Origin of the sequence: Anaeromyxobacter sp. PSR-1, assembly GCF_000964525.1 — a bacterium.
Taxonomy (GTDB): Bacteria; Myxococcota; Myxococcia; order Myxococcales; family Anaeromyxobacteraceae; genus Anaeromyxobacter.
Genome location: NZ_BAZG01000017.1, coordinates 1 through 45,892 on the forward strand (window position 1 = coordinate 1; position 45,892 = coordinate 45,892).

The 45,892-nt window shown below is 74.8% G+C and carries 45 protein-coding genes and 1 riboswitch; of the genes, 20 read left to right on the forward strand and 25 right to left on the reverse strand.

Translation table 11 applies throughout. The features are described from left to right. The first annotated feature begins 209 nt into the window (after positions 1-209). The 5 genes from PSR1_RS04940 (at position 210) to PSR1_RS04960 (ending at position 5,456) form a co-directional block, all read left to right on the forward strand. Positions 210-1,064: a MaoC/PaaZ C-terminal domain-containing protein gene (locus PSR1_RS04940; protein WP_059436517.1), complete on the forward strand. Its 855-nt coding sequence runs from the start codon at positions 210-212 to the stop codon at positions 1,062-1,064. A 139-nt stretch (positions 1,065-1,203) separates the two neighbouring features. Continuing rightward, positions 1,204-1,286, forward strand: a riboswitch (cyclic di-GMP riboswitch). A 107-nt stretch (positions 1,287-1,393) separates the two neighbouring features. After that, positions 1,394-2,710 (forward strand): acetamidase/formamidase family protein, encoded by a 1,317-nt coding sequence (locus PSR1_RS04945; RefSeq protein WP_059436518.1) that lies wholly within the window; start codon positions 1,394-1,396, stop codon positions 2,708-2,710. An 88-nt stretch (positions 2,711-2,798) separates the two neighbouring features. Continuing rightward, on the forward strand, positions 2,799-4,460 hold the full coding sequence (locus PSR1_RS04950) for a methyl-accepting chemotaxis protein (RefSeq protein ID WP_059436519.1): 1,662 nt from the start codon (positions 2,799-2,801) through the stop codon (positions 4,458-4,460). A gap of 9 nt (positions 4,461-4,469) precedes the next feature. Further along, positions 4,470-5,054: a chemotaxis protein CheW gene (locus PSR1_RS04955; RefSeq protein ID WP_059436520.1), complete on the forward strand. Its 585-nt coding sequence runs from the start codon at positions 4,470-4,472 to the stop codon at positions 5,052-5,054. Between the two features lie 144 nt (positions 5,055-5,198). Beyond that, entirely contained in the window at positions 5,199-5,456 is a 258-nt protein-coding gene (locus PSR1_RS04960; RefSeq protein WP_059436521.1) for a hypothetical protein, read from the forward strand. 12 nt (positions 5,457-5,468) lie between these two features. Here the strand turns inward: PSR1_RS04960 and PSR1_RS04965 are convergent, their stop codons facing one another. The 6 genes from PSR1_RS04965 to PSR1_RS04990 all read right to left on the reverse strand — a co-directional run bounded on the left by PSR1_RS04965 (position 5,469) and on the right by PSR1_RS04990 (position 12,190). Beyond that, positions 5,469-6,191: a YebC/PmpR family DNA-binding transcriptional regulator gene (locus tag PSR1_RS04965; RefSeq protein WP_059436522.1), complete on the reverse strand. Its 723-nt coding sequence runs from the start codon at positions 6,189-6,191 to the stop codon at positions 5,469-5,471. A gap of 164 nt (positions 6,192-6,355) precedes the next feature. Then, positions 6,356-7,300: a DMT family transporter gene (locus tag PSR1_RS04970; RefSeq protein WP_059436523.1), complete on the reverse strand. Its 945-nt coding sequence runs from the start codon at positions 7,298-7,300 to the stop codon at positions 6,356-6,358. Beyond that, positions 7,297-8,013 carry an ABC transporter ATP-binding protein gene (locus tag PSR1_RS04975; protein ID WP_059436524.1) on the reverse strand — a complete coding sequence of 239 codons (717 nt, stop codon included), beginning with the start codon at positions 8,011-8,013 and terminating at the stop codon, positions 7,297-7,299. The genes PSR1_RS04970 and PSR1_RS04975 overlap by 4 nt, the downstream gene beginning before the upstream one ends. A gap of 12 nt (positions 8,014-8,025) precedes the next feature. Continuing rightward, entirely contained in the window at positions 8,026-9,984 is a 1,959-nt protein-coding gene (locus tag PSR1_RS04980; RefSeq protein WP_059436525.1) for an ATP-binding cassette domain-containing protein, read from the reverse strand. A gap of 13 nt (positions 9,985-9,997) precedes the next feature. Further along, positions 9,998-10,852 carry a branched-chain amino acid ABC transporter permease gene (locus PSR1_RS04985; RefSeq protein WP_059436526.1) on the reverse strand — a complete coding sequence of 285 codons (855 nt, stop codon included), beginning with the start codon at positions 10,850-10,852 and terminating at the stop codon, positions 9,998-10,000. A 105-nt stretch (positions 10,853-10,957) separates the two neighbouring features. Beyond that, complete coding sequence (locus tag PSR1_RS04990) at positions 10,958-12,190, reverse strand: ABC transporter substrate-binding protein (RefSeq protein ID WP_059436527.1); 1,233 nt, start codon at positions 12,188-12,190, stop codon at positions 10,958-10,960. A 304-nt stretch (positions 12,191-12,494) separates the two neighbouring features. Between PSR1_RS04990 and PSR1_RS04995 the strand changes: the two genes are divergently transcribed. The 4 genes from PSR1_RS04995 to PSR1_RS05010 all read left to right on the forward strand — a co-directional run bounded on the left by PSR1_RS04995 (position 12,495) and on the right by PSR1_RS05010 (position 16,446). Beyond that, positions 12,495-13,277, forward strand: a complete 783-nt coding sequence (locus PSR1_RS04995) for a sulfite exporter TauE/SafE family protein (protein ID WP_059436528.1) — start codon at positions 12,495-12,497, stop codon at positions 13,275-13,277. A gap of 186 nt (positions 13,278-13,463) precedes the next feature. Beyond that, positions 13,464-14,180, forward strand: coding sequence for a PilZ domain-containing protein (locus tag PSR1_RS05000; protein WP_059436529.1), 717 nt, complete (start codon positions 13,464-13,466; stop codon positions 14,178-14,180). Positions 14,181-14,717: 537 nt separating this feature from the next. Beyond that, positions 14,718-15,548, forward strand: coding sequence for a 1,4-dihydroxy-6-naphthoate synthase (locus tag PSR1_RS05005; protein ID WP_059436530.1), 831 nt, complete (start codon positions 14,718-14,720; stop codon positions 15,546-15,548). Between the two features lie 139 nt (positions 15,549-15,687). Beyond that, complete coding sequence (locus PSR1_RS05010; protein WP_237757820.1) at positions 15,688-16,446, forward strand: transglycosylase SLT domain-containing protein; 759 nt, start codon at positions 15,688-15,690, stop codon at positions 16,444-16,446. Between the two features lie 42 nt (positions 16,447-16,488). Here the strand turns inward: PSR1_RS05010 and PSR1_RS05015 are convergent, their stop codons facing one another. From PSR1_RS05015 to PSR1_RS05040, 6 genes are read right to left on the reverse strand one after another with little or no spacing between them, the layout of a single operon-like run. After that, the gene (locus PSR1_RS05015; RefSeq protein WP_059436532.1) at positions 16,489-17,916 is read right to left on the reverse strand and encodes a NarK family nitrate/nitrite MFS transporter; all 1,428 of its coding nucleotides are present in this window, start codon (positions 17,914-17,916) and stop codon (positions 16,489-16,491) included. Positions 17,917-17,919: 3 nt separating this feature from the next. After that, positions 17,920-18,612 (reverse strand): respiratory nitrate reductase subunit gamma, encoded by a 693-nt coding sequence (locus PSR1_RS05020; RefSeq protein ID WP_059436533.1) that lies wholly within the window; start codon positions 18,610-18,612, stop codon positions 17,920-17,922. Continuing rightward, on the reverse strand, positions 18,609-19,157 hold the full coding sequence (locus PSR1_RS05025; protein WP_059436534.1) for a nitrate reductase molybdenum cofactor assembly chaperone: 549 nt from the start codon (positions 19,155-19,157) through the stop codon (positions 18,609-18,611). Before PSR1_RS05025 ends, PSR1_RS05020 begins: the two co-directional genes overlap by 4 nt. A 4-nt stretch (positions 19,158-19,161) precedes the next feature. Next, complete coding sequence (gene narH / locus PSR1_RS05030; protein ID WP_059436535.1) at positions 19,162-20,631, reverse strand: nitrate reductase subunit beta; 1,470 nt, start codon at positions 20,629-20,631, stop codon at positions 19,162-19,164. Between the two features lie 23 nt (positions 20,632-20,654). After that, entirely contained in the window at positions 20,655-24,278 is a 3,624-nt protein-coding gene (locus PSR1_RS05035; RefSeq protein ID WP_059436536.1) for a nitrate reductase subunit alpha, read from the reverse strand. Beyond that, positions 24,275-24,967, reverse strand: coding sequence for a hypothetical protein (locus PSR1_RS05040; RefSeq protein ID WP_059436537.1), 693 nt, complete (start codon positions 24,965-24,967; stop codon positions 24,275-24,277). The genes PSR1_RS05035 and PSR1_RS05040 overlap by 4 nt, the downstream gene beginning before the upstream one ends. 501 nt (positions 24,968-25,468) lie before the next feature. Here PSR1_RS05040 and PSR1_RS05045 point away from each other — a divergent pair. Next, positions 25,469-25,903 carry a PAS domain S-box protein gene (locus tag PSR1_RS05045; protein ID WP_059436538.1) on the forward strand — a complete coding sequence of 145 codons (435 nt, stop codon included), beginning with the start codon at positions 25,469-25,471 and terminating at the stop codon, positions 25,901-25,903. Between the two features lie 2 nt (positions 25,904-25,905). Next, positions 25,906-26,454, forward strand: coding sequence for a hemerythrin domain-containing protein (locus PSR1_RS05050; RefSeq protein WP_059436539.1), 549 nt, complete (start codon positions 25,906-25,908; stop codon positions 26,452-26,454). Between the two features lie 2 nt (positions 26,455-26,456). On the opposite strand, the gene PSR1_RS05055 is transcribed toward PSR1_RS05050, so the two are convergent. The 3 genes from PSR1_RS05055 to PSR1_RS05065 form a co-directional block, all read right to left on the reverse strand. Further along, complete coding sequence (locus PSR1_RS05055; RefSeq protein ID WP_059436540.1) at positions 26,457-27,074, reverse strand: 1-acyl-sn-glycerol-3-phosphate acyltransferase; 618 nt, start codon at positions 27,072-27,074, stop codon at positions 26,457-26,459. A gap of 36 nt (positions 27,075-27,110) precedes the next feature. Next, a complete protein-coding gene (locus tag PSR1_RS05060) occupies positions 27,111-27,527 on the reverse strand; it encodes a polymer-forming cytoskeletal protein (RefSeq protein WP_059436541.1) in 417 nt (138 codons plus the stop codon). A 535-nt stretch (positions 27,528-28,062) separates the two neighbouring features. After that, complete coding sequence (locus tag PSR1_RS05065) at positions 28,063-28,476, reverse strand: hypothetical protein (RefSeq protein WP_059436542.1); 414 nt, start codon at positions 28,474-28,476, stop codon at positions 28,063-28,065. A 57-nt stretch (positions 28,477-28,533) separates the two neighbouring features. Here PSR1_RS05065 and PSR1_RS05070 point away from each other — a divergent pair, with 57 nt between their 5' ends. Further along, entirely contained in the window at positions 28,534-29,379 is an 846-nt protein-coding gene (locus tag PSR1_RS05070; RefSeq protein ID WP_059436543.1) for a putative RNA methyltransferase, read from the forward strand. 32 nt (positions 29,380-29,411) lie between these two features. Here PSR1_RS05070 and PSR1_RS05075 read toward each other — a convergent pair whose 3' ends face one another. From PSR1_RS05075 to PSR1_RS05085, 3 genes are all read right to left on the reverse strand, one after another. Continuing rightward, on the reverse strand, positions 29,412-30,299 hold the full coding sequence (locus tag PSR1_RS05075; RefSeq protein ID WP_059436544.1) for a hypothetical protein: 888 nt from the start codon (positions 30,297-30,299) through the stop codon (positions 29,412-29,414). A gap of 103 nt (positions 30,300-30,402) precedes the next feature. After that, a complete protein-coding gene (locus tag PSR1_RS05080; protein ID WP_059436545.1) occupies positions 30,403-31,632 on the reverse strand; it encodes a DUF4032 domain-containing protein in 1,230 nt (409 codons plus the stop codon). Beyond that, positions 31,629-32,567 carry a ketopantoate reductase family protein gene (locus PSR1_RS05085; protein WP_059436546.1) on the reverse strand — a complete coding sequence of 313 codons (939 nt, stop codon included), beginning with the start codon at positions 32,565-32,567 and terminating at the stop codon, positions 31,629-31,631. The genes PSR1_RS05080 and PSR1_RS05085 overlap by 4 nt, the downstream gene beginning before the upstream one ends. A 90-nt stretch (positions 32,568-32,657) precedes the next feature. On the opposite strand from PSR1_RS05085, the gene PSR1_RS05090 reads away from it, so the two are divergent. Next, a complete protein-coding gene (locus PSR1_RS05090) occupies positions 32,658-33,113 on the forward strand; it encodes a thioesterase domain-containing protein (protein WP_059436547.1) in 456 nt (151 codons plus the stop codon). A gap of 197 nt (positions 33,114-33,310) precedes the next feature. Here PSR1_RS05090 and PSR1_RS05095 read toward each other — a convergent pair whose 3' ends face one another. After that, the gene (locus PSR1_RS05095; RefSeq protein ID WP_059436548.1) at positions 33,311-34,957 is read right to left on the reverse strand and encodes an ABC-F family ATP-binding cassette domain-containing protein; all 1,647 of its coding nucleotides are present in this window, start codon (positions 34,955-34,957) and stop codon (positions 33,311-33,313) included. 83 nt (positions 34,958-35,040) lie between these two features. Between PSR1_RS05095 and PSR1_RS05100 the strand changes: the two genes are divergently transcribed. Together PSR1_RS05100 and PSR1_RS05105 are read left to right on the forward strand one after the other, a co-directional pair. Continuing rightward, complete coding sequence (locus PSR1_RS05100; protein ID WP_059436549.1) at positions 35,041-35,820, forward strand: HipA family kinase; 780 nt, start codon at positions 35,041-35,043, stop codon at positions 35,818-35,820. Further along, positions 35,798-36,208, forward strand: coding sequence for a DUF3037 domain-containing protein (locus PSR1_RS05105; protein WP_059436550.1), 411 nt, complete (start codon positions 35,798-35,800; stop codon positions 36,206-36,208). The genes PSR1_RS05100 and PSR1_RS05105 overlap by 23 nt, the downstream gene beginning before the upstream one ends. Here PSR1_RS05105 and PSR1_RS05110 read toward each other — a convergent pair. After that, the gene (locus tag PSR1_RS05110) at positions 36,205-36,927 is read right to left on the reverse strand and encodes a DNA-3-methyladenine glycosylase I (RefSeq protein WP_059436551.1); all 723 of its coding nucleotides are present in this window, start codon (positions 36,925-36,927) and stop codon (positions 36,205-36,207) included. The genes PSR1_RS05105 and PSR1_RS05110 overlap by 4 nt on opposite strands. 359 nt (positions 36,928-37,286) lie before the next feature. On the opposite strand from PSR1_RS05110, the gene PSR1_RS05115 reads away from it, so the two are divergent. Further along, positions 37,287-38,648, forward strand: a complete 1,362-nt coding sequence (locus PSR1_RS05115) for an NAD(P)/FAD-dependent oxidoreductase (RefSeq protein ID WP_059436552.1) — start codon at positions 37,287-37,289, stop codon at positions 38,646-38,648. Positions 38,649-38,723: 75 nt separating this feature from the next. Here PSR1_RS05115 and PSR1_RS05120 read toward each other — a convergent pair whose 3' ends face one another. Further along, positions 38,724-39,113 (reverse strand): hypothetical protein, encoded by a 390-nt coding sequence (locus tag PSR1_RS05120; protein WP_059436553.1) that lies wholly within the window; start codon positions 39,111-39,113, stop codon positions 38,724-38,726. Between the two features lie 296 nt (positions 39,114-39,409). Between PSR1_RS05120 and PSR1_RS05125 the strand changes: the two genes are divergently transcribed. Together PSR1_RS05125 and PSR1_RS05130 are read left to right on the forward strand one after the other, a co-directional pair. Then, entirely contained in the window at positions 39,410-41,179 is a 1,770-nt protein-coding gene (locus PSR1_RS05125; protein WP_059436554.1) for a hypothetical protein, read from the forward strand. 132 nt (positions 41,180-41,311) lie between these two features. Next, entirely contained in the window at positions 41,312-41,833 is a 522-nt protein-coding gene (locus tag PSR1_RS05130; protein ID WP_059436555.1) for a hypothetical protein, read from the forward strand. A 21-nt stretch (positions 41,834-41,854) separates the two neighbouring features. On the opposite strand, the gene PSR1_RS05135 is transcribed toward PSR1_RS05130, so the two are convergent. From PSR1_RS05135 to PSR1_RS05150, 4 genes are all read right to left on the reverse strand, one after another. Then, positions 41,855-42,247 carry a hypothetical protein gene (locus PSR1_RS05135; protein WP_059436556.1) on the reverse strand — a complete coding sequence of 131 codons (393 nt, stop codon included), beginning with the start codon at positions 42,245-42,247 and terminating at the stop codon, positions 41,855-41,857. Positions 42,248-42,402: 155 nt separating this feature from the next. Further along, positions 42,403-42,894: a hypothetical protein gene (locus PSR1_RS05140; protein ID WP_059436557.1), complete on the reverse strand. Its 492-nt coding sequence runs from the start codon at positions 42,892-42,894 to the stop codon at positions 42,403-42,405. Positions 42,895-43,169: 275 nt separating this feature from the next. Then, on the reverse strand, positions 43,170-43,637 hold the full coding sequence (locus PSR1_RS05145) for an aminoacyl-tRNA deacylase (RefSeq protein ID WP_059436558.1): 468 nt from the start codon (positions 43,635-43,637) through the stop codon (positions 43,170-43,172). 144 nt (positions 43,638-43,781) lie between these two features. After that, positions 43,782-44,987, reverse strand: coding sequence for a cytochrome c biogenesis protein CcdA (locus tag PSR1_RS05150; RefSeq protein ID WP_059436559.1), 1,206 nt, complete (start codon positions 44,985-44,987; stop codon positions 43,782-43,784). Between the two features lie 191 nt (positions 44,988-45,178). Between PSR1_RS05150 and PSR1_RS05155 the strand changes: the two genes are divergently transcribed. Together PSR1_RS05155 and PSR1_RS05160 are read left to right on the forward strand one after the other, a co-directional pair. Further along, positions 45,179-45,694, forward strand: coding sequence for an RNA polymerase sigma factor (locus PSR1_RS05155; protein WP_237757821.1), 516 nt, complete (start codon positions 45,179-45,181; stop codon positions 45,692-45,694). Further along, positions 45,681-45,892: zf-HC2 domain-containing protein (locus PSR1_RS05160; RefSeq protein WP_160309013.1), on the forward strand; the 212-nt coding region annotated here is incomplete at its 3' end. The genes PSR1_RS05155 and PSR1_RS05160, both read left to right, overlap by 14 nt.

The following is a 45,892-nucleotide window of genomic DNA, read 5'->3' on the forward strand; positions in this document are numbered from 1 at the left end:
GTCGCACATGGGCGCGCACGCTACGCCCGACCCGGCGGCGGAGACATCCGACATTCGTACGGATCGTGCGCAGCCGGAGAGGGCGTAACCGCCCGCTGGCGCCCGTCCAGGCGCCGGCTGCGCTGCCCGGGTGGTCGCGCCCGCCCCGGCGCTCCCGCGGCGGGGCGCGCCGGGCAGGCCGCGCGGTCGCGGATCGGGTAAGAAGGGCCGTGCGCGCCACCCGGCTCCCCGGACCCTGGACCCGCTACGCAAGGGCGCTCCTCTCGCGGAAGCCCCGCGTCGCCGCGCCGGGGCAGGGCGGCTTCACGCTGGAGCGGCGTGCGGCGGGGATCGTCGCCGCGCCGCCGCGGCTCGCCGCCTACCGCGCCGTGTGCGGGTTCGACGCCGGCCCCGACCTGCCGGTCACCTACCCGCACGTGCTCGCGTGGCCGCTGCACCTCGCGCTCCTCACCGCGCCGGAGCTCCCGGTGCGGGCGCTCGGGCTCGTCCACCTGCGCAACCGGATCGACGCGCTCCGGCCGCTGCCCGCGCGCGAGCCCCTCGAGCTGCGCGCGCGCCTCTCCGGGCTCCGCGAGACCGCCCGCGGCCAGGAGCTGGACCTCCTCACCGAGGCCTGGGCCGGCGGCGAGCTGGCGTGGGTGGAGGAGGCGGTGCTGCTCGCCCGCCGCCCCGGCGCCGGCCGCGGCCCGCCGCCGGTCCCCGAGGCGGATCCCTCCGGCGCGGGCGAGCGCCGGTGGGAGGTGCCGGGCGCGACCGGCCGCCGGTACGCGCGCGCGTCGGGCGACCTCAACCCGATCCACCTCTCCGCGCTCACCGCCCGCGCGTTCGGCTTCGAGCGGGCGATCGCGCACGGGATGTGGTCGCTCGCGCGGATCGCCGCGGCGCTCGGCCCGGCCCTGCCGCCGGGCCCGGTCCGGCTGGACGCCGCGTTCAAGGCGCCGGTGCTGCTGCCCGCCACCGTGACGTTGCGGGACTGGCCGGTGGCGGGCGGCCTCGGGTTCGCGCTCCGCGACCGGACCGGGACGCGCGTCCACGTGCTCGGCGCGTTCACGGCGCGCACCTGAGCGCGTCTTCACGGTGAGCGGATGTGCGTCGAGCGGCGTACGCCGCGCAGACGCCCTCATGACTCCCGATGGGTAGACCGTCAGTCCTGTGACGCCGAGTCTTGACCTCCTAGGGGGGAGTTGCTTACGGTGAAGGCACCACGCTTCAGGGCAATTCACCCGTACCCAGGGTGAAGCGCAAAGCCGCGGGTCCGGCGAAACCGGACGGCCGTGGCCGCCGTGGCGAGACCGGTCCTCCGGCCCAGCCCACGTCTGCCCTGAGCACGCGTGGGCTTCGTCGTTTCGACGGGGCGGACGTGGTGAGGACGGACCAGCCAGGAGAGGCGTCAATGAGCGTGAAGCACGACAAGGGGCACGAGGCCGGGGCGACGCACGACTTCCACGGCGGCATCTGCGGCTGCTGCGGGCCGAGCGCGACGCGCGGGATGTCCGGCGCCGAGGTGGACCTCGCCATCGAGCAGCGCGGCGAGCGCCTCACCCGCCTCGACGAGGTGCGCGGCGACGACGTGGACCACCTGCTCTCGGCGCGCAGCCGCCGCGGGTTCCTGAAGGCGGGCGGCCTGTTCGGCGCGCTGGCGGCGGCGGCCCCGGTCCTCTCGCGCGCCCGCGCGGAGGGCACCGGCGGCTACAGCCTGTTCCAGCAGGGCGGCGGCCGGGTGCACGTGGTCGAGTCGAGCTACGAGACCACGAAGTGGGGCATCTTCGACTCCAACCTGCCCAACGTCGTCGAGATCGAGTCCGGGGACGTCGTCTCGTACCCGGACACCTGGAGCCACTTCCTCAACGACCTGCAGCCGGGCATGCCGATCGAGGAGATCGCCCGCCTGCGCCTCGCCCACCCGGGCGTCGGCCCGCACTCGATCATCGGCCCGGTCGGCGTCCGCGACGCCGAGCCCGGCGACGTGCTCGAGATCCAGTACCTGCGCGTCCGCCCCACCGACTGGGCGGTCTGCTTCAACAACCCGGGCGCGCTCGGCACGGGCGCGCTGCCGGACGTCTTCCCGCAGGGGCAGGCCAAGTACTTCGACCTCGACACCGCCAACAACACCTCCGAGTTCGCGCCGGGCATCCAGCTCCGGCTCGCGCCGTTCCAGGGCACCATGGGCGTCGCGCCGGCGAACGGCGTCTTCCCCACGCCCCCGGGCCACGCCTACGGCGTGATCAGCTCGGTGCCGCCGGGCCAGCACGCCGGCAACGTGGACTGCCGCGAGGCGGGCGAGGGCTCGCGCCTGTTCGTCCCGGTGTTCCAGCGCGGCGGCAAGATCTTCACCGGTGACTCGCACGCGCTCCAGGGCGACGGCGAGGTGACGCTCACCGCGATGGAGACCGCGATGAAGGAGATCCGCGTCCGCGTGATCCTCCACAAGCAGGTCGCGCTCGCCTGGCCGATGCACGAGACGCCGGACGCCTGGATCGTCCACGGCACCAACCCGGACCTCGACATCGCGTTCCGGATCGCCCTGCTGAACGCGATCGACTTCCTCGAGGCCCGCGCCGGCCTCACCCGGCTCGACGCCTACGCCCTCTGCAGCCTCGCGGTCAGCTTCCGCGTGACGCAGGTGGTGAACGGCCAGAAGGGCATCTACGGCGTCATCCCCAAGCGCATCTTCCACCCGCAGCTCCGCGCGGCGATGGGCGTCATCTAGCCCGCGCCCGGATGGCCGCCCCGCCGGAGGTCCCGGCGGGGCGGCGGTCCACCCCGCCACGCCCGCGTCCCTTGCACCAGAGGTCACCATGCGGAAGTTCCCGATCGGCGTCCGCCTCACCTTCGCCTTCATGCTCGTCACCGCCGCGTTCGTGGCGGTCGGCTTCTTCGCGCTCTCGCGCCTGGCCCAGCTCGACCAGGGGCTGGACGAGGTGGCGCGCCAGCGCCTCCGCTCGCTCGAGATGGCCATCCGCGGGCTCCACGTGACGGCGCAGCAGGCGAACCACGTCGGCGTGATGCTCTCGACCGACGATCCGGCCGAGGCGCTCCGCCGCATCGAGACCATCCTCGAGCTGCGCAAGGAGGCGCAGCGCGCCAACGAGGAGGGCGACAAGATCGCCGCGATGGAGGGCGGCATCACCGTGGTGGACAACGAGCGGACCAAGCAGGTGCTGGCGGAGCTCGCCGTGCGCCGCGCCCACCTCGGCAAGACGTTCCAGAAGACGCTCGAGACCGCCCGCACGCTGAACCTCGCCGAGACGAAGCGGGTGACGCGCGACGACCTCGTGCCGGCGCTGACCGCGGTGGAGTTCGGCTGGTCCGACTACACGAAGGCGCAGGGCGCCCAGATGCAGGAGGCGGCCGAGTCCGGGCACGCCATGTACGAGTCGGCCCGGGTGCTGGTGGTGGGGGTGCTGCTCTCCACCGCGGTGCTCGCCATCGTGCTCTCGTTCTGGGTGACGCGCACCATCGTCCTGCCGCTCGGGAGCGCGGTGAAGGCCGCCGACCGGATCGCCGCGGGCGACCTCCGCGACGCGGTGGAGGTCACCGGCCGCGACGAGCTGGGCAAGCTGCTCGGCGCCATGAAGACCATGGGCGAGAAGCTGGCGCAGGTCATCTCGGAGGTGCGCTCCGGCGCGGACGCGCTGGCCGGCGCCTCCTCGCAGGTCTCCTCCACCGCCCAGACCCTCTCGCAGGGCACCGGCGAGCAGGCGGCCAGCGTGGAGGAGACGACCTCCTCGCTCGAGGCCATGCACGCCTCCATCACGCAGAACGCGGAGAGCGCGCGCCAGACCGAGACCGCCGCGAAGGCCCAGGCGGCCAGCGCCGGGCGCAGCGGCACCGCCGTCACCGAGACGGTCTCGGCGATGCGCTCCATCGCGGAGAAGATCTCGATCATCGAGGAGATCGCCTACCAGACCAACCTGCTCGCGCTGAACGCCGCCATCGAGGCGGCCCGCGCCGGCGACCACGGCCGGGGCTTCGCGGTCGTCGCCACCGAGGTGCGCAAGCTGGCCGAGCGCGCGCAGAAGGCGGCCGGCGAGATCGGCACGCTCGCGGAGAGCTCGCTCTCGGTGGCCGAGGAGAGCGGCCGGCTCATCACCGACCTCGTCCCGGCCATCCAGAAGACCGCCGACCTGGTGCAGGAGGTGGCGGCGGCCTCGCAGGAGCAGAGCGAGCGCGTCTCGCAGGTCAGCAAGGCGATGGGGGTGGTGGACCAGGTCACGCAGCGGAACGCCACCGCGGCCGAGGAGCTGAGCTCCACCGCCGAGGAGCTCGCCTCTCAGGCCGAGGGCCTGCAGCAGCTCATGGGCTTCTTCACGGTCCGCGAGGAGCGGCGGAGCGCGCCGCGCTACGTCCCGCCCCGCGCGCCGGCGCCCGCGCCGCTCCCGGCGCTGGACCGCCCCTGGCCCCAGGCCGAGCAGCGCAATGGCAAGCCCGCCGCGGCGGGCGAGTTCAAGCGGTTCTAGGGGGCGGCCATGCGCGACGCGGTCGAGGCGGCCGGCGAGCAGGCGCAGTACCTCTCGTTCCGGATCGACGGGATCGACTACGCGGTCCCGATCCTGAAGGTCCGGGAGATCCTGCAGCACGAGGAGATCACCCGCGTGCCGGGCACGCCGCCGTCGGTGCGCGGCGTGCTCAACGTGCGCGGGGCGGTGGTGCCGGTGGTGGACCTGGCCGTGAAGTTCGGCGGGTCCGCCTCCCGGCCCGGCCGCTTCACCTGCGTGCTGGTGGTCGAGGTGGAGGTGGCGGGCGGGAGCCTCACGCTCGGCGTGCTGGCCGACGCGGTCAACGAGGTGGTGGCGCTCCGCCCGGACGAGATCGAGCCCTCGCCGTCCTTCGGGACCGGCGTCAGCGTCGAGTACCTGGTGGGCATGGGCAAGGTGGGGCGCGGCTTCGTGCTCCTCCTCGACATCGACCGGGTCCTGGCCGCGGGCGACCCCGAGCCGGAGCACGCCGCCGACCCCGCGCCCGAGGGGCAGGGCGACGCGCCGGCGGACGCGGCGGAGCAGCCGGAGGCCGCCGCGGTCGAGGCCGCCGCGGCCGCGGCCCCGCCCGCCTGACCGGCCCCGCGCTGCCCGGAAACCCGGCACCCGGCGTCGCCGCGGCGACGCCGGCGCGCTCCCGGCCGCGCTGGCGTCGCGCGTTTGCGCTCCCCCGGCGCTGGCACGCGGCGCGCACTGCCGGCGCGGCGGAGGTGCCGGGACATGGGACGAGCGCTGGAGGCCGTGCGGACGCTGGACCTGCCGCGGCTGTTCGCCTACTTCGGGGTGGAGGCCGACCTGCAGCGGGTCGAGGCGAGCCGGCCCGCCATCGCCGCCCGGTTCGACGCCGAGGTCCGCGAGCTGGTGCGGCTCTGCCCGGGGCTGCGCGAGCGCGAGCGCTTCACGGTGCTCCGCGAGGCGCTCCGGCTGGCCTACGAGGTGGGGACCCGGACGGCGGAAGGCGCCGGCGCGGCCCGCTGAGCGGCGGCGGCGTCAGGCAAGGTTGTGGAACACGTGCTGGACGTCCTCGTCCTGCTCGAGCGCGTCCACCAGCTCGAGCACCTCGCGCGCCTGCTCCTCGGGGAGCTGCACCGGCGTCTGCGCCACGTACTCCGACTCGGAGGAGAGCACGTTGAGCTTCCGCTGCTCCAGCGCCGCCTGGAGCTGGCCGAAGCTCTCGAACGCGCAGCGGATGACGAGCACCTTCTCGCCCTTCTCGCCGGTGCTCTCGCCCATCTCCTCCAGGCCGTGGTCGATGAGGTCGAGCTCGAGCGCGTCCTGGTCGATGCCCTCGGGCGAGAGGCGGAACACGCCCATGCGGCGGAACTGGAACGCCACGCTGCCGGTGTTCCCCATGTTGCCGCCGTTGTTCTTGAAGTGCATCCGCACGTTCGCGACGGTGCGGACCACGTTGTCGGTGGCGGTCTCGACCATCACCGCGACCCCGTGCGGCGCGTAGCCCTCGTAGACCACCACCTCGTACGCCTGCTGGTCCTGGCCGCTGGCCCGCTTGATGGCGGCCTCGACCTTGTCCTTCGGCATGTTGACGTGGCGGGCGTTCTGCAGGACGCGCCGCAGCGCGGGGTTGTTGTCCGGGCTCGGGCCGCCGGCCTTCACCGCGATGGCGATGTCCTTGCTGATGCGCGTGAAGGCCTTCGCCATCTTGTTCCACCGGGCGAACATGGTGGCCTTGCGCGTCTCGAAGATGCGACCCATGGGCTGTCCTCGCTCCGGGGACCGGCGTCCAGCCCGTCGTCCCCGCGCCCGGCGGATATCTCACCCGCGGCCCCGGACGCAACACCTTCCCGCAGCCGCGTCCCGCCGGCGCGGGGCGGCCGGGCGGGCCAGCGCCGGGCCGGGGACGTCCCGGCGGGCTGCGCTCAGGCCCCGGCGCGCCCGCGGCGCCCGGAGGTCCCGGCGAGCGTCACGCCCCCGAGCACGAGCGCCAGGCCGGCCAGGTGGAAGGGCCGGAGGGCCTCGCCGAGCAGCGCCACGGCCAGCAGCGAGCCGAACGCCGGCATGAGGTGGATGAACGGGCCGGCCCGGTTCGCGCCCACCCGGGCCACCCCTTCGTTCCAGAGCCGGTACGCCAGCACCGAGGCGAACACCGCCACGTACGCCACGCTCGCCACCGTCACGCCGTCGAGCGCCATCCGCGCCCCGGAGGCCAGCTCCCAGGCGTAGAACGGCGCGATCCAGGCGACGCCCACCGCCACCAGCGCGGCGAGCAGCGCCACCGGGTCCACCCCGGCCGGCCGGCGCGCGAGGAGCAGCGTGTAGAACGCCCAGCTCAGCACCGCGGCGAGCACCCACAGGTCGCCGGCGCCGAACGCGAGCCCGGCCAGCGCCGACAGCGTGCCGCGGCCCAGGATGACCAGCACGCCGGCGAGCGAGACCGCGATGCCAGCGAGCTGCCGCCGCCCGGGGCGGCCGCCGCCGAGGAGCGGGGAGAGCGCCGCGATGAAGGCGGGGCAGGCCGACTGGAGCAGGAGCGCGCTGGTGGCGGTGGTGCGGGTGAGGCCGAGGTAGACGAACAGGTTGAAGTTGCCGACGCCCAGGACGCCGAGCGGGATCACGATCCGCCACGCGCCGAGGATCGTCCGCCACTGCGCCGCGAGCGGGCGGCGCGCCAGCGGCAGGAGCACGGCGAGCGCCACCGCCCAGCGCCAGAACGCGAGGCCGACCGGCGGCACGTGGCCGTGGACGGCCCGGCCCACCACGAAGTTGCCGGACCAGAACGCGGCCGCGAGCGCGAGGAACAGGTACGCGGCGGCCGCGCCGCGCGCCCGCGGGCCGGCCGTGGCCGCGGCCGGGGGCGCGCTCACCCGAGGTAGGCCGCGAGCACGCGCTCGTCGCGGGCGAGCTCGGCGGGCGTCCCCTCGATGGCGATCCGGCCGCGCTCCATGACGTAGGCGTAGTCGGCCACCTCGAGCGCGGTCTTCGCGAACTGCTCCACAAGCAGCATGGTCATGCCCTCGGCCTTGAGCCGGCGGATGGTCCGGAAGACCTCCTGGACGATCACCGGCGCGAGCCCCATCGACGGCTCGTCGAGCAGCATCACCTTCGGGCGGGCCATGAGCGCGCGGCCGATGGCGAGCATCTGCTGCTCGCCGCCGGAGAGCGTGCCCGCGGCCTGCCGGCGCCGCTCCTTCAGGCGCGGGAACAGCTCGTAGACGTGCTCGAGGTCGGCCGCGGCCCGGCGGTGGAAGCCGAAGAAGCGCGGCAGCCGGCGGTAGGCGCCGAGCAGCAGGTTGTCCTCGACCGGGAGCGGCCCGAACACCTTGCGCCCCTCCGGCGCGTGGGCGAGCCCGAGCCGCGCGATCCGCGAGGCGGCCTGCCCCTGCACCGGCGCGCCGTCGAGCAGCACCCGCCCGCGCGCGGGCCGGAGCAGCCCGGACACCGCCCGCATGGTGGTGGTCTTCCCGGCGCCGTTCGCGCCGATGAGCGCGACCACCGAGCCCGCCTTCACCTGGAGCGAGGTCCCCACCAGCACCTCGCTCAGCCCGTATCCTGCGTAGAGATCCTCGACGACCAGCATCTGGGCTCCGTCTCAGGCCGGCGCGCCGGCGGCGGGCTGCGGCGCCGCGTCGGGCGCCACGTTGCCGAGGTAGGCCTCGACCACCCTCGGGTTGCGCTTCACCTCGTCCGGCGTGCCCTCGGCGATGAGCCTGCCGCCGTCGAGCGCGGTCACCGTGCTGCAGAGCGAGGTCACCACGTCCATGTGGTGCTCGATGAGCACCACGGTGACGCCGCGCTGGTGGATCCGCCGGATCAGCTCCACCTGCTTCACCACGTCGGGGTGGGCCAGGCCGGCGGCCGGCTCGTCGAGGATGAGCACCTCGGGGCGCCGCGCCAGGGCCCGGGCGATCTCCAGGAAGCGCTGCGCGCCGTAGGTGAGGTCCCTGGCCGGCGTGCGCGCCTGGTCGGCCAGCCCCACGAACTCGAGCAGCGCGAGCGCGTCGGCCTGCGCCCGGCGCTCCTCGGCGCGGCCGAGGCCGAGCAGCACGAGCGGGAGCGGCGCGCGGTACACGCCCTGGAGCGCCACCATGACGTTCTCGAGCGCGGTGAGCCCGACGAAGAGCTGGAGGTTCTGGAAGGTGCGCGCGACGCCGGTGCGGGCGGTGTGGAACAGGCTGCCCGCGGGGAGCGGCTTCCCGCGCAACGTCATCTCGCCGGAGCTGGGCGTGTACAGCCCGGAGACCACGTTCACGAGCGTGCTCTTGCCGGAGCCGTTCGGGCCGATGAGCCCGTGCACCGCGCCGGCGCGCACCGTGAGGCTCACCCCGTCCACCGCCTTCACGCCGCCGAAGTGGCGCTTCAGGTCGCGCAGCTCGAGGATGGCGGCGCCGTCGGCGGTGCGCGGGGGCAGGACGTGGTCGAGCGGGGCGGGCGCGGGGAGCGGCGGCGGCGCGACGCGGAACAGGCGCGCCAGGAACTTGCCCGCGAAGCCCATCAGCCCCTCGGGCAGCCCCACCACCACCGCGAACAGCATCAGCGCGAAGATCGCCTTGCGCCAGTCCTCGGTGTTCTCGACCAGCATGCCGCCCACCACCAGCGCGCCGGTGGCGACCGCCGGGGCGATGGCCTGGAACGGGCGCATCGTGCGGCGGGCCAGGCCGCGGCCGCCGGCGGCGAGCGCCACCACCAGGCCGAGGCCCGAGAACACCTGGAACAGGACGCGGTTGGAGAGCAGGTTCGGGAGCAGCGCCACCAGCGTCGCGCCCACGAACGCGCCCCACAGGCTCTTGCGCCCGCCCAGCACCACGCCGAGCAGCAGCGTGATGGTGAGCTCGTACACGAACGACTGCGGCTGCAGGTACTCGAAGTTGAACGCGTAGAGCGCGCCGGCCAGGCCGCCCAGGCCGGAGCCGAACGCGAACGCGGCCACCTTGTGGCGGTAGGTGCCCACGCCCATGGCGTCGGTGGCGATGGGGCTGTCGCGGAGCGCCTCGAAGGCGCGGCCCCACTGCGACGAGAGCAGGTTGCGCATGGCCACCCAGACGCAGGCGAGCAGCAGCATGCACAGCCAGTAGAAGTCGCGCGGGCTGAGCTCGTGGCCGAGGAGCGGCGGCCGGTCCAGGCTGAGGCCCTGCGCGCCGGCGGTCAGCCACTCCAGCTCGTTCAGCGCGGTGGTGGTGAGCGCCAGGAAGCTGAGGGTGGCGAGCGCGAACTGCGGGCCCTCCAGCCGCAGCGAGGGGAGGGCGAGGAGCGCGCCGATCACGAACGCGACGGTGGGCGCGAGCAGCAGGACCGGCACGAGCCCGAGGCCGAGCTTCGTCACCGCGATGCCGGCGGTGTAGGCGCCCAGACCCAGGAACGCGGCGTGCGCCAGGTTCACCTGGCCCAGGTAGCCGACGGTGACGTCGAGGCCGATGAGCAGGATGCCGTAGATGGCGAGCAGCGTGAGCAGGCCGAGCGCGTACGGGTTGTGGACGGCGAGCGGGACCGCGGCGAGCAGCGCGAACAGCACCACCTCGGCGCCGCGGACCAGGAGCAGTCGTCTCAGCATGGGGCGGCTCCGGTCAGACCTTGCGGATGGCGGCCTTGCCGAACACGCCGGTGGGGCGGACGGCCAGGGCCAGGATGAGGAGGACGAGCCCCGGCGCCTCGCGCCAGCCGCTGCCCACGTAGAAGCTCGCCAGGCTCTCCAGCGCGCCCAGCAGCAGGCCGATCAGCACCACGCCGAAGCCGGAGTCGAGCCCGGCCACCACCGCCACCGAGAACGCCTTCAGCACCAGCGCGGACGCCATGGTCGGGCCCACCGTGGTGATGGGCGAGACCAGGATGCCGGCGAGCGCGGCGACGGTGCCGGACAGCGCGTAGGACAGCATCACCGTGCGCGTGGCGGAGATGCCCATCAGCTCGCCCGCGTCGCGGTCGGCGGAGACCGCCTCGAACGCCTTGCCGAGCAGCGTGCGGCGCTTGAACACCTCGATGAGCGCCATCACCGCGAGCACGCCCACCGCGACGGACAGCTCGAGCGGGGTCACGTCCACGCCGAGCACGTGGATCGGGTCGGACGAGATGGGCGTGGGGAAGGGCCGGTCGTCGCGGCCCCACACGTTCTCGGCCGCGGAGAACAGGAACAGCCCGAGGATGATGGTGAGGAGGATCCAGCCCTCGCTCTTCTGCTCCAGCGCGAGCCGCACGCCGGCGCGCTCCACCGCGAGGCCGAGCAGCGCCCCGAAGACGAGGCCGCCCGGCACCATGAGCCAGTAGGGCACGCCCAGGTCGAGCAGCGTCAGGCTGAAGAAGGCGGACACCATCACCAGCTCGCCCTGGCCGAAGTTCAGGCTCTTGCTGGTGGCGTAGGTGAGCTGGAAGCCGTAGGCGATGAGGGCGTAGACGAGCCCCATCAACGCTCCGCTGACGGCCATCTGCGCGATGATCGACGCTGGCACGCGGGTGTGGTCCTCGGGGAGGCGGGGGAGAGGCCTGCGGGCGCGGGGAGGAGGCGGCCTCCTCCCCGCGGGCCCGCCCGGCTACATCTTCTTCTGGGCGCCCTTCGCGAGGCGGGCGCGGTCGGACTCGTTCGCGAACACCACGCGCCCGTCCTTGACCATGCCCATCACCACCTGCTCGCGGCGGAACGCCTCGTGCGTCTCGACGTTCGACGGATCCCACTTCGTGTACGGGCGGATCCAGGTCGCGATCACGCCCGGGACCGGCTCCTTCAGGTCCTCGAGCGCCTCGGAGATCTTGCGGGTGTCGGTGGTGCCGGCCTGCTTCACCGCGGCGGCGAACAGGTACACGGCGTCGTAGCCCTGCGCGGCGGAGACGGGCGACGGGATGCGGGTCACGCCGTACGCCTTGTGGTACGCCTCGACGAACGCCTTCGCCTTCGGCGTCACCGGCTCCTCGATGAACGTCTGCGGCATGAGCGTGCCGTTGCCGTTCTTGCCGGCGTTGTCGATGTAGTTGGACATCGACAGCGTCCAGCCGCCGATGAGCGGCGCCTTGATGTTCAGCTTGGCCATGCCGTTCGCGGCCACGGCCAGCTCGGGCCCGATGCCCCAGATCAGGATCGCCTGCGCGCCGCCGGCCTTGGCCCGGAGCAGCTGCGCGGTCATGTCCTTGTCGCCGATGTTGAACTTCTCGGTGGCGATCACCTGGAGCTTGTCGCCCTGCAGCTTGATCTGCCGGAGCAGGTCGTCGCGGCCGGACACGCCGTAGTTCGTCGAGTCGTGCAGGAGCGCGACCTTGGTGAGCTTCCGGTTGATCGCCTCCTCGACCACCATGGCGGCCTGGATGCCGTCGTGCGCGGCGAAGCGGAAGATCGAGAGCGTCTTCGGCCCCTCGGCGCCCTTGGCCCACTGGGTCATCGAGGCCGAGCCCGCGGCGGGCGTGATGATCTTGGTGATGCCCTTCTCCTGGAGGTGCTTGTCGCCGGCCATCACCACGCCGGTGTTGACCGAGCCGATCACGCCGGCGAGGTCGGGCATGGAGGCCAGCTCCTGGCCGATCAGCGCGCCGCGCTCGTTCTTGGCCTCGTCGTCGCGCTCGACCACCTCGATCTTCAGCTTGCGCGCGCCGACCTGGATGCCGCCGGCCGCGTTGATCTCGGCGATGGCGAGCTTGGCGCCGTCCCGCATCGAGGCGCCCATGGGCGCGGACCCGCCGCTGAACGGCCCGGTGACGGCGACCTTGACGGTGTCTGCTGCCCCGGCGGGCAGGGCAAGTGCACAGAGAAGCAGGGTACCCAACAGCTTGGTCATGGATGGTGCTCCGTGGGTGGTGACGCGGAGTGAACGCAAAAAATACCTTGCGGGACACGCAAAATAAGCGCCGGCGCGATACGCTAGCACGACGAATCAGTCACCCTGCTGGGGCCGGTCGAACCGAACCCGGCGGACTCCGGGTCGGACGGAGCGAGAGAATGCCTTTGACGTCAATGAGATGCGCCTCCGACTCGGAGGGGCCGATCGCGGGGTGCGCCCGGACGCAGGGTGAAGCGGCCAGGGGCCGCGGTGCGCCAACCGTGCGCGTCCGGCCTGCGCGGGGTCGCGCAGAGGTGGGGCAGTGACCCTCGCCGAGGCGGCGCTGCTCTCGGCCGCGGCGTTCGGGGCTGGGGCCCTCAACGCGGTGGCGGGCGGGGGGAGCTTCCTCACCCTCCCGGCGCTGGTGGTGGTGGGCGCCTCGCCCATCGTCGCGAACGCGACCGGCACGGTGGCGCTCCTGCCCGGCTACCTGTCCGGCACCTGGGGCTTCCGCGAGGACATCCGGCCGCCGCCGGGCCTCTCGCTCCGCGCGCTGCTCCTGCTCGGCCTGGCGGGCGGCGCGGCCGGCGCGGCGCTGCTGCTCCTCACGCCGGCGCCCGCCTTCCGGCGCCTCGTCCCGTGGCTGCTGCTCGCGGCCACCGCGCTGTTCGCGCTCGCGCCGCGCCTGCTCCGGGCGGCGCGCCGCGACGCGAGGGGCGCTGCGCAAGCCGCGGCGGACTCGGCCGGATCGCCGGCGCGCTGGGCGGCGGCGGGCGTCCTCGCGGTGAGCGCGTACGGCGGCTACTTCAACGGCGGGCTGGGCGTGCTCCTCTTGGCGCTCTTCGCGCTGCTCGGCCAGACCGACCTGAACGCGATGAACGGCCTGAAGAACCTGCTCTCGGCCGCGCTCGCCGCCATCGCGGTGGCGCTCTACGCCGCCGGCGGGCTGGTGCGCTGGCCCGAGGCGGCGCTCATGACCGCCGGCGCGACGGCCGGCGGCTACCTCGGCGCGCGCGCCGCGCGGCACATCCCGGGGGCGTGGCTGCGCCGCGGCATCGTCGCCACCGGCCTCGCCATGGCGGCCGCGTTCTTCGCCCGGGGCTGAGCCCGGGGCGTCGCGCCCCGGCGGCGTGGAGCGGCGCCCCGGCACGTGGGGCGGCCACGCCGCGCGCCCGACACGGTCCCACCGCCGCGGTCCGGTGACACCTCACCGCTCGATGCCGCGCCCGCCCGGAAGCTGAGCAACTGGGACGAGCGCCGGAGGGGCCGGCGCCGGGCGCGAGGAGGGGGGATGGCATCGGGCAACGACGAGCGTCGCCGGCTGGCGCGGATCCCGCTCGCCTGCCGGGTGGTCGTCACCGAGAAGCTGGCGGAGTGGACGGGCGAGACGCTCGACATCGCCGCCCGCGGCTGCCGCCTGACGGCGCGGCGGCCGGTGAGCCCGGGCGCGCTGGTGCAGATCGCCATCGAGACCGGGAGCGCGCCGCTCCTCGCGGTGGGCCAGGTGGTGTGGGCCCGCCGGACCGCGCCGCTCGAGATCGGCGTGGCGTTCGCCGGCGACGTGCGCGGCGGCCCGGCGCCCGAGGCCGGGCACGGCGCCTGGCTCGACGGCCTGCTCGCGGAGCGCCTCCGGACGGTGCTGCGGCGCGGCGGGCGGCTGGGCGCGCTCGGCGCGGTCCAGCTCCAGCTCGGCGCGCCGCCCGGCGTCGCGCTGGGCGAGGCCGAGACCGCGGTGCTGCGGCGCGTGCGCCGCGGCGATCCGCTGGGCGTCATCGCCTGCTCGCAGTCGGGCGCGGACGCGGTGCTCGCGCTGCTCGCCGCCGGGACCGTGACCGTCGCGCGCCCCACCGCCGATCCCGAGGGCTGGCGCCGGGCGTTCGCGGTCCTCACCGACTTCGCGCGCGAGGGCACGCCGCATCCCGTCGCGCCCGTCATCGTCCTCGACGCCGGCCGTCGCGCCGAGGTCGTGGACGAGCTCATCCGCGAGTACCTGCGCGACACGGCGTGAGCGGCCGCGTTCCCAGGTCGGGACCGCGTTCCTCGAAGCCGGGAGGCAGTGGGTGCGGCTTCGAGGCGCCGGTTGAAGGGGCCGGCCGCGCGGATCCTCCCACGCTTCCCATCCACGTCAGGCCGCCACGGAGGCGATCCGGGCGTTCGCGCCGGAGCGCAGCGCAGCAAGCCCTCGGCACGTCCCCAGGATCCTGGACCTGCACCGCCGTGGACAGCCGCTGCGAAGGGACCGGCACAGCCGGCGCCGGCACCGCACCAGCGGCTGGCCCGTCCGGTGCGTCGGCTTCCACGATCCCACGGCCCCCGGTTCCGGCCATCCATCCACGTCCCGGGCCTTGCGGAGCGAGCACCGCCGCGAACGCCCGGAGCGCCGACCCCGCGGCCCCCTCCAGGACAGGGCCCGCTGGACACCGAAACGGGAGGACAGGGCCCGCTGGATGCGGCCCCGCTGGATGAGGGCCCGCTGCACGCCGGCGCGCCCGGGCGTATGATGCGCGGCCCGCGGCCGTGGCGGCCGCGCGGAGGACCGCGCCGCATGAGGCTCACGCTCGGCTTCTCGCCCTGCCCGAACGACACGTTCATCTTCGACGCCCTGGTGAACGGGGCCGTGGACGCGGAGGGGCTCGACCTCGACGTCCGGCTCGAGGACGTGCAGACGCTGAACGAGTGGGCGCTCGCCGGGCGGCTCGACGTGAGCAAGATCAGCTACGGGGTGCTGCCGCTCGTCGCGCGCGAGTACGCGGTGCTCGCGTCCGGGGGCGCGCTCGGGCTCGGGGTCGGGCCGCTGCTCGTGGCGCGGCCCGGGCTCGGCGCGTTCGACCCGGCGCGGATGACGGTCGCCATCCCGGGCCGGAACACCACCGCGCACCTGCTCTTCTCGCTCGCGTATCCCGGCGCCGCGCACAAGCAGTTCATGGTGTTCTCGGAGATCGAGCGGGCGGTGCTCTCCGGCGCGGTGGACGCGGGCGTGATCATCCACGAGGGCCGCTTCACGTACCAGGCGAAGGGGCTGGAGCGCCTGATGGACCTCGGCGAGCACTGGGAGTCCCGGACCCGGTCGCCCATCCCGCTCGGCGGGATCGTGGCGCGGCGGTCGCTCGGGTCGGAGGTGCTGCGAAAGCTCGAGCGGCTCGTGCGCGCCAGCGCCGAGCACGCGCTCGCGCGGCGGCCGCTCGTCACCGGGTACGTGCGGTGCCACGCGCAGGAGATGGACGAGGCCGTCATGCGCCAGCACATCGACTTGTACGTGAACGCCTACTCGGTGGACCTGGGCGAGGCGGGTCGGCGCGCGGTCGGGACGCTGCTCGACGTGTACCGGCAGGTGAACCCCGACGCGCCGCCGCTGCCCGGCGACCTGTTCGTCTGAGCGCCCGAGCAGGCCGGGCTGCCGGCCGTCCGGTCCGCGGTAGCATGCGGCCATGGCGCGGCGGCGGGCGCAGGGCACGCGGAGAACGGGGCGGCGGCGGACCGGGCGCGGGCCGGCGCGGCAGCGTCTCGTCGCGCGCGTGCGCCGGTGGCTCGCGGCGCGGCGCTGGGCGGAGCTGCCGGTGGCGGCCTGGGCGCTCCTCGCCGTCGCGCTGCTCCTCGCGCTGAACCTGGCGGTCCAGGTGATCCGCAAGCCCACCGAGCTGCTCGGCGCCGTCGTCCCGACCTCGCCGAAGCCGCCCGCCGAGACCTGGGCCGAGTACGGCGGGCTCTTCGAGGCGCACGCCACCGACCTCGTCCGGCCCGAGCTGCTCGCCGCGCTGGTGCAGGTGGAGAGCGCCGGGGACCCGCTGGCGCGGACCTACTGGCGCTGGCGCTGGACCCTGGATCCGCTGCGGGTGTGGGCGCCGGCCTCGAGCGCGGTCGGGATCCTGCAGATCACCGACGGCACCTACGCGCAGGCGCGCCGGCTCTGCATCCACGATCACCGGGTGGCGCGCGACGGCGCCTGGTGGGACCCCGACGCCTGCTGGTTCAACGCGCTCTACCTGCGCACCGTGCCGAGCCACGCCGTCGAGATGACCGCCGCGTGGCTGCACGTGTGCGCCGCCGACGCGCTCGCGGCCGCGCGGCCCGCCGGCGCCGGGCCCACCGAGGCGCGCCGGCTCGCCGCCGTGATCCACCTGTGCGGGCGGGAGCGCGGCGCGGCGTTCGCGCGGCGCGGGTTCGCGGCGGCGCCGGGGGAACGCTGCGGCGATCACGAGCTCGCCGCGTACCTCGCCCGCGTGGACGGGCTCGCGGCGGCGTTCGCGCGGATGGGGGCGGAGGGGCGGCGCTGAGCCGGGGCGCGCGCACGGGCGCGGCGCCCCGGCGCGCCGCCGTCAGGCCGGGATCTCGGCCCGCGGACGGGCGTAGTACCACCACACCAGCGCGATGCAGGCCGCGTAGTAGGCCACGAACGCCAGCACCGCGCCGTGCGGCGCGCCGGTGAGCTCCACCGACATGCCGAACGTGCGCGGCACGAAGAACGCGCCGTAGGCGGCGATGGCCGAGACGAACCCGACCACCGCGCCGCCCTCGCGGAGCGCGTCCTTCTGCGCCTGCGCCAGCGCCGCCGGGTCGGAGCCCGCGCGCCGCTGGTGGAAGGTGGAGAAGATCACCGGGATCATCCGGTACACCGAGCCGTTCCCGATGCCGGTGGCGGTGAAGAGCACCACGAACGCGGCGAGGAAGCCGCCGAAGCTGCCGGCCCCGCCGCCGCGCGGGAGCGCCGCCAGCACGCCCATCGCCGCGAGGCCCATCACCAGGAACGTGACCAGCGTCACGCGGGCGCCGCCGAGCCGGTCGGCGAGCCATCCGCCCACCGGCCGCGCCAGCCCGCCCACCAGCGGCCCCACGAACGCGTAGCGGGTCGGGTCCACCGCCGGGAACGACGCCTGCGTGAGCAGCGCCAGGCCGGCGGAGTAGCCGATGAACGAGCCGAAGGTCCCGAGGTAGAGCAGCGACACGAGCCAGTTGTGCTTGCGCCGGAAGATCACCGACTGCTCGCGGAAGGACGCCTTCGCGGTGGCGAGGTCGTCCATGCCGAACCAGGCGAGCACGGACGCGACCACGATGAGCGGCACCCACACGAACGCGGCGTTCTGCAGCCACACCTGCTTGCCGCCCGGCAGCAGCTGCGGCCCGCCCGCCAGCGGGCCGAGCAGCGCGGCCGCCACCACCAGCGGGACCGCCAGCTGGACGCCGGAGACGCCCAGGTTGCCCAGGCCGGCGTTCAGGCCGAGCGCGGTGCCCTTCTCCGCGCGCGGGAAGAAGAAGCTGATGTTGGACATGCTCGAGGCGAAGTTCGCGCCGCCGAGGCCGGTGAGGAGCGCGAGCACCAGGAACGTCGCGTAGGAGGTGTCCGGATCCTGCACCGCGACGCCGATGCCGATCGCCGGCAGGAGCAGCGAGGCGGTGGAGAGCGCGGTGAAGCGGCGGCCGCCGAAGACCGGCACCGCGAACGCGTAGAAGATGCGCAGCGTCGCGCCGGAGAGGCCGGGGAGGGCGGCCAGCCAGAAGAGCTGGTTGGTGGTGAACCGGAAGCCGATGGCGGGCAGCTTCACCGCCACCACGCTCCACACCATCCAGACCGCGAACGCGAGGAACAGGGCGAAGATCGACAGCCACAGGTTGCGGCGGGCCACCCGGCGGCCCGCGGCGCTCCAGAAGGCGCGGTCCTCCGGGTCCCACTGCGTGATGAGGTGCGCGCGGCGGCGCGCGGGCGCGGCGGGGGCAGGCAGCGGCGCGGGGGCGGGGATGGGGCTCATCGATCACCTCGCGTCATGGGAGGGCACGCCGGACGGCGCCGGCGCGCGGCGCCACACCACGCGCTGCGGCGCGCGCCACAGGTACGCGAGCGGCAGGCTGGTGGCGTGGACCAGGCGCGACACCGGCACGAGCGCGAGCAGCAGGAACGCGTTCACCACGTGCACCTTCACCACCGGCGGCAGCACCGCCATCGCGTCCACCCGCGGCGAGAGCGTCGCGAGCGAGGCGAGCCACGGCGCGGCGGTGTGCAGGTACCAGAGCCCGCCCCAGCGGAGCGCGTAGGCGATCCACAGGCCGGTCGCGGCCTGCACGAGCAGCAGCGAGAGCACCACCCAGTCCATCGGCGCGGTCAGCCGGGCCAGCGCCGCGCGCCGGACGAGCAGGAGCGCGATCCCGAACACCGCCAGCATCGCCAGCGCCATCCCGGTGAGCTCGAGCGCGTAGAGCCGGGCCGGCGCGCCGAGCAGCCGGCCCCATGCGCCCGGCGCGACCGCCGCGAGCAGGTGCGCGGCCAGGATGGCGAGGATGCCGTGGTGCCACGCGATCGAGCCCCAGCGCAGCGCGCGGCCCTCGATGAGCTGCGAGGAGCGCGCGCTGACCGAGCCGCCCAGCGCCCGCCGCCGGTAGATCGCGCCGCCCACCGCGAAGACGGTCGCGAGGTAGGGGAACACCGCGAACAGGAACGTGTCGCTCATGGCCTCGCCTCCGCGCCGCGGGGCCGGGCGGCGGCCGGCGCGGCGAACACCGCGCGCACCGCCACCAGCAGCTCGCGGTAGGGGTTCGCGCGATCCGCGAACGCGTGGATCATCTTGTCGAGCGCCGGCGCCAGGCCGTCCTGGACCAGGTCGTCGCGCACCGGGCCGGGGCGCGCCACCGCCAGGAACCCGAGCACCTCGGCCACGTGGTCGGCCAGCTCCTCGCGCGGCCGGTAGCCCTCGGCGGCGTAGACCTCGGCGAGCTTCGCGAGCAGCGGCCCGCGCACCGGGCTGTCCTCGGCGAGGAGCTGCGCGCCCAGGTACGGCGCGCAGGCCGGGCGCAGGTCGAAGGCGGCGGTGTACAGCTCCTCCAGCCCCTCGCGGCCCGCCTCGCGGGCGGCGTCCTCGAAGCGGCCCAGCGCCGCCGCGGCGGGGCCGGGCCCGGCGAGGCCGCGCGCCTCGTGCGCCAGCGCGGCCGCGTCGCCGGTCGGGTAGGCGAGCAGCGCGGAGAGGGTGCGGCAGAGCTCGGCGTGCGTGCGTTCCATCGGCTCACCTCCCCAGCGGGCGCAGGAAGCCGAGCCCGCTCGCCGAGCGCGGCTGCGGCTCCACGGCCGGCTCGGTGTCCGCCTCGCGCGCCATGGGCGGGATGACGATCCGCTCCTCCATGGGCGCGAGCGTGGTCATGCGGTGGATCTCGTCCGCCTGCGCGGCGCGCAGCCCGGAGGCCTCCAGCGCCGCGGCCGCCTGCGCCGGGGTGACGTCGCCCACCTGCCCGGCGCGGCGGTGCACGCGCACCGCGATGAGCCGGCGGTAGGCGGCCTCCACCACCGCCTCGTTGCCGCCGCCGAACAGGCCGGCGAGGTAGCGGAGCGGGAGGCGCGCCGACTCGAGCGAGGTGAAGAACCGGCCGTCCGGGTCGGACGCCGAGCGCGCCAGCGCCGGGAGGAGCGGCGGCACGTAGAACAGCATGGGCAGCGTGCGGTACTCCGGGTGGAGCGGCAGCGCGATCTCCCACTCCTTCACGAAGCGGTACACCGGCGAGCGCCGCGCCGACTCGACCATCGCGTCGGGCACGCCGCTGGCCCGCGCCGCCGCGATCACCGCCGGGTCGGACGGGTCGAGGATGAGCGAGCGCTGCGCGGCCACCAGGTCCTGGTCCGGCCGCGAGGCGGCCTGCGCGATCCGGTCGGCGTCGTAGAGCAGCACGCCCAGGTAGCGGATCCGGCCGACGCAGGTGTGGAAGCAGGCCGGCGCCTCGCCCGCCTCGAGCCGCGGGTAGCACAGGATGCACTTCTCGGACTTGCCCGTCTCCCAGTTGAAGTAGACCTTCTTGTAGGGGCAGGCCGAGACGCACATGCGCCAGCCCTTGCAGACGTCCTGCGAGATCAGCACCACGCCGTCCTCGCCGCGCTTGTAGATCGCGCCGGAGGGGCAGGCCGCCACGCACGCCGCGTTCAGGCAGTGGTTGCAGATGCGCGGCAGGTAGAAGAACACCATCCGCTCGAGGTCGAACAGCTGCGCCCGCTCCGCCTCGGTGAGCGCGGCGAGGCCGGGGTCGTTCGCGGCGTAGGTGCCGGAGCCGCCCAGGTCGTCGTCCCAGGCCGGCCCGGAGGCGATGTCGATGGGCTTGCCGTCCACCAGCGAGACCGGGCGCGCGGCGGGCTGCACGTCGCCCGCGGGCGCGGTGAACAGGTCGTCGTACTTGTAGGTCCAGGGCTCGTAGTAGTCCTGGAGCACCGGCAGGTTCGGGTTGTGGAACAGGCGGCCCAGCGTGGCGCCGGGGCTGGCCTGGCGGAGCGCGAGCTCACCGCCCTCGAGCTTCCAGCCGCCCTGGTGGCGCTCCTGATCCTCCCAGAGCACCGGGTACCCGGTGCCGGGCCGGGTCTCCACGTTGTTCCACCACGCGTACTCGACGCCCTTCCGGTCGGTCCACTGGTTCTTGCAGGCGACGCTGCAGGTGTGGCACCCGATGCACTTGTCGAGGTGGAACACCGACGAGATCTGCGCGCGGACGTTCATGGGGGTCCTCGGCCGGGCCGCCGCTACCACTGCGGCTCGCCCTCGAGCTTGGTGACGCGGACGTAGGTGTCGCGGTTGTTGCCGGTGGGCCCCCAGTAGTTGAGGGCGAACGTGAACTGGCCGTAGCCGCCCATCATCAGCGTGGGCTTGAGCCGGACGCGGGTGAGGCTGTTGTGGCTGCCGCCGCGCAGGCCGCCGCGCGAGGGCGAGCGGGGCACGCCGATGGTGCGCTCCGGCGCGTGGTACAGGTAGCAGACGCCGCGCGGCATGCGCGCGCTCACCACCGCGCGCGTCACCACCGCGCCGTTGTCGTTCACGACCTCCACCCAGTCGTTGTCGGCGAGCCCGATCTCGGCGGCGTCCTCGTCGTTCACCCACAGCGGGTGGATGCCGCGGGAGAGCGTGAGCATCCGCAGGTTGTCGCCGTAGGTGGAGTGGATGCCCCACTTGCCGTGCGGGGTGAGGAAGTTGAGCGTCAGCGCCTCGGCGCCGCCGGGCGCGGCGGTCAGGTCGCGCACCGCGTCGCGCTCCGGCTTCGGCTTGTAGGTGGGCAGCGCCTCGCCGAACGCGATGAAGCCGGGGTGGTCGAGGTAGAAGTGCTGCCGCCCGGTGAGCGTGCGCCAGGGCACCAGCCGCTCCACGTTCAGGCAGTACGCCGAGTAGGTCCGGCCGCCCCCGGTGATCCCGGTCCAGCACGGGCTGTCGAGCAGCCGCCGCGGCTGGCGCGCCAGCTCCTCGAAGGTGATGCGCACGCCGCGGGTCTTCTCGGCGAGGTCGGCCAGCGGGAGCCCGACCTTCTTCTCCTCCGCGTGGTACGCGCGCCAGGCCGACTCGCCGTTGGTCTCCGGGGCGAGGTGCAGGATGGCGTTGGCCGCGTCGCGCGCCTCGGCGATGGACGGGTAGCGCGCGCCGCCCCACTCGACGGTCGGGCGGGTGCGGACCAGCTCGTCGTAGAGGTCGTCCACCGGCCAGCTGATCCCGTGCGCCGAGAGGCCCGCGGTGCGGATCGTCGGGCCCAGCGAGACGAAGCGGTCGTGGAGGTGCACGTAGTCGCGCTCCACCACCGCCAGGCCCGGCATGGTCTTGCCCGGCACCGGCTCGCACTCACCGCGGCTCCAGTCGAGCACCTCGCGCTGCGCCAGCTCGGCCGGCGTGTCGTGCATGAGCGGCGTCGCCACCAGGTCGCGCACCTTCTCCGGCAGGTGCGTGCGGGCGAGCGCGCTCACCTTCTCCGCGAGCGCCTTGAAGATGTCCCAGTCGCTCCTCGACTCCCAGCAGGGCGGCACGGCTGCCTGCAGCGGGTGGATGAAGGAGTGCATGTCGGTGGTGTTGAGGTCGTCCTTCTCGTACCAGCTCGCCGCCGGGAGGATGACGTCGGAGTAGAGCGCCGTCGTGTCCATCCGGAAGTTGAGATCGACCACCAGGTCGAGCTTCCCCTCCGGCGCCTGCTCCCGGAACGTGGCCTCGGTCACCGCCCCCTTCGCCGCCTCCGGCGCCACCGTGCCGTGGCGCGTGCCCAGGTAGTGGCGCAGGAAGTACTCGTGCCCCTTCGCGCTCGACATGAGCGCGTTGCCGCGCCAGATGAACCAGAGCCGCGGCCAGCTCGTCGGCGCGTCCGGGTCCTCCACCGCGAAGCGGAGCTTCCGGTCGCGGAGCTGGCGCACCGCGTGGTCCACCACCTCGGCGTCGCTGCGCGCCCCGGCCGCCTCGGCCTCGCGGAGCACCTGCGCCGGGCTCCGGTCGAACTGCGGGAAGAACGGCAGCCAGCCGCGCCGCACCGCCCGGACCTGGTGGTCGAGCGTGTGACCCTGCGTGAGCGGGTGGCCGTTCCGCGCCGGGTCGAGCTGCCCGAGGTCGGCGGCGCCCTCGTAGCGCCACTGGTCGGAGTGGACGTAGTGGAAGCTGGGCGCGTTCTGGAGGCGCGGCGGGCGCGACCAGTCCAGGCCGAACGCGAGCGCCTGCCAGGGGGCCACCGGCGCGAGCTTCTCCTGGCCGACGTAGTGGTTGAGGCCGCCGCCGTTCCGGCCCACGCAGCCGCACAGCACGAGGCCGGTGATGGCGGCGCGGTAGGCGAGGTCGGCGTGGAACCACTGGTTCACGCCGGCGCCGATGATGATGGAGCACTTGCCCTTCGTGCGCTCGGCGGTGCCGGCCCACTCGCGCGCGAAGCGGATCACGTCCCGGCGGTCGAGGCCGGTGTGGCGCTCCTGCCAGGCGGGCGTGTACGCCGCGTCGGCGTCGTCGTAGCTCGCCGGGTAGTCGCCCGGGAGGCCGCGCGACACGCCGTGGCGCGCGAAGAGCAGGTCGTGCACGGTGGTGACCGTCACCGTGCCGCGCGCGGTCGGGACCCGCCGTACCGGCACGCCGCGGCGGGACACCCGGCCGGTGGCGTGGTCCACGAAGGAGACCTGCACCACCTCGTCGTGCGCGTCGAGGAGGCCCAGCCGCGGCGAGAGCGCCGCGCCGTCGTGGCCGTCCTTCATCTCCAGGTTCCACTGCCCCTTCTTCTGCTGCCAGCGGAAGCCGAGCGTGCCCTGCGGCATGCGCGGTGCGTCCGCGCCCTCGTCCCACACGAGGAACTTGAAGTCCCCGTGCTCCTCGCCGGCGTAGCGCTCCAGCCGGCTCGCCGGGAGCATGCGGCCCGGGGTCACCTGGCCGTCCTGCTCCTCCAGCTCGACGAGGAACGGGGCGTCGCTGTAGCGGCGCAGGTAGTCGGCGAAGAATGGGACCTGCCGGTCGGCGTGGAACTCCTTGAGGAGGACGTGGTTCACCGCCAGCCAGAACGCGCCGTCCTGGCCGGCGTGGACCGGCAGCCACTCGTCCGCGTACTTCGAGGTCATGCTGTAGTCGGGCGAGAGCACCACCACCTTGGCGCCGTCGTGGCGCGCCTCGGCGAGGAAGTGCACGTCCGGCGTGCGGGTCATCCCGACGTTGGAGCCCATCGAGACGATGTACTTGGAGTGATACCAGTCCGCGCTCTCGGCCACGTCGGTCTGCTCGCCCCACACCTCGGGCGACGCGTTGGGCAGGTCGCAGTACCAGTCGTAGAAGGACAGGTTCACCGCGCCGAGGAGCTGCAGGAAGCGCGAGCCGCCGGCGAAGGACAGCATCGACATCGCCGGGATGGGCGAGAACCCGACGATGCGGTCGGCGCCGTGGCGCTTCAGGGTGTGGATGGTGGAGGCCGCCACCAGCTCGAGCGCCTCGTCCCAGCTCGCGCGCCGCAGGCCGCCCATGCCGCGCGCCTGCTGGTAGCGGGCGCGCGAGGCGGGGTCGTCCACGATCGACGCCCACGCGTCCACCGGGTCCGCGTGCGCCTTGCGGGCGGCGCGCCACAGGTCCATGAGCGCGCCGCGCAGGTAGGGGTGCTTCACGCGGAGCGGGCTGTAGAGGTACCAGGAGGCGGAGATCCCGCGCTGGCAGCCGCGCGGCTCGTAGCCCGGCACGTCGCAGGAGAAGCGCGGGTAGTCGAGCGCCTGCGTCTCGAGCGCCACGATCCCGTTCTTCACGTGGATGTTCCAGGAGCAGCCGCCGGTGCAGTTCACGCCGTGCGTGCTGCGCACGACCTTGTCCACCTGGTGGCGGCTCCGGTACAGGTCCTCCCAGGTGCGCTGCGACGGGGCGATGACGTCCTCGATCCAGCTCATCGGACACCTCCCTGCGCGCGCGTGGCCTTCGCCGGCGCGGCCGGTGCGGGGGAACCGGCGGAGGCTGCGGGCCGGGTGGGTTGTGAAGAGCGCGAGCGCCGGGGCGGCGGCGCGAGGCGGGCGCGGGCCACCAGCTCGGCGCGCGCGGAGCCCGGGATGCGGCGGGCGCCGAGGCCGATGACGGCGAGGCAGGCGAGCGCGATCAGCGCGGCGATGCCGGCGGCGCGGCCGGCGCCCGGCTCCTGCTTCCCCGCCGCGCCGAGCAGGAACGCGCCGAGGTGGGCGCGCTCGTCCGGATCGATGGGATGGCCGGCGTAGACCGGGACCATCGACGGGAAGGGCGGGTCGGCGAGGAGCCCGTCGAGCGCGGCCGCGTCGAGGCCGTCGAAGCTGGCGCGCAGGCCGGGGCCGAAGGAGGCGGCGAACGCGGAGCCCTCGCCGCCGATGGCGTGGCAGGCGCCGCAGGGCGCGCCGCCGTTCCGGAGCGCGCGCGCGCCGATGAAGAGGTCGCGGCCGATGGCCGGGTCGCCGGGCGGGGCGGGCGGTTCCTGCGCGGCGGGCTCCTGGGGTGCCGCGGCGGGCGCGGCGGCGGCCGGCTCCGCGGCGGGCTGCTGCGCGGCGAGCCACGGCGACGGCGCGGCGAGCAGGAACGCGAGCGCCCCGGCGCGGAGCAGGTGCTCGGAGGCCATGAGGCAGTCCTTTCGACGACTCTGGGCAGCGGGTGCGCGGCAGCGGTCGGTGGTGCCCTCGGGCTCACCGTAAGCGAACGTTCGGAACGTTTTCGCGCCGTGTGCCAACGCCCCCGGCGCGCTCCGCTGCGCGCGGCGCCCGGCGCGAAATCCGCCGTGACGCTGCTCGCTTCCGCAAGGGAAGCGCCTCGGAGCTCAACGCCGCCACGGCCCGGATGGAGCGCGGAGAGACACCCGCCGGCCGTTTGAGCACCGAATGGTGGGTCGCAATTCACCGAACAATGGGTGGCTCAATCGGGGATAGCGGGTTAACTCCGCGAAATCGGACCGGTCCGGTCGATGGCAGGGGGCTCGCACTGCGGGAACGTTGCCACCGCTCCCAACGACTCTCGGTCGTCTCCACCCCGACCCCTCCACCCCGACCCAGAGTCGTTTGGCGGGCCGCCATGCAGCCCCTTCCGGATGGGTGCTCGAGCGCCCGCCCGCCCGCAGAGGAGCCGAATGACCGACACCGCCATCTACCAGCAGATCGTCGACGGCAGCCCGGACGCGTTCGTCCTCGGGGATCGCGAGGGCCGCATCCGGATCTGGAACGCGGGCGCGGAGGCGATCTTCGGCTTCACCGCCGCCGAGGCGCTGGGCCAGTCGATGGACATCATCATCCCGGAGCGGCTCCGCGGCCGGCACTGGGACGGCTACATGAAGACCATGCAGACCGGCAAGAGCCGGTACGGCGCGGGCGACGTGCTCGCGGTGCCCGCGATCACGAAGGACGGCCGGAACATCTCGATCGAGTTCACGATCCAGATGCTGCGGACCGCGGGCGGCGAGGTGCTCGGACCGCTCGCCATCATCCGCGACGTGACGAAGCGCTTTCAGCGCGAGCGGGAGCTCGCGCGGCGCGTGAAGGAGCTGGAGGCCAAGGCGGGGACCTGACCATGCTGAACGTGATCGGAAAGCGGGCGGCGCCCGCGGACGCGGTGGACCTCCTGCTCGAGTGCCACGACCGCATCCGGCAGTTCCTGGCGCTCGGGCGCCGGGTGGCCGAGGCGCGGCCGGACCAGCTCGCGGAGGTGCCAGAGGCGGCGACGCGGGTGCGCCGCTACTTCACGCAGGCGCTGCCGCTGCACGCGCAGGACGAGGAGGAGTCGATCCTGCCGCGGCTGCGCGGGCGCGAGGCCGAGGTGGACGCCGCGCTCACGTCGATGGCCCACGAGCACGCCGAGCACGAGGAGCCCCTGGGCCGGCTGGTCGCGGCCTGCGAGGCGGTCGCCCGCGACCCGTCGCGCCACGCGGCGCTCGCCGGCGCGATGGCCGCCGCGGTGGGCGAGCTGGAGCGCCACTTCGACCTCCACCTGCGACGCGAGGAGGAGATCATCTTCCCCGCCATGCGGCGGCTGCTGGCCGGCGCGATCGACGCGGAGATCGTCCGCGAGATCCGCGCGCGGCGCGGGGTCGCCGAGGCCTCCGGGCAGACGACGCCCTGAGCTCAGGGGGTGGCGCCGGGGCGGAAGCGGATGTCGCTCGCCTGCGTGGGGTGGCGTCCGATCTTGCCGGCGTAGGCGGCCCGGATCCCCTCGAGGTCGGTCGCCTCGTCGCCGGTCAGGTCGAGGTACCGCGCCAGGCCGATGGTCCGGGTCCGGTAGTCGATGAACGCGAGCCCGACCGGAACGCGCGCGGCGAGCGCCAGCCGGTAGAAGCCGGACTTCCAGTGATCCGTGCGCGCGCGTGTGCCCTCCGGCGCGAGCGCGAGCCACATCCACGGGGCCTCCGCCAGCTCGCGGCCGAGCTGCGCGAGGAAGCCGGCGGGTGCGCGCCGATCCACGGGGATGCCGCCCATCCGCCGGAGCAGGGCGCCGAACGGCGGACGGAACAGCGAGTGCTTCCCCACCCATCGCACCGGCAGCGCCGTCGCGAGCTTCGCGAGGTACCCGAGCACGAAGTCCCAGTTGGACGTGTGCGGGTAGACGACGATCACGCAGCGCGGGGTGGACGGCCAGGGCACGTCCACGCGCCACCCGGCGGCGTGGAGGATGACCTGGGCGCAGCGCTGGACGAGCGACGGGTGAGCGGGCGGGCGCGGAGCGGCGGAAGGAGAGCCGGGCATTCGCCCGGATGCTACACCGGGGGCCCGGCCGAGCGCCTACGGCGTGCCCGCCGGCGGCGGCACCGGCTTCACCGCCCCGCCGCCGCGCTCTCCGCCGGCGCCCGGCATGCGGGTCGAGCCCTGGAACACGACGCCCTTCTCGATGGAGAGCGAGGGGGTCTCGATGTCGCCGCGGACCCGGGCCGTGTGGTGCAGCTCGACCGAGGTCTTCGCCTTGATGTCGCCGTTCACCTCGCCGTGGACGATGACCGTGCCGCAGGTGATCTGCGCGTCGATGCGGGCCTGCTCGCCGACCACCAGGACGTCCTCGGTGGTGATCGAGCCCGTGAACTTCGCGTCGATGCGGACGGTGCCGGCGAAGGTGAGCTTGCCGTCGAACTCGACCCCCTTGCCCAGCAGCAGGTCTCCGGCCGGCGCCTGCATGGGGTCGTCGCGCTTCTGGATCATGGCCATGGGTGGTGCTCTCCTGACGCGGTCGGTCGGCCGGGTCCACCCGGCCGCGCTGTGAGTTAGGCACCCGCCGTCACCGCGGCCAGCGGCGAACCCCGAAGCAGGCGAGGCCCCGCCCGGCGCCTGGCGCAAGCGCGGGAGTGCGCCGCCACCCCGTTCGGCTAGACTGTCCGCCACCACCCGACCCAGAGTCATTTCGCCGGACCACCCGACCCAGAGTCATTCTCCCGCCCGCGACCTGCGGCGGGCGGCCCTGCCGGGTGGACCGTTCGACGGAGGGGGCTTGAGCTCCTGGAGCTGCCGCTACGAGCTGAAGGGAATCTGCAAGAAGGTCGCGGGCGCGTACTGCCGCCCCGGGATAAAGGGCTGCATCCTGGTCGGGAAAGTGAAGTTCCAGGACGGCCAGGTGCCTGCCCCCGTCTGGCCGCCCGGGGCAGGGCCCGGAAACGCCCCGGCTGACGCAGCGGGATCGGAACCCGAGGCCGCGAGCGTGCCCGAGGACCCGGAGCCCTGACCCGGTGCGCGCGATGCGCGCGTCTCAGGGGGCAGTGCGGGGGGACGCTTCGCTCGGCGGCGGCGCCACCGTTCCGGTGGCCGGCGACACGCCGGCGCGCACGGGCGGCGGCACCTGCCCGCCATCCTTCTCGCGGGTCATGCCTCGGACCGAGACCGGCACGCACCGCATCCCGCCGCCCGGCGCCTCCTGGCACACCTGCTCCGCCGCGGCCGCCTCGCACATGCCGTTCACGGGGTTGCAGACCGTGCCGCCGGTGCAGGTCGCATAGCATCCACCGCCGGCGCGCTGCCCTGCCGCCACGCCGAGCGCGAGGCTCGTGTTCACGGCTGCGGCCCCGAGCGTGTACGGCGCGGACGAGGAGCACGCCGCGAGCGCCGCGGCGGCGGTGGCGAGGGCAGTCAGGCCGATCCGCGGGAGGTGGGAGGCGAGGCGCATACGAGAAGCGTAGCGCGTCGGGGCGCCGGGGTGGGATTCGCGTATCATCCGCGACCCGTGCTCCCCGAGGTCCTCCGACACCTGCGCTGCCCGGTCTGCGGGGCGCCGCTCGCCGCGGCTCCGGGCGCCGTGCGCTGTCCGGCGGGGCACGCGTTCGATCTCGCACGCCAGGGCTACGTGAACCTGCTCCGCGGCCGCTCGCCGGGAACCGGCGACGACGCTGCCATGGTGGCCGCCCGCGAGACGTTCCTCGGGGCGGGGCACTTCGCGCCTCTCGGGGCCGCGCTCGCTCGGGCGGCGGAGGGGCACGCCGGGCGCGACGGTCTGGTGGTGGAGGTCGGCGCGGGCACGGGACATCACCTCCGCTCCGTGCTCGAGGCGCTTCCGGATCGGTTCGGGCTCGCGCTGGATCTCTCCCGCCACGCGGCGCGGCGGGCGGCGCGGGCGCACCCGCGCCTGGCCGCGGTCGTCGCCGACGCATGGGAGCGGCTGCCCGTCGCGGATGCATGCGCCGCGCTGGTGCTCGACGTCTTCGCCCCACGCAACGCCGCCGAGTTCCGGCGCGTGCTGGCGCCGGACGGCGCGCTGCTGCTCGTCACGCCCGCGCCCGCGCACCTCGCCGAGCTGCGCGGGCCGCTCGGGCTGCTCGAGGTCGATCCCGACAAGGCGCGACGGGTGTCGGAGGCGCTGGAGGGCCGGTTCGCGCTCGCTTCGTCGGAGTCGCTCGCCTGGACGCTCTCGCTCGCGCGTGAGGACGTGGTCGCCGCTGCGCGGATGGGCCCGTCCGCCCACCACACCGCCGCGGACGTCCTCGCCGCACGCGTCGCGGCGCTCGAGGAACCGGTGCGCGTGACTGCCGCCGTCCAGGTGCAGGTGTACCGGCCCACGCCGAACGCGGCCTGATGCGGCGCATGCCCGGAGCCCGCATCGGCGCGCTAGGAAGGTGCCTCGCAGCGTACGCCGTGCATGACGCGGAGCAGGTAGGTGCCGGCCGGGAACAGCGCGTCGCGCACCCCGGCGCTGAAGCGCGCTCGCGCGTCGTGATAGGCGCTCTGGAACGACCGGAGTCGGGCGAGCGCCTCCATCCGTCTCCATCGGTCGCGCGCGGCGACCCGCGGGCTCAGGTTTCGGCGCGGCTCGTGCGTCCTGGGGGAGGCGGTCGGGTCCTGCGTGAGCACGCGCTGGATCCCGAGGAATCCCCGCCCGCTGGACGACACCGCCGCGCGAGCTTCCTCCTCGCGCGCCGCGAGCTCCGCATGGACCTGCGTGAGGTACTCGTCCCCGGCGAAGCCTGGCGGCGGGGTGAGCGTGAGCTGGGCGGACTCGGGCATGGGCCCCTCGGCGCGGAAGAACGCGGGCCGCTCGAAGACCATCGTCGTCCCGATGTGCTCGGGGGCCAGCCACAGGCCCGGCCACTCGCGCGCCGAACGCACCAGCCCGGCCTTCACCGGGTTGGCGAGCGCGTACGCCGTCTCCCGCACGACGCTCTCGGCAGTCTCGAGCTGGACGGCGCTATAGCTGGACGGGGCCCAGAACGACTCCCAGCGGCCGAGGGACGCGTTGAGCGCGCGCGCGACCAGCGCCCAGAGGTACTGCGAGAACTCGGGGAGGCGTGCTTCGGGGTCGGTGAGCACGAGGTGCACGTGGCTCGACATGACGACGCACGTGTGGATGCGGACGCCGGTTCGAGCCGCGGCGACCGAGAGCACGTAGCCGAACAGGGCGTTCGTCTCGGGCGAAGGGCGGAGCAGGAACTGGCGCTGCGTGCAGCGCCGCGTGACGAAGTACGTCTTCCCAGGGCAGATCTGGCGGGGCGCGGTCATGAGGCGTCGCCCGTGGCACCGGGCGTGCCACGCGAGAACGCCGTACTGGAGCGATGCGCGACGCGGGGAATGGTCCGCGCGACGGACCCGCGTCCGCGAAAAACTACTCTGGGTCGGGGGGAGGGGGAGGAGCGGCAGGCGTGGGGGGCGGGAAGCGCCGCAGCCAGTCCTCGAGCGCGGCGTCGAAGCCGACGTCGCGCCGGGCGCGCTCGGACAGGTACCACTTGTGCTCGAGCAGCTGGCAGTACAGCTCGGCGGGGTCGGTGCCCGGGCGCGGGGCGAGCTTGCGGATCGCGGGCAACCATCGCTCGTTCAGCCAGCGGTACGCGGCCACGGCGAGCGCCACGCTCCGGTTCTCGCGGCGGACCAGCGTGGCGCGGAGCTCCTGGATCTCGTTCACCATGAGCGCCGCCTGGCGGTCCTCCGTCACGAGCCCGGTGAGCGCGTGCAGGAGGTCGCGGTGGTAGTCGCGGTCGGTGACCACCGCCCGCATGCGGAGGCGGCTGCCGTCCCCGGTCGCCTCCAGCTTCACCTCTCCGACCGTGAAGCCGAGCGCGTTCAGCGCACGGATGCGCTCGTGGATGCGCCAGCTCTCGCCGGCGGAGATGATCTCCTCGCGCGTGATCTCGCTCCACAGCCGCTCGTACCGCGCGCGCAGCGCCGCGCCCGTCTCGTACAGCCACGGCGGCGGCGCGAGCCCCAGCATGGCGGCGACGTCGAGGAGGTCGCCGGTGACGTTCTCCTCCAGGATGTCCACGTCGTGGCGCCGCTGGCCGTCGGAGAGGGGCTCGTGCATCTCCGCGGTCTCGGCGTCCACGAGGTACGCGCGCAGCTCGCCCGCGTCCCTGCGGAAGAGCGTGTTCGAGAGCGAGCAGTCGCCCCAGTAGAAGCCGGCGAGGTGGAGCCGGACGAGCAACCCCGCGATCGCGTCGAGCAGGCGCGCCCGGTACGTCTCCAGCCCGGCGTTCTCGAACAGGGTGCGGAAGGGCAGCGACCGGTCGAGGAACCGCGTGATGAGCACGCTCGCGTCGCCCTCGCCGGTCCGGACGTGGGCGTGCCCCGCGGCGACGACCGCCGGGAGCTCGCGGTCCTCGAGCCAGCGCAGCGCGCCGTACTCGCGCTCGCCCAGCGCCGGCGGCAGCTCCTTCACGACGTACAGCGCCCGGTCGTACTGGAGGAAGAGCACGTCGTGTCGCGACACCCCGCGCGTCACCTCCACGATGCGCGCGCACCGCTCGCCCCAGCGCGCCAGCGGTAGATCCCACGGCAGGTCGAGGAAGTCCGGGTGGCCGGGTCGGACCTGCAGGCCGACGAGCCCGGGATGGCCGGTCATGGGACGTCCCTCGCGGCGCGCGCGGCCGCGATCGCGTCGAGCGCCGCGATGGCCTGGCCGAGGAACGCGTTCGCGGGCGTCGCGACCCCGTGCCGGCGGCCGAGCTCGACCACGGTGCCGGCGAAGATCTCCACCTCCGTCTTCCGGCCCGCCTCCACGTCCTGCAGCATCGAGGTCTTCCCCGCCGGGGCGAGCCCGCCGATGACCGGAAAGATCCGCTCCACGTCCGCGGGATCCAGTCCGACGCCCTCGTGCCGCGAGACCGCGACCACCTCGAGCGCCGCCTCGCGGGCGAGCGCGCGGACCTGCTCGAGCCGGAACGCGCCGTAGGGGGCTCGCAGCAGCGCCGACACCTGGTTCACGCCGACGTTCAGCATGAACTTCCACCACTGCTCGCGCCGGATGTCGGCGGCGACCTGGCACGGAATGCCGGCGCGGTCGAGCAGGTCCTTCACGGCGACGACGCGCGGGTCCGCCGGGTCGTTCGAGGGCGCGCCGAACACGAGCCGGCCGATGTTCTGGTAGCGGACGTGCGTTCCCTCGCGCACCACGTCGTTCCCGACGAGGAAGGCCGGGAGCACCTTGTCGGCGCCGTAGGCCTCGGCGAGCGTCGCCTCGCTGGAGATCCCGTTCAGCAGCGACACGACGATTGTGCGCGGGCCGACGGCGCGGCGGGCGTCCTCGACCGCGGCCGCGAGGTCGCCGTGCTTCACGCCGACGAGGAGGAGATCCGCCGGTGCCAGCTCGGACGGCGCCGCGACGCGCGGCGTGATGCGCCGCCCATTGACGGTGAGGCCCTCGCGCTCCAGGCGCTCACGGCGCGGGCCGTGCGCCACGACCGTCACGCACCCCGGATCCATGGCGTCCAGCCGCTCGACCGCGGCCGCGCCCACCGCCCCCACGCCACACACCACCACGCTCTCGATGCGCCGCATGCGTGCATCGTAACCGCGAAGGTCGCCCCGCGCGGCGGTTCCCACACGGAAGCGCGGCACCTCGCCGCCTCCCGCGGTATCCATCGCGGCATGCGCCACGACGAGATCACCGCCTACCTCCACGCGCACATCCCGATCACGCAGGCGCTGGGCGCGCGGGTGGAGGCGTGGGAGGGCAACGCCATCCGGCTCTCGGCCCCGCTCGCGCCGAACCTGAACCACCGCGGCACGGCGTTCGGCGGCAGCCTCTCGGCGCTCGCGATCCTCGCCGGGTGGGCGCTCCTGCACCTCGCCCTGCAGGAGCGCGGCCTCGAGGTGCGGCTCGTCATCCAGCGGAGCGCGCTCGACTTCCTGGAGTCGATCGAGGGCGACTTCACCGCCTCGGCCCGGCTGCCGCCGCCCGCGCAGTGGGACCGGTTCCTCGCCACGCTCGCCCGCCACTCCCGCGCGCGCATCACCGTGGAGGGCGAGGTGGCCTGCCGCGGCGGCGCCGGTGGCCGCCACGAGGGCGTCTACGTGGCCCTCCGGGGAGCAGAGCCGGGCTAGTCAGGCGTCGCCCACCGTCGACGCCCGACCCAGAGTCGTTGGCTCCCGACCCAGAGTCGTTCGTAGCCCCTGATCGGGTGCCCGTGGGCCGGCGAGGTCGCCGTGTCCCCGCGGCATTACAGCGGCGAGCCGCGAGCCGCCGAATGACTCTGGGTTCGGAATCGGGTGACTCTGGGGCCGGGGCAGCGCGCGTCGGGCTACGCCCTCGCGCTGCGGCCGGGGGCGGCGCGCAGGCCGGGCGCCTCGCGGCCGGTCCGAGCGACGTACTCGGTGTACCCGCCCCCGTACGGGACGGGGCCGTCGGGCGCGAGCTCCAGCACGCGGTTCGACAGCGCCGCCAGGAACCGGCGGTCGTGCGAGACGAACAGGAGCGTCCCCTCGTAGCCGGCGAGCGCCCGCACGAGCATCTCGCGGGTGGCGGCGTCGAGGTGGTTGGTGGGCTCGTCGAGCACGAGGAAGTTGGGCGGGTCGTAGAGCAGCGTCGCGAGCACGAGCCGCGCCTTCTCGCCGCCGGAGAGCACCTTGCACCGCTTCTCGATCTCGTCGCCGGAGAAGCCGAAGCAGCCGGCGAGCGTCCGGAGCGACCCGACCGACGCGCGCGGGAACGTCCGCTGCAGCGCGTCCCACACCGTCTCGTCGGCCCGCAGCAGCTCCATGGCGTGCTGCGCGAAGTACCCCATCTTCACGCTGCCGCCGATCGCCACCGACCCGGCATCCGGCTGCGACTCGCCCGCGACCATCCGCAGGAGCGTGGACTTGCCGGCGCCGTTCGCGCCCAGCACGCACCAGCGCTCGCCGCGGCGGACCAGGAAGTCGAGGCCGCCGTACACGGTGCGCTCGCCGTACCGCTTCACCACGCCGGCGAGCTTCGCCACGTCCTCGCCGGACCGCGGCGGCGGGCGGAACTCGAAGTCCACGGTGCGCCGCACCTTGGGCGGCTCGACCTTCTCGATCTTGTCGAGCTTCTTCACGCGCGACTGCACCTGCGCGGCGTGCGAGGCGCGCGCCTTGAACCGCTCGATGAACGCGAGCTCCTTCTTCAGCATCGCCTGCTGCCGGTCGAACGCGGCCTGCTGGTGCTGGTCGGCGACGGCCCGCTCGCGCTCGTACAGATCGTAGTCGCCGGAGTAGGTGGTGAGCGTGCCGGCGTCGATCTCGATGATCTTCCCGACGACGCGGTTCATGAACTCGCGATCGTGCGAGGTCATGAGGATGGCGCCGTCGTAGCCGCGCAGGAACTCCTCCAGCCAGATGATCGACTCGAGGTCGAGGTGGTTGGAGGGCTCGTCGAGCAGCATGGCGTCGGGCCGCATGAGCAGGATGCGCGCCAGCGCCACGCGCATCTTCCACCCGCCGGAGAGCGCGCCGACGTCGCCGTCCATCATCTCCTGCGTGAACCCGAGGCCGGCCAGGATCTCCCGCGCCCGCGCCTCGAGCGCGTACCCGCCCAGCTCGTCGAACCGCGCCTGCACGTGGCCGAAGCGCTCCACCAGCGCCTCCAGCTCGTCGGCGCGCTCCGGGTCCGCGAGCGCGTGCTCGAGCGCGTGCAGCTCGGCGGCCACCTCCGACACCGGGCCGGCGCCGTCCATGGTCTCGGCGAGCGCGGTCCGCCCCGACATCTCCCCGACGTCCTGCGAGAAGTGGCCGACGGTCACGCCGCGGTCGATGGAGACCTGGCCCTCGTCGGGCGCCTCCTCGCGCGTGATGAGGCGGAACAGGGTGGACTTGCCGGCGCCGTTCGGGCCGACGAGGCCGACCTTCTCGCCGCGGTGGACGACCGCGGAGGCCTCCACGAACAGGAGCTGGTTGCCGTGCTGCTTGGAGATGGCGTCGAGGCGGATCACGAGGGGCGCGTTCTCGCACGCCGCACGCCCCGGTTCAAGCCGCCACGTCGACTGCGCGCGGACCCTGCGCTACGGTGCCGACCATGAGGACGGTGGTCGCCACCCGTTACGTCACCCCATTGCGCGAGGGCGGCTCGCTGCCGGCCATCGTGGAGGGCGACGACGACGGCCTGTACGTCGTGAAGTTCCGGGGGGCGGGGCAAGGGCCGAAGGCGCTGGTGGCGGAGGTCGTCGCGGGCGCGCTGGCGGAGGCCGCCGGCCTGCGCGTGCCGGAGCGCGTGCGCGTGATCGTCGACCCGGCGCTCGGCCGCAACGAGCCCGACGGCGAGATCCGCGACCTGCTCAAGGCGAGCGCGGGCGAGAACCTGGGCCTCGACTACCTGCCCGGCAGCCTGACGTTCGACCCGGTGGCCGACCCGCCGCCGTCGCCCGCCGAGGCGTCGGAGGTGGTGTGGTTCGACGCGCTGGTGACGAACGTGGATCGCACCGTGCGCAACCCGAACCTGCTCCGGTGGCACCGCCGGCTGTGGCTCATCGACCACGGCGCGGCGCTCTACTTCCACCACGACTGGGACCGCGCCGCCGATCCGGCGCGGGCGCCGTTCCCGATGGTCGGCCAGCACGTGCTCCTGCCGTTCGCGGGCGAGCTGGCCGCCGCCGGCGAGCGGCTCGCGCCGCGGCTCGCCGGCGGCGCCATCGCGCGGGCGCTGGACGAGGTGCCGGACGCCTGGCTGGAGGGCGACGCGCGCTTCGGGACGGCCGCCGCGCACCGCGCCGCGTACGTCGATCACCTGTCGCGCCGCCTGGCCGCGGCGCCCGCGTTCGTGGAGGAGGCCGAGCGTGCCCGCGCGAAGCTCGTTTGACTACGCGGTGGTCCGCGTCGTCCCGCGCGTCGAGCGGGAGGAGTTCGTGAACGCGGGCGTGGTGCTGTTCTGCCTGGAGCGCGGCTTCCTGGGCGCGCGGGTGGAGCTGGACCGCGCGCGGGTGACGGCGCTCTGCCCGCACGCGGACCTGGACGCCATCGCCGCCCACCTCGAGGCGATCCCGCGCATCTGCGCGGGCGGCCCGGGCGCCGGTCCCATCGGCGCGCTCTCGGTGCGGGAGCGGTTCCACTGGCTCACCGCGCCGCGCAGCACCATGGTCCAGCTCTCCCCGGTCCACTCCGGCCTGTGCGACGACCCGCAGCGCGCGCTGGAGCGGCTCTTCGAGCGGCTGGTGCGTCCCCCCGCGCCCTCCGACGATCGCGGCTAGCGGCGGCCCCGCGCGGCCGCCCGGGCCCGCGGTCGCGGCGCCGGCTCGGGCTCCGCCGCCGGCCCCGGTACCACGACCGGCCGCTCGAACCCGCGCCGGGCCCGCTCGACCCGGCCACGCAGCGCGCAGCCCTCGAGGTGATCGTTCACGAGCCCCATCGCCTGCATGAACGCGTAGCAGGTGGTCGGCCCGACGAAGGCCCAGCCGCGCCGCTTCAGGTCGCGCGAGAGCGCCGTCGACTCCGCGGTGACGGGCTGCGCCCGGAGCGCCGCCCAGGTGACCCGCTCCGGCCGCGAGGTTTTCGCCGGCTCGAAACCCCAGAAGTACGCCGCGAGCGAGCCGGCCTCCTCGGCGAGGTCGCAGGCGCGCCGCGCGTTGTTCAGGGTGGCCTCGATCTTCCCGCGGTGGCGCACGATGCCGGCGTCCCCGAGCAGCCGCGTCACGTCGCGGGCGCCGAAGCGGGCCACCTTCTCGAAGTCGAACCCGGCGAACGCGGCCCGGAACGCCTCGCGCTTGCGAAGGATCGTGAGCCACGACAGGCCGGACTGGAAACCCTCCAGGCACAGCTTCTCGAACAGGCGGCGGTCGTCGGAGACGGGGAAGCCCCACTCCTCGTCGTGGTAGCGGACGTAGTCCGCGGCCGAGACGCCCCATCCGCAGCGGGCCCGTCCGTCGGGGCCGGTCGCGAGGCCGTCGAGGGCGTGTGCGTCCTGGGACATCGAGGGTTCCTCCCGCGCCGGTCCGCCGGCGCCGTGCGCGGAACCTGCCGGGCGGCGGGGGCGGCGTCAAGGCGCCGGGCAGGACCCGAAAATGACTCTGGGTCGGGGAGGGCAAAATGACTCTGGGTCGGGGAGGGCAGGCGCCTGACAGGGGACCCGAAAATGACTCTGGGTCGGGAAGAAGCGGGAAAGGGCAGGGTCGGGAGGCGGTGGGCCGGCGGAAATGACTCTGGGTCGGGAAGAGAGGGGGGCCGGGAAGGAGCGGGGCGGCGGCGGCCGCGTGTCGCACCGGGCGCGCGCGGCGCGCTCCCCCGGCCCGCGGCGGGGCGGTGTATACAGGCCGCGGGCAAGGAGGCGGCGTGGATCCGCAGCAGCAGAAGGAGCAGCACACGCCGCACGTGGTGATCGTGGGCGGAGGGTTCGCCGGGCTGTACGCGGCGCGAGAGCTGGCGGGCGCGCCGGTGCGCATCACGCTGGTGGACCGCCGCAACCACCACCTCTTCCAGCCGCTCCTCTACCAGGTGGCCACCGCCGCGCTGAGCCCGGCCGACATCGCCGAGCCCATCCGCCACGTGCTCTCGCGCCAGCGCAACGTGCGGACGCTGCTCGCCGAGGCGGCGGCGGTCGAGCCGGAGCAGCGCCGCCTGCGGCTCGCCGACGGGTACGCGCTCGACTACGACTACCTGGTGGTCGCGGCCGGCGCGACGCACTCCTACTTCGGCCACGACGAGTGGGCCCGCTTCGCGCCGGGCCTGAAGACGCTCGAGGACGCGCTCGAGATCCGCCGCCGCGTGCTGACCGCGTTCGAGCGCGCCGAGGCGGACCCGGATCGCCAGCGCCGCGAGGCGCTCCTCACCTTCGTGGTGGTGGGCGGCGGGCCCACCGGCGTCGAGCTGGCCGGGGCGCTCGCGGAGATCGCGCGCTTCACCGTCCCGCGCGACTTCCGCACCGTCGCCACCGAGCGCGCGCGCGTGATCCTCATCGAGGGCAGCGATCGCGTGCTGCCGGCCCTGCCGCCCAGCCTCTCCGCGGCGGCGCAGCGCGACCTGGAGCGGCTCGGCGTGCAGGTGTGGACCGGCAAGCGGGTGACCGGCATCGACCCGCGCGGCGTGCAGGTGGGCGAGGAGCGGGTGGCGGCGCGGACGGTGCTGTGGGCCGCGGGCGTGGCCGGCGCGCCGCTGGCGCGGACGCTGGGCGTGCCGCTCGACCCGGCCGGCCGCGTCCCGGTGAACGCGGACCTGACGGTGCCGGGGCACGAGGAGATCTACGTGGTGGGCGACCTGGCGCTGGCCCGCGACAAGCACGGCGGCGCCATCCCGGGCGTCGCCCCGGCCGCCATCCAGCAGGGCCGCCACGCCGGGCGCAACCTGCTCGCGACGCTGCGCGGCCGGCCGCGCGCGCCGTTCGCCTACTTCGACAAGGGCGTGATGGCGACCGTGGGCCGCGGACGCGCGGTGGCGGGCTTCTGGCGCATCCGCATCAGCGGCTACCTGGCCTGGCTCGCCTGGCTGTTCATCCACATCTGGTTCCTCATCGACTTCCGCAACCGCGCCTCGGTGCTGTTCCAGTGGTTCTGGCACTACCTCACCTTCAAGCGCGGGGCGCGGCTGATCCTGGAGACGCCCGAGGAGATCCGCTTCCGCGCGGTGGCGGGCGTGGCCCCGCCCGACGTGGACGCCTGGCCGCCGAACGAGAGCGACGCGGAGCGCCCGGGGGACTGAGAGCGTGTACCAATCCCCTCCCGTCGCCGCGGCGGTCCGGGGATGGATTCACGCGCTCCGCGCGCGCCGCGCGCCTCACGTCCGCGCGTGCGCGTGCCGCCGCGCGCGAGGGCGGACGCCGTCGGCCTCGACGCCGTAGTCGGTGAGCGCCGAGACGACCAGGATCCCGACGCCGGACGCGAGGAACAGCCCGTCGGCCGGCGCGGTGAGCAGGCCGAGGAACACGAGCAGCCCGGCCCAGCCGGCCGCCTCGACCGCGCCGTGCGCCCAGAACGGGATCAGGCGCAGCGCGCCGGGGGCGTAGCCGGTGAGGAGCGACATGGCGAGGTGCGCGCCGCCGACCGCGTACGCGATGACCGCGGGCCCGGCGGGCAGGCCGAGCAGGGAGGGCGCCACCACGAGCACCGCTCCGAGCAGGTAATCGAGGATGCCGTGGACGGTGGGCGAGATGAACGGCGCGGTCATGGTCGAGCCCTCGTCTCAGGACGGTGCACACGCGTCGCGGCCCCGGCCCCGCCGCCCGGACGCTCCGGGCGCGTGCGGCCGGCGCCGCCGGGCCGGTCCGTGCTGCGCCGGCGTCTCGACAGGGCAGCCGCTGGGGATCCACGCGGGCCGCAGGGGGCGTTGGCCACCGGATCGAGGGATCCCACCGTCACTCGAAGTCCGGATTGACGGCTTTTCGATCCTGACCCAAAAGTGCCCGACCTTCCTCTACAATGCCGCCCGCGCCGCGCCGCAGCGGCCCACCTTCCGGAGATCCTGTGACCGACACGGAAAAGCGAAACCTGGTCGCGCAGTGGGCGTTCGACACCCGGCCCGTGCTCCTCCGCTTCCACCTGTGGCTGGAGGACGTCGAGGTCGAGCGCGCGCAGACCGAGCCGGTCTCCGCGTTCTCCTTCACGCCGCGCGGCATCGCGCGCTGCCTGGCCATGACCTCGGCCGCCACCGCGCTCGGCACGCGGCTGTTCGGCGACTACGGCGGCGGCGCGGGCAAGGACAAGTCCACCTACAACCAGGTGAAGAAGGGCGCCGACGCGATCAGCGCCTACGTGATGAGCGAGGGGCTCTGGCACCTCACCCGCACGCTCCCCGAGAACCACGCCATCATGGTGTCGCTGGGCGAGGGGCTGATGCCCAAGGCCGGCGAGACGCCGGAGATGGGCGCGAACCCGCTGCTCGGCTTCGGGCGCGTGTACGCCCGCCCCGAGGTGGCGCGACTGGTCGATCGCGCCGTGCGCCGCCTGCTCAACGACCCGTCGCACTCGTTCGAGGACTTCTACGCCTGGCTGCAGAAGCGCGGCATCACGGTGTGGGGCGCCGCGGTGGACACGCTCGAGAACACCTCGCGCTTCGCCGAGGGGAAGCCCACCGGGCCGATGGCGGTGTTCCACCTGTTCGACTCGCCGCTGACGATGTCGCGGCCGTACGAGTCGTACATGGGCAGCCTCACCGTGCCGCGCGCGGTGGCGCAGTCGGCCGAGCGCGCCTCGGTGCTGCTCGACTACCGCACCCCGCGCCGCCAGGTGGTGGAGGCGATCGAGGCGACGTACCCGGGCATCCGCCGCGAGAACGTCCACGTGTGGACGCTGCGCGGGAAGAGCCGCGTGGCCCGGCTCGGCAAGCTCTGGGAGGAGTGGAAGTCGCTCGGCGTGGACCTCGTCGAGGACGGCTGGAAGGCGCCGTCGGGGGTCGAGGTGTTCACCGACTCGGGCACCTACGCGCCCACGTTCCTGGTGGGGAGCTGGAAGGACGCCGAGGGCGCGACGCACGTGTTCCTCACCGACGGCTACGCCGCGACCGCCGAGGCGGTGCAGGCGGCCAGCCTCTCGGAGGTGCTCGACGTCGAGACCACCATGGCGCCGTTCTCGCCGTCGTTCGAGCTGCCCTGCGACGCCGAGGGGCGGATCATGCAGCTCGATCCGGTCGCGCCGGACTTCGGGCGCAAGCTGGCGGAGGTGTTCGGCGGGCGCGAGCTCGACGTGGGCAAGGTCGAGAGCTACGCCGAGGCCATCCGCGAGGCCCAGACCTCGAACATGCCGCTCGGGCGCCGGGTGCTGCGCGCGGCCGACTTCCTGCCGGAGAAGAGCTGGCGGGTGCTCGCGAGCACCGGGTACATGTGCGACGACCCGTACACCGGCAGCCCCGGCGTCACGAAGGTGCGCGACGGCGTGTACCGGGTCACCACCCGGCTCGCCACGCACAGCGCGTCCGCGGAGATCGCGTTCACGTTCCGGCTGATGGAGCCGCTCGAGCAGGCGCGGCACGTCTTCAGCCCGCTGCTGGTGCGCTTCATGTCCGGCGTGGACCACACGCAGCGCCCCGTGAAGATCTCCGACTCGGGCCGGATCCGGAACGAGCTGCAGACCATGTTCTCGCAGGCGCTCGAGCACGACCGCGAGAAGATCCGCGTCCACTTCGACCGCGTGGACGAGAAGGTCGTGCCGCGCCACAAGCAGGAGGCGGTCCGCCGCGTGCTCGAGTGGTACAAGGCGAACCACCCGGTCTGGTTCTCCTGGCTCGAGCTGGGCTGACCCGCCGCCTGCGTCGTCCCGGAGCCCTCGCTCGCCCCGGTGCCCGCCGCCCGGGCGCCCGCCGTCGCTGCGAAGCCGCCCGCCGCACCCCATCGTGAGGGGGCGCGGCGGGCTCGCCGCGGGGAGGGGACCATGGCGGCGCGGCGATGGGCGATCGGGGCCATCTCGGCGGCCCTGCTGCTCGCGGGCGGCGCGCGGGCGCAGGGGGAGCGCGCGCAGGAGGACGGGCGCGGGCCCGCGGGCGCGGGGCGCGCGCAGCGCGAGGCGCCGGCCGATGCAAAGGCCGAGGCCAGTCCCGGCGCAAAGGCCGGGTCCAGTCCCGGCGCGAGCAAGGCTCCCCGCGCGAAGGGCGGCCAGGCGGCCGGCACGCCGGGCGCGCGCAAGGCGGTCCCGCAGCAGCGCAGCGCCCAGGAGCTCCGGCGCCCGGTGCACGGCCGGCGAGGCGGGACCGGCGCCGAGCGCGGCACCACCGCGGGCGGGCAGGTGGGCGCCGCCTCCGGCGCGAGCGCCGAGAGCCCGGTGGAGCCGCCCGCGCCGAGGACGGACGGCCAGGCGGGGTCGCACGCGGGCGGCGGGACGTCGTCGGGCGGGGACACCGCCACGGGCGGCTGGTCGGGGAGCTCCAACCCCGATCCCACCCAGGATGGCCGCTGAGGCGGGTGCACCGACGGTGGATCAGCGCCGGCGGAGCACGGTGCTGGTCCAGGTCGCGCCCTGGCGCTCCGGCCCGGTCTCCGGCTTCACCTCGCCGGCCTCGATGGCGCGCGCGAGATCGGCGCGCTCCGCGGGCGTGAGGTCCGGCGACACGACCTCCACCAGCCGCACCCCGCCGTTCGGGCCGGGCGAGAGCCGCACCACCACGCGCTCCACGCCGGTCAGCAGGCGCTCGTCGAGCGGCAGCGAGCGCAGCGCCGGATCCTGCTCCGGGCGCGCGAAGGCAGTCCGGCGCTCCGGCAGCGGCGCGGTGGCGGCCGGAGGGCCGGCGCAGGCGAGGACGGAGGCGAGGAGCAGGGTCGCGCCGGCAGCGGCGCGGCCGGCCGCGAGGAGCCCGGCGCGGACGGTGGCCATGGCCGGATCCTACACCCGCGGGCCGCGCGGCCGGGCGCCGCGCCCCGGAACGCCGGGTTCACCCAGGGTGCGGAGCGCGCGGCCGCGGGAGCGCGCGCGGGAGGCGCGAGGCTGCGTGCGGACGTGCGGACGTGCGGTCCAGGCGCCGGCGAGGGCTACTCGCGGGCGAGGCCGCTCGCCGTGAGCGCCACCGCGTCGCCGACGCGGAACGGCGCGTAGCCCTGGTACACGTAGCGCTCCACGCCGCCGTCCTCGTAGCGCACGAACACCTCGTAGCTGCGGTACTCGGCGTTCGAGCCCTGGCTGGCCGCCGCGCCGATCATGGCGCCGCCGACCGCGCCGACCACCGCGCCGCCGGCGCTCGCGTGCGTGTGCGCGTAGCCGTAGCGGTCGTAGTGCGTGTGGCCGCCGAGGGCGCTGCCGAGCAGGCCGCCGATCACCGCGCCGGCCACCGCGCCGGCGCCGGGGTTGCCCTGCTGCTTCTGGACGACCTCGCGGATCGACTCGACGCGGCCGTAGCGGACCCAGTCGCTGCCGCCGCCGCCGTACGGATCTCCCCAGGTGCGCGTGGTGGTGGTCGTGGTCACGCAGGCGGGGAGGAGCAGCGTCGGGACCAGCGCGAGGGCGAGCAGGGCGGGCTTCTTCATGGAGCGTCTCCGGGCCGGGCCGGCGTGCGGGCGCCGGGCATCCACCCCCCGGAATTGCATGCGCCGGACCAGCCCAGGCCCGTCCAGGCCCCGAGCGAAATCAAGCGCTTACGTCCTGTTTCCCCCGACCCAGAGTCATTCGTCGCTCCGGGAGGGCGTGAATCCACGGCACGCCGTGGCGTGCCCCGCCCCCGGGCGCACGACTCTGGGTCGGGAACGCACGACTCTGGGTCGGGGAACGGAGATGTGCCCCACCCGGTGGGGAGGACTCCGGTTCAGTGCACCGGCGCGCCCAGGTTGGCGACCGCCTGCACCTGCTCGCACCGCATCCACTCGGCGGTGTCGAGCAGGACCGAGTCCATGTAGGTGCCGGCCGGCATGAGCAGCCGCGGCGCGTGGGCCAGCGTGGCATCCACGAAGATCGGCACGCCGAACAGGCCGAGCGGCGGCTCCGCGCCGGGGTCGCAGGGGCGGAAGTGCTCCGCGAGCTCGTGCTCGGGGACCAGCTCGGCGGCGGCGCCCGTCGCCTCCTCGAGCACGCCGAGCCGGACCTTCTCGGCGGCCGACACCACCGCGATCGCGTACCGACCGTCGAGCCGCACCACCACCGCCTTGGCGACGCGGTGGCCGGAGACGTGCTCGGTGGCGGCGAGGTCCTGCGCCGACATGGCGAAGGGGTGCGTGTGCAGCTCGTACCCCCGGTGATGCTCCTTCAGGTGCGCCTCGATCATCGTCGGGATCATGACCGTTCGCTCCCGTCTCGAGAGATGGGCTACGCGACGATCGTGCCCCCGCTGCCGCATCGCGGCGCGCCCGCGTCCGCCGGGGAGGGTGGGTCTTCGGGGTTGCCGCCGGCGGGCGTGCCCCGGCGGCGCGCGGCCCGGCGCTCAGCCCGCGGCGGGCCGCGGCGCCCCCGGCGCCGCCTGGCAGACGCGGCCGGAGAGGCGCTGGAGCGCGTCCACCAGCGCCTCGAGCGGCTGCTCCCCGACCAGCCGCTGCACCTCGCGGCCGGCGCCGTCGAGCGCCAGGAACGTGGGCACCGCCACGACGCGGTGCGCCCGCGCCAGCGCCGCGCCCTCGGGCGTCTCCACCGTGTGCCGCTCGACCCGCGCGCCCGGGCAGCCGTGCTCCGCCGCCGCCACCACCGGCTCCATCCGCCGGCACACCGGGCAGCTCCGGCTCACGATCTCGACGAGCGCCGGGCCGTGCCGCGGCGCGAGCCGCGCGGGAGCCGCGGCGGCGGCGTCGGGCACGGTGACCGCGCAGGCGGCCGAGGACGCGTCAGTGCAGACCGCGGGCTCGCCGGCCGCGGCCGGGCCGGCCGCCGGGACGGATGGAGCCGGGGGGACCGCCGGCGCTGCGGGAGCGCCCGCCGCGAGTTCCTCCGCCGGCGCGTCGCCCGCCCGCGGCATCAGCACCATCAGCCGGTCGGTGGCGAGCAGGATCCCGGCGCCGACCAGCAGCAGCCCGGTCGCCTTCTCGAGCCGGGGCAGCTGCCGCTTCAGCCGGTCGAGCCAGCCGAGCGCGCGCCCCGCGAACACGGCGGTGAGGACGAGCGGCGTCACCAGGCCCGCCGCGTAGGTGCCGAGGTAGAGCGCGCCGCGCGCCGGGCTCGCGCCCGCGGATGCGGTCCAGGTGAGCACCGAGCCGAGCACCGGGCCGACGCAGGGGGTCCAGCCGAGCGCGAACGCGCCGCCGAACGCGAACGACGCGGCGAGCGAGCCGCCGGGGCGCACGCGCGCCAGCCACGGCCGCCGCTCCACGTCGAGCGCGGGCAGCCGGAGGACGCCGAGCACCTTCAGTCCGAGCGCGACGACCAGCGCGCCGGACACCGCCAGCAGCGCGTCCCGGTGGGCCGAGAGCGCCTCGCCCGCCGCGCTCGCGCCGGCGCCGAGCGCCACGAACACCGCGGCGAGGCCGAGCGAGAACGCGATCGCCGACGGGACCAGCCCGCGGGGGCGCTCGCCCCGCCGGAGCGCGTCCACCGAGGCGCCGCCGAGCAGCGACAGGTAGACCGGCACCAGCGGGAGGACGCAGGGGGACGCGAAGGTGAGGATCCCGGCGCCGAACAGGCCGGGCAGATCGAAGCCCATCGATGGATTCTCCCCGGGCGCGGGCCCGGCGTCACGGGGCCGATGTGGGAGGCCCCCGCCGCCCGCGGACGCGGGCCGGCGCACCTCCCGACACGGCCGGGCGCCCGGAAAGTTCCCGCCTCGACGCGCCCCGGTGGGCCCCGCCGCCCGCGCCGGGAACCTTTTCGCGGTCCCGCGTGTCTCACCCTCCGGTGGCCGGCTTCCTAGATCGTGCGCTCGCGCAGGTCCCGTTCCTCCGCCGGAACGGGCGCCGCCTGGCGCGCAACGCCGCCGACGCCGACGACCTCGTGCAGGAGACGCTGGTGCGCGCGCTGGAGCGCCAGGAGGAGCTGCGCGACCCGGCCCGCCTGCGCGGCTGGCTCGGAACCCTGCAGCGCTCCATCCACCTGAACGCGGTGCGCGGGCTGCGGCCGCGGCTGGAGGTGCTGGAGGGCGGGCGCGCCGCGGAGGCGACGCCGGACGCGGCGCCCACCGCCGAGGAGGCGCTGCTGGCCCGCGCGCTCGGCGACGGGCTCGCGGCGGCGCTGGCCGCGCTCCCGCCGGAGTGGCGCGAGGCGCTGTGGCTGCGCGAGGTGGAGGAGCTGTCGTACCAGGAGATCGCGCGGGCGCAGGGGTGCCCGGTGGGCACGGTGCGCTCGCGCCTGGCGCGGGCGCGGCGGGAGCTGGCCGGACGCCTGCGCGAGGAGGACCGCCATGTCGGCCTGTAGCCCGGAGTGGAACGAGCGGGTCTCGGCCTGGCTCGACGGCGAGGTCGAGCGGATGGAGCGCCTGCGGGTGGAGGCCCACCTCGCCGGCTGCCCCGGGTGCGCTGCGGCGGCGGCGGCGTTCGGGCGTCTCGGCGCGGCGCTCCGGCGCGGCGCGGGCGTGGCCCGGGCGCGGCGGGTCCTGCCGGGCCGGCGCCGGGT

Excerpts from the sequence above, each read along its gene's own strand:
- PSR1_RS05065 (WP_059436542.1), bottom strand. The coding sequence starts at position 28,476 with ATGCGCCTCGCCTCCCACCTCCCGCGGATCGGCCTGACTGCCCTCGCC.
- PSR1_RS05005 (WP_059436530.1), top strand. The coding sequence starts at position 14,718 with ATGAGGCTCACGCTCGGCTTCTCGCCCTGCCCGAACGACACGTTCATC.
- PSR1_RS05130 (WP_059436555.1), top strand. The coding sequence starts at position 41,312 with ATGGCGGCGCGGCGATGGGCGATCGGGGCCATCTCGGCGGCCCTGCTG.
- PSR1_RS05035 (WP_059436536.1), bottom strand. The coding sequence starts at position 24,278 with ATGAGCTGGATCGAGGACGTCATCGCCCCGTCGCAGCGCACCTGGGAG.
- PSR1_RS05110 (WP_059436551.1), bottom strand. The coding sequence starts at position 36,927 with ATGTCCCAGGACGCACACGCCCTCGACGGCCTCGCGACCGGCCCCGAC.
- PSR1_RS04975 (WP_059436524.1), bottom strand. The coding sequence starts at position 8,013 with ATGCTGGTCGTCGAGGATCTCTACGCAGGATACGGGCTGAGCGAGGTG.
- PSR1_RS05135 (WP_059436556.1), bottom strand. The coding sequence starts at position 42,247 with ATGGCCACCGTCCGCGCCGGGCTCCTCGCGGCCGGCCGCGCCGCTGCC.
- PSR1_RS05060 (WP_059436541.1), bottom strand. The coding sequence starts at position 27,527 with ATGGCCATGATCCAGAAGCGCGACGACCCCATGCAGGCGCCGGCCGGA.
- PSR1_RS04945 (WP_059436518.1), top strand. The coding sequence starts at position 1,394 with ATGAGCGTGAAGCACGACAAGGGGCACGAGGCCGGGGCGACGCACGAC.
- PSR1_RS05100 (WP_059436549.1), top strand. The coding sequence starts at position 35,041 with ATGAGGACGGTGGTCGCCACCCGTTACGTCACCCCATTGCGCGAGGGC.
- PSR1_RS05000 (WP_059436529.1), top strand. The coding sequence starts at position 13,464 with ATGGCATCGGGCAACGACGAGCGTCGCCGGCTGGCGCGGATCCCGCTC.
- PSR1_RS05055 (WP_059436540.1), bottom strand. The coding sequence starts at position 27,074 with ATGCCCGGCTCTCCTTCCGCCGCTCCGCGCCCGCCCGCTCACCCGTCG.
- PSR1_RS04955 (WP_059436520.1), top strand. The coding sequence starts at position 4,470 with ATGCGCGACGCGGTCGAGGCGGCCGGCGAGCAGGCGCAGTACCTCTCG.
- PSR1_RS05120 (WP_059436553.1), bottom strand. The coding sequence starts at position 39,113 with ATGACCGCGCCGTTCATCTCGCCCACCGTCCACGGCATCCTCGATTAC.
- narH (WP_059436535.1), bottom strand. The coding sequence starts at position 20,631 with ATGAACGTCCGCGCGCAGATCTCGTCGGTGTTCCACCTCGACAAGTGC.
- PSR1_RS04985 (WP_059436526.1), bottom strand. The coding sequence starts at position 10,852 with ATGGCCGTCAGCGGAGCGTTGATGGGGCTCGTCTACGCCCTCATCGCC.
- PSR1_RS05085 (WP_059436546.1), bottom strand. The coding sequence starts at position 32,567 with ATGCGGCGCATCGAGAGCGTGGTGGTGTGTGGCGTGGGGGCGGTGGGC.
- PSR1_RS05140 (WP_059436557.1), bottom strand. The coding sequence starts at position 42,894 with ATGAAGAAGCCCGCCCTGCTCGCCCTCGCGCTGGTCCCGACGCTGCTC.
- PSR1_RS05040 (WP_059436537.1), bottom strand. The coding sequence starts at position 24,967 with ATGGCCTCCGAGCACCTGCTCCGCGCCGGGGCGCTCGCGTTCCTGCTC.
- PSR1_RS04950 (WP_059436519.1), top strand. The coding sequence starts at position 2,799 with ATGCGGAAGTTCCCGATCGGCGTCCGCCTCACCTTCGCCTTCATGCTC.
- PSR1_RS05015 (WP_059436532.1), bottom strand. The coding sequence starts at position 17,916 with ATGAGCCCCATCCCCGCCCCCGCGCCGCTGCCTGCCCCCGCCGCGCCC.
- PSR1_RS05075 (WP_059436544.1), bottom strand. The coding sequence starts at position 30,299 with ATGACCGCGCCCCGCCAGATCTGCCCTGGGAAGACGTACTTCGTCACG.
- PSR1_RS05080 (WP_059436545.1), bottom strand. The coding sequence starts at position 31,632 with ATGACCGGCCATCCCGGGCTCGTCGGCCTGCAGGTCCGACCCGGCCAC.
- PSR1_RS05145 (WP_059436558.1), bottom strand. The coding sequence starts at position 43,637 with ATGATCCCGACGATGATCGAGGCGCACCTGAAGGAGCATCACCGGGGG.
- PSR1_RS05025 (WP_059436534.1), bottom strand. The coding sequence starts at position 19,157 with ATGGAACGCACGCACGCCGAGCTCTGCCGCACCCTCTCCGCGCTGCTC.
- PSR1_RS05050 (WP_059436539.1), top strand. The coding sequence starts at position 25,906 with ATGCTGAACGTGATCGGAAAGCGGGCGGCGCCCGCGGACGCGGTGGAC.
- PSR1_RS04965 (WP_059436522.1), bottom strand. The coding sequence starts at position 6,191 with ATGGGTCGCATCTTCGAGACGCGCAAGGCCACCATGTTCGCCCGGTGG.
- PSR1_RS05150 (WP_059436559.1), bottom strand. The coding sequence starts at position 44,987 with ATGGGCTTCGATCTGCCCGGCCTGTTCGGCGCCGGGATCCTCACCTTC.
- PSR1_RS04960 (WP_059436521.1), top strand. The coding sequence starts at position 5,199 with ATGGGACGAGCGCTGGAGGCCGTGCGGACGCTGGACCTGCCGCGGCTG.
- PSR1_RS04980 (WP_059436525.1), bottom strand. The coding sequence starts at position 9,984 with ATGCTGAGACGACTGCTCCTGGTCCGCGGCGCCGAGGTGGTGCTGTTC.
- PSR1_RS05045 (WP_059436538.1), top strand. The coding sequence starts at position 25,469 with ATGACCGACACCGCCATCTACCAGCAGATCGTCGACGGCAGCCCGGAC.
- PSR1_RS05090 (WP_059436547.1), top strand. The coding sequence starts at position 32,658 with ATGCGCCACGACGAGATCACCGCCTACCTCCACGCGCACATCCCGATC.
- PSR1_RS04990 (WP_059436527.1), bottom strand. The coding sequence starts at position 12,190 with ATGACCAAGCTGTTGGGTACCCTGCTTCTCTGTGCACTTGCCCTGCCC.
- PSR1_RS05020 (WP_059436533.1), bottom strand. The coding sequence starts at position 18,612 with ATGAGCGACACGTTCCTGTTCGCGGTGTTCCCCTACCTCGCGACCGTC.